This window comes from Nonomuraea sp. NPDC049504, from assembly GCF_040676845.1.
Lineage (GTDB): Bacteria > Actinomycetota > Actinomycetes > Streptosporangiales > Streptosporangiaceae > Nonomuraea > Nonomuraea salmonea.
Genome location: NZ_JBFAPT010000010.1, coordinates 224,687 through 279,353, shown reverse-complemented (window position 1 = coordinate 279,353; position 54,667 = coordinate 224,687). Strand labels below are relative to the sequence as shown.

The window sequence follows — 54,667 nt, the reverse complement described above, 5'->3', positions numbered from 1 at the left end:
GTGCCCGCCAGGGCGTCGGAGCCGTGGCTGCGCGTGCCCGGCCTGGTGGTGGCGGGGGTGCTGTTCGTGCTGGGGGCGGTGATGGCCTCCGCGTTCGATCCGGGGGCGTACGTTCCGTCGATCGCGCAGGTCGTGGGCGTGCTGGTGGCGGTGGCGCTGCTCGCGTTCGTGGCGCTGCGCCGCAGGACGGCGGGGACGGACGCGGGCCAGGCGCCGGGGCCGTGGCCGGTGCTCGGCTGCTCGATGGCGGCGGGCGCGGTGTTCTGGCTGGCGAACCTGGCCTCCGGAGCGGTCGGCGCGTGGCCGACGGTGGTGATCAACCTGGCGGTGTACGCCGTCGTCTGCGTCCTGGTGGTCCGCTGGTCGCGCCGGTCGGGCTGGGGCCTGCGCCAGATGTTCGCGCTGGGGGCGGGGAGCATGCTCACGTACGCCTGGCACGGTTTCCTGCAGCCGCCGGCCGTACCGGTGGCGCCGGCGGCCGACCTGGTGGGCAACATCGTGTTCGCCGTGGCCGCCGTCGCGCTTCTGGCGGTGATCGCCGCCCGCCTGAGGGCGAGCGTCATGGAGCTCAGCTGACGTCGGTCCCCTGGCGCGTCAGGCCCTGGCCGGTGCCGACACCGCACAGCAGGGTGTCGACCACGCGGGTGGCGGCGGCGTCGATCTCGCACTCGCGCAGCTGCGCCGCCACCCCGATCATCGCGTAATAGACCCACTTGGCCCAGGCCAGGTCGGCGTCGGCACGCAGCACGCCGTCGTCCTTGGCCCGCTGGAGCAGGCGGTCGCAGCGCAGCTCCACCTCGGCGTGCGCCCAGGCGGGCTCGCTGCCGCCGGGCCTGTCGAGCTCGAGCGCGAACGGCCACTGCCGCTTGACCCGCAGCACGTTGACCGCGACCTGGTAGAGCGCGACCAGCGGCGGGGTGGTCTCGGGGTGCGCGGCCTCCACAGCCGCGCCGAACTCGCGGGCCGCCACCGCGGCCAGCGCCTCCAGCAGCGCCTCGCGGGAGGCGAAGCGGCGGTGAACGGTCGTGCGCGCCACCCCGGCCGCCTCGGCGACCTGCTCCATGCTCGCCGCCGGGTCCGCGGCGAACACCCGCTCCGCGGCCTCCAGGATCGTGCGCACCGTGCGCTCGGCGTCGGAACGCAACGCCCGGGTCGTCCCACTCACGCCCAGAAGGATACGTGATCGCTCCGCTTACACGCGAACTTGCAACAAATCTGTGCAAGTTCTATGGTCATCGCAACGACATTGATGCGACTAGCACGTGGAGATGACATGGATCTGCACCTCAGCGGCAAGACGGCCGTGGTCACCGGCGCGAGCAAGGGCCTCGGCCTGGCGATCGTGCGGACGCTGACGGCCGAGGGCATGCGGGTCGTCGCGGCGGCGCGTACGATCACCCCTCAGCTCAAGGAGACCGGCGCCGTCACGGTGTCGGCCGACCTGGCCAATCCCGGCGGGGCCGGCGAGCTGATCGCGCAGGCGCTCGCCGAGCTGGGCGAGATCGACCTGCTGGTCAACAACGTCGGCGGCGGCGACGCGACCCCCGAGGTCGCCGGCCCGTTCGCGGACATGAGCGACGACCTCTGGCAGCGCACCTACGAGCTGAACCTCTTCAGCGCCATCCGCGCCACCCGCGCCGCCCTGCCCAGCCTGCTGCGGCGGCGCGGCGGCGTGGTCAACATCTCCTCCATCTCGGCACGGATGCCGAGCGGCGGGCCGATGCCGTACGCGACGGCCAAGGCGGCGCTGACCGCGTTCGGCAAGGCGCTGTCGGAGGAGGTCGGGCCGCAGGGGGTGCGGGTCAACACGATCTCCCCCGGCACCATCCGCACCGCGATGTGGGAGGAGTCGGGCGGGTACGGCGCTCTGCTGGCCGGGATGCACGGGGTGGAGCTGGAGCAGTTCCTCGCCGGCCTGCCGGCGGCCACCGGCATGACGACCGGCCGGCTCATCGAGCCCGAGGAGGTCGCCTCGCTGGTGGCGTGGCTGGCCTCACCCCACGCGGCCAGCGTCACCGGCGCCGATCACATCATCGACGGCGGCGTCATCAAGACCGCCTGACCCCCGCCAGGCTCAGGGGATGGCGGCGTGCGGGCGGTCCGGGGTGTTCAGGCGGGTGCCGCGGCGGGGTGGGGCTCGCCCGCCTGGCGGGCGCGGGAGCGGTAGCGCAGGGGCGACATGCCCACCTCGCGCTTGAACGCGGTGCTGAACGCGCTCTCCGACCCGTAGCCCAGCTCGGCGGCCAGCGACCCGACGCGTACGTCGCCGTCGCGCAGGGCCCGCCGCGCCAGCAGCATCCGCCACCGGCCGAGGTACGTCAGCGGCGGCACCCCCGCCAGCGTCCTGAAGCGTTCGGCGAACGAGGTGCGCGACATCGCGGCGGCCCTGGCCAGCTCCTCCAGGCTCCAGGGCCGGCCGGGCTCGCCGTGCATGAGGGTGAGCGCCGGGCTCAGGCGCTCGTCGGTCATCACCCGCAGCCAGCCAGGAGGCAGGTCGGCCTGATCGACGTAGGCGCGCAGCAGCTCGAGCACCAGGAGCTGGGCGTACTGGCGGATCGCGAACGCCGACCCCACCCGGCCCGCGCCCGCCTCCTCGGCCAGCAGGCGCAGGTTGCGGTGCAGGGCGGAGGCCTCGGCGGCGCGCACGTGCCCCACGGGCGGCAGTGCCTGCGCGAGCAGCGTCCGCCCGACGTGGTTGACCTCGATGTGGCCGCCCACGACGACGTCGGGCGGGCCGTCAGCGTCGTCGTGGCCGTAGGAGTTGTAGCCGGGCCCCGGCAGGAACTCGCACACCGGCCCGTCGCCGGTGCCGCCCTCGATGCGCAGCCACGAGCGCCCGTTCAGGATGGCGACCTCGCCCGGCCCGAGCTCGATCGGCGTGTCGAGGCCGTCGGCGAGCAGCCGCCCGTGCCCGTGGACCATCGCGATGAGCTTCAGCGGGTCGCCGATCTCGTGCTGCGACCGCCAGGGGCCGTACACCTCGAACGCGCCCGTCATCTGGCCGCGCACCTCGACGAGTTCGAACACTTCCGAGAGCTGGTCGCTGCGCATGGCCGTACTATCGAGCAGAAAATCTGAACTGTCAATTATTCAGCGTACGGACGGCGGCGGCCAGAGTGGGAGGCATGAACGACAGACAGCATCCCATCGGGTCCGGATTCACCGCCGCCTCCACCGCCGGCGACGTGCTCAAGGGCATCGACCTGTCCGGCAAGAACGTCATCGTCACCGGCGGCCACAACGGCATCGGCCTGGAGACCACCCGGGCACTGAGCAAGGCGGGGGCGTCGGTCCTCGTGGGCGCGCGCAGCCCCGAGCGTGCGGCGCCGGCGCTGGAGGGCATCGAGCGGGTCGAGGTCGACCGGCTCGACCTGCTCGACCCCGCCTCGATCAGCGCCTTCGCCGCCCGCTACCTCGCGTCGGGACGTCCGCTGCACATCCTGATCAACAACGCCGGCATCATGTCCGGGCCGCTGGTCAGGGACGCACGCGGGTACGAGTCCCAGTTCGCCACCAACCACCTCGGCCACTTCCAGCTCACACTCGGCCTGCTGCCCGCCCTGCGCGCCGCACACGGCGCCCGCGTCGTGAACGTGACCTCCGGCGGGCACCGGCTCTCCGACATCCGGTGGGACGACCCTCACTTCACCACCGGGTACGAGGGCATGCTCGGCTACGGCCAGTCCAAGACGGCCAACGTCCTGTTCGCCGTCGAACTGGACCGCCGATGGAAAGCCGACGGCATCCGCGGGTACGCCGTGCACCCCGGCATCGTCCACGGCACCGACCTCGGGCCGCACCTGGCCGTCGGCGAGGAGCGCCGGCAGTGGCTGAGCGACGCCGAACTGCGGGCCATGGGCATCATCGACGAGTCCGGCCGGCCGGTACACGACCCCGACCGCGAGCTGAAGACCCCGCAGCAGGGAGCCTCGACCAGCGTCTTCGCGGCGACCAGCCCGCTGCTCGACGACATCGGCGGCGTCTACCTGAAGGACAACGACATCTCACCGGTGGACGAACCCACTGAGATCAACTTCGGCGCCGACGACAACATCCGCTCCTACGTCGTCCCCCACGCTCTCGACCCGGACTCGGCCCGCCGCCTCTGGGACCTGAGCGAACGCCTCCTCGGCACCTGAGCCCGCGGCGCTCGGACCTGCCTCAAGGCAGGCGGGTCAGGGCGTCGACGGTGCGGAGGATGTGTCGGCGGAGCAGGGTGGCCGCTTTGCCGGGGTCGCGGGACAAGGCCGCCTCCTCCAGGGCGCGGTGCTCGGCGTCGGCGTCCCGGTCGGGGGTGGCGGCGCCTGACCAGCGGCGGGCCAGCTCGCCTGCGGTCCAGAGCCGGTCGAAGCCGTCCAGCAGGACGTCGTTGCCGCAGCCTTCGAGCAGTGCGCGGTGGAAGCGGCGGGCGCGCGCCCCGTACGTCACCCGCCTGCTCACCCGGGCCCCCGAGCGGGGGTTCAACGGCGTGGTGATCGTGGAGTGGTTCAACGTCTCGGCGTACATGGACGCGGGCGTCGAGTGGGTCTACACGCACACCGAGCTGGTACGCGGCGGCTACGCCTGGGTCGGCGTCTCCGCCCAGTGCGCCGGGGTGACCGGCAGCGCCCTGCCGCCCGAGGGTCCCGCACCCGGCGGTCTCCAGGCATGGGACCCCACCCGGTACGGCACGCTGCAGCACCCGGGCGACGACTTCTCGTACGACATCTTCTCCCAGGCCGGGCAGGCGATCGCCGAGCTGTTCCCGGGAGCGCGGCTGGTCGCGGCGGGGATGTCGCTGGGTGCGCACCGGCTCACCACCTACGTCAACGCGATCGACCCCCTCGCCCAGGTCCACGACGGGTTCCTGATCCACAGCCGCATGGGCGCCGCCGCGCCGCTCGTCCTGTCCGATCCGCCCGCGTTCGACCCGACGCCTGTGCCGTTCCGCGACGACCCGCGCGTGCCGGTGCTGGCGCTGCTCACCGAGACGGACGTGGTCACCCTCGGCTACGGGGCGGCCAGGCGTCCCGACGGGCCCGCCCTGCGCGTGTGGGAGATCGCCGGCGCCGCCCACGCCGACACCTACGCCGAGGCCGGCGCCGCGCACGACATGACCCGCCTCGACCCGGCCAGGCTGGCCGCCGCGCTCGCTCCGCGCCGGCGGGCGGCCGGGTTCGACTTCGGTCACACCGTGAACGCGGCGCCGCAGCACCATTACGTGGCCAACGCCGCCGTCCACCACCTCGCCCGCTGGGTGCGCGACGGCACGCCCCCGCCGCACGCCCCCCGCCTTGAGCTGCGGCCCGGATCGTCGGCCGCGCTGGCCAGGGACGCGTTCAGCAACGCGCTCGGCGGCGTGCGCACCCCCTGGATGGACGCGCCCACCGCCGTCCTGACCGGCATCAGCCCGAACGACGGGCTCATCGAGCGGCTCTTCGGCGAGACCGTGCCGTTCGACGCGGCGACCCTCGAGACGCTCTATCCGGGCGGGGCGGCCGACTACCTCGAGGCGTTCGGGGCGGCCACCGACGCGGCGGTGGCGGCCGGCTTCCTGCTCCCGGCCGACGCCGACGAGATCAAGGCGCTGGCCGCCGCCTCATATCAGACCGCTACGGTGTGATCTTGCTCGGGCCTCGCCCGCCCTGGCTATTGTTGATCTCCACAATGCGGCGGAGGGGGATCACGACAGATGGCTCAGGACGAGTCCGAGGCGTCTCTGGGGAGCCGGTACGTGCTGCTGGAGGAGATCGGCGGCGGTGCCATGGGGACGGTCCGGCGGGCGCGCCTGCGCGACACCGGCGAGATCGTGGCGGTCAAGCTGCTGCGCGACGGCCTGGCCGCCGACCAGGACCTGGTGCTGCGCTTCGTCCAGGAACGCAACGTCATGCGCAGCCTGCGCCACCCCCACATCGTGCCGCTACGCGACTTCGTCATCGAAGGCGAGCGGCTCGCCCTGGTCATGGACCTCGTCGAGGGCGGCGACCTGCGCGGCCTGCTGCGCCAGCGCGACACCCTGCCGCCGCCGGAGACGGCCCGGCTGATGGCGCAGGTCGCCGAGGCGCTGGCCGCCGCGCACGCACTCGGGGTCGTGCACCGGGACGTCAAGCCGGCGAACGTGCTGATCGACACCGCCGGGCGGGCGCGGCTGAGCGACTTCGGCGTTGCCCGCATCGTGCACGGCCCCGGCCTGACCGGCACCAGCTCGATCATCGGCACCCCCGCCTACCTGGCCCCCGAGGTCGCCGAGGGTGACGCCGCCACGGCCGCCGTGGACGTCTACGCGCTCGGCCTCATCCTGTACGAGCTGCTCGCCGGCCGCCCGCCCTTCGCCGGCGACCACCCGATGGCGCTCCTCCGTCAGCACGCCACGGCCATGCCCCGCCGCCTCCCCGGCATGCCCGACGCCCTGTGGACGCTGATCCGGACCTGCTCCGCCAAGGACCCGGCCGCCCGCCCGACCGCCGAAGCCGTCGCCGCCGCCCTCCACCAGGCGGCCCCGGCCCTGACCGGCCTCACCGCCTTGCCTCCCGTCCCCCGCACCGACCCCGCTTCCTCCACCTCAGAGCCCCTCCCCTCCCCACCCAAGCCGGCCCCCACCCCGTCGCAACCGACCTCCTCCACCCCGTCGCAACCGGCCCCCTCCCCCACCCCGGATCCGCTGCCCGCCGTCCCCGGCCCCCTGGGCCCCGCCACCAACCCGCGGTACTCCGGCCCTGGCGCCGCCACCAACCCCGAGCCTTGGCCCCCGGGCTCCGGCCCCGCGACTCCGGGCGCGTTCAGCACCTCCGCCTCCCATCTGTCCGGACACCACGCCCCCTTCACTCCGGAGCCCCACCCGCAGGCGGCGCCCTCGCAGCCGCCTTCCTCGGCTGAGCAGTCCACCTGGCCTCGCGGAGCCGGTGGCCCGCCTCCCGCTGGTGGCGCGGGGAGCTCCGCTCGGCCGTCGCGGAAGCGGGGCATGCTCGTGGCGAGCGGGGCTCTGGCGGTGGTGCTGGCCGGGACGGCGCTGGTCGTCGCGGCCCCGTGGCGGCAGGAGGGCGCTCCCGTGGCCGCGCCCACGACGCCGCCGCCCACCGCGTCCACGCCGCCCGCCACGCCGCCCGCCACGCCGTCGGGGGCCGCGGCCGTGGACATCGCGACGCCGTCGCCCAAGTCACTGGCCAAGCCCAAAGAACGCCAGGAGACCCCGAAGGTGGTCGTCACGGTCACCGCCGCCCCGCCGAGCCCGGCGACCACCGCGCCGACGCACCCCATACGGACGAAGTCGAGCAAGCCGAAGCCCCGGGAGACCGAGCCTGAGACCGAGGCGCCGCCGTCGGAGCCGCCGGCGCCGCAGTGGCGCTGCCGCTCCTGGCTCACGACGGCCGGCGGGGTGGACATGTCGCCGTGCATGGCGGTGACCGGCGACATCATCCACCTGAAGGGCCAGGTCAGGGGGTCGGCGCGGTCCGACGTCCACGTCCAGCTCTACGACACCGACGCCGACACGAACCTGTCGCAGCCGTTCATCTGCGCGGATGTGCTCGCACCGGCGGGCGGGGTCGCCACGTGCGGCCCGTTCACGATCAGCGTCCCGCGCAAGGGGGCGAAGACGGACGTGCGGCAGCGCTGGCGGCGCACCGGCAGCGTGTCGTGGAGCGGCGGCGCGGAGAGCCCGTACGTCGTCTGGTGACCCGCGGTTGACGATCCCGATCGCGCGTACCGGGGCATCGACCAGGGCGACGCGGCGGCGCAGCGGCTGACGGAGGTGCTCGGTCGGCCGAGCCGCCTCGTGCGGGTGCCGCCCGAACACGACAGGACCACCAGCGGAAGCACCCCCGGCACCGCCGGACTCGCCTACGCCAAGCTTGCCATCCGCTGCGCCGTCCACCATGGTCGAGCAGGAGACGGGGGCGAAGGCGGGCCCGGAACCGCTGCGGACCCTGGCCGACTACCGCCGGGCGGCGAAGGGCGGGGTGGCGTTCGGGGTGCGGTACGCGGTGCTCAGGCCCGGAAGGGCGGCGGTCGGCGAGACCGTCCAGATCACCGAGTGGGGTCCGTCCGAGCTGTAGCATGATGGATCGACAAAATGCGATATGTTGATCCGACTTGTCGCATGAGGAAGGAGAACTGCCATGAGCGGGAACAACCGCCTTGACCTCGGGCCTTTCGGCATCTACACCTTCGACTTCGAGCACCTGCCGGCGGCGCGGGTGCGGGATGCGGTTCAGGAGCTGGAGGAGCTGGGCTGGCCGGCCGTGTGGGTCCCCGAGCTGCTCGGGCGCGAGGCGCTCTCGCACGCCGGCTTCCTGCTGGCGAGCACCGAGCGGCTCAAGGTGGTGAACGGCATCGCGCAGATCTGGTCGCGCGGAGCCCGGTGGGCGCACGGCGGCGCGCTCCTGCTGGCCGACGCCTACCCGGGACGGCACGTGCTCGGGCTGGGGTTCGGCGGCGAGCCGAAGCCGGGGGTCAAGCCGCTGGGGGCGATGGCGGCGTACCTGGACGAGATGGACGGGCTCGAGACCGTGAACCCGGCGCCGCGGGGTCCGGTGCGGCGGATCCTGGCCGCGTACGGGCCGAAGATGCTGGAGCTGGCCCGCGACCGGGCCGCGGGCGCCCAGACCTACCACGTGAACGTCGCGCACACCGCGCAGTCGCGCGAGCTGCTCGGACCTGAGGCGTTCCTCGCGGTCGAACACCCCGTGCTGTTCGAGTCCGACCCGGACAAGGCCCGGGCGATCGCGCGCGAGCACCTGAGCCCCTACCTGTCCCGGCCGTACAACGTGGCCAAGTTCCGGCGGCTCGGCTACTCCGACGAGGAGTTCGGCGGGGGCGGCAGCGACCGACTGGTGGACGACTTCGTGTTCTGGGGCGAGCCGGACGTCATCGCGGACAAGCTGCGCGCCCACCGCGAGGCCGGGGCCGACCACGTCACCGTCCAGGTGATCGGCGTGCAGCCCGGCAGGTCGGCGATGCCGCAGTGGCGGCTGCTCGCCGAGGCGCTCCTGCCCGCCAGTACGATGTGAACACATCGATTTGACGAGGAGGCGGGGTGCGGATCGTCCTCGCGCTGCTGTGTGCCGCGCAGTTCATGGTCGTCCTGGACGTGTCCGTGGTGAACGTGGCCCTGCCCTCCATCGCGCAAGCGCTGGCCGTCGGGCCTCTGGGGCTGGCCTGGGTCGGGAACGCGTACGCGCTGACCTTCGGCGGGCTGCTGCTGCTCGGCGGGCGGCTGGCCGACCTGTACGGGCACCGGCGGGTCTTCGTCACGGGCCTGGCCGTGTTCTCCGGGGCCAGTCTGGCCGGTGGGCTGGCGGACACGGCCGGGCTGCTGATCGCCGCGCGGGCCGGGCAGGGGGCGGGGGCGGCGATCCTGGCGCCGGCCACGCTCACCGTCCTGACCTCCGTCTTTCCCGAGGGGCCGCGGCGTACCCGGGCCATCGCCGGCTGGACGGCCGTCAGCCTGGCGGGCGGCACGGCGGGCAACCTCATCGGCGGGGCGCTGACGCAGTATCTGTCGTGGCGGTCGATCCTGCTGGTCAACGTGCCCATCGGGCTGGCCTGCCTGGTCGCCGCCCGCCGGCTGCCCGCCGATCCAGGGCGGCGCCGCGGGCGGCTGGACGTGCCGGGCGCGCTGACGGCCACCGCCGGGCTGGTGGCGCTGGCGTACGGGGTGTCCGGGTCGGTCGTCGCCGTCTTCGGGGGGTGTGTGCTGCTGGGGTTGTTCGTGCTGGTGGAGACGCGGGTCGCGGCCGTTCCGCTGGTTCCGCCCGCCCTGGTGCGGGCTCGGGCGATCTGGCTGGGCAACGTGGCGATGCTGCTGGCCGGTGCGTGCCTCAACCCGATGTGGTACTTCCTGACGCTGTCCCTGCAGAACGTCCTCGGGTACGGGCCGCTGCTGACCGGGCTGGCGTTCCTGCCGCACACGCTGCTGACCATGCTCGTCGGGCTGCGGGTGACGCCTTGGCTGATGCGGCGTACCGGTGACCGGGTGCTCATCGTGGCGGGTGCGCTGATCGGGGCGGCCGGCTTCCTGTGGCAGAGCCGCCTCGGGCCGGGCGGCGACTACGTGACCGCCGTCCTGGGGCCGGCCGTGCTCATCTCCCTCGGCAGCGGCCTGCTGAACACCCCGCTGACCGTCACCGTCACCTCAGGCGTGGCCTCGGAGGACGCCGGGGCGGCCTCCGGCCTGATGAACACCGCCAAGCAGATCGGCGGCGCTCTTGGCCTGGCCACCCTGGTCGCCTTGACGTCCACGCAAGGGGCCGACGCCAACCCGGCCGACCTGGCGGAGGGCTACGGACAGGCGTTCGTGCTCATAGCGGCGGCGCTGGCCGCAGTCGCCGTCCTGGCCCTCGCCCTACCGCACCGCCGGGACCCCGAACCCACTCCCACGGACCGCAACCAGACCTGGGCCGGCTCACGGCTCGGCCGCCGTTGGCGCTGAGGGCCTTCGGGGGGTGAGAGGCGTGAGAGTAAGGCTGGTGGTGGGGGCGGGTCGGCGTTCACATGGGGTCGGTTGCCAGTTGGGTGGCGCGCTTCGCGAGGTCGGTGGCGAACTCCTCGGCGCGGGCCAGTTGGGTGCGCAGGGCGGCGCAGCGGTCGCGGGCCGCCTCCTCGAAGCGGGCGAGTCTGGCCGCCAGGTGAGCGCGTTCGGCCGGTGACAGGACCTGCCGCTCGGCCGGTTGTGAGGCGGTCGGGGTGGTTTCGTCGAGGCGGTCGGTGATGGAGAGCAGTTCGCCCATCTCCTCCAGGGTGAAGCCGAGTGGCTTCATGCGGCGGATCACCATCAGGCGGGCGACGTCGGCCTCCGTGTAGAGGCGGAAGCCGCCCTGGCTCCGGGCGGACGGCCGGACGAGGCCGACCTCGTCGTAGTGACGGATGGTGCGCAACGACAGCTCGGTGCGGGCCGCCACCTCGCCGATGTGCATGTGACCTGATGTCTCCATGACGGGCGGCGCGGGCTCGTCCATCTCTCGTACGACCTCACTGCCCGGCGTGGTGGGTGCGGCGTGCCAGGCCCCGCCGGATCTCTACCCTAACGTTAAGGTAAAGTTGCCGATGGCCGCGCCGGGAGAGGCGCGGACCCGACACCCCCGGCGCTCCGGCCACGACGACGTGGGCCGCCGCCGTCATCTCCGAGGTCAGGACTCTCGACGCGCGCATGCCTTCGATCATCACCGCCTGCTGCCCACCGTGACCTGGCCACCGTGACCTGCCCACCGTGACCTGGCCACCGTGACCTGGCCGCGGCGCGCATCGCCGCCCCGCCTCTCTCCCTCGCCTCTCTCCCACCGCGCCGTTACGCTCCGGCGCCGCCTCACCCTCAGCAGAAGGACGTTCGTTGCCCAGCTCTTCCATGCCCGCCCGCCCGTCCGCGTCCCTGGCCGCCCGGCTGCGGCCCGGCCGGCCCGCCTGGCTGTCGCCGTCGGTCGCGCGTACCGAGTTCCTGTCCGGCCTGGTCGTCGCGCTGGCGCTGATCCCTGAGGCGATCTCGTTCTCGATCATCGCCGGGGTGGACCCCAGCGTCGGCCTGTTCGCCTCGTTCACCATGGCCGTGGTGATCGCGTTCGTCGGCGGCCGGCCCGCGATGATCTCCGCGGCGACCGGCGCGATCGCGCTGGTGGTGGCGCCACTGGCCCGCGAGTACGGCTTCGGCCACCTGATCGGACCGTCATCCTGGGCGGGCTGATCCAGATCGTGCTGGGCGCGCTCGGCGTGGCCAAGCTGATGCGGTTCGTGCCGCGCAGCGTCATGGTCGGGTTCGTGAACGCGCTCGCCATCCTGATCTTCATGGCGCAGGTGCCGGAGCTGATCGACGTGCCGTGGGTCGTCTATCCGCTGGTGGGCGGGGCGCTGGTGCTGATGGTGCTGCTGCCGCGCCTGACCAGGGTGGTGCCGGCGCCGCTGATCTCGATCGTGGCGCTCACCGCGCTCACCGTCGGCGCGCACCTGGCGGTGCCGACGGTCGGCGACCGCGGGGCGCTGCCGGCCTCGCTGCCCGTGCCCGGCCTGCCCGACGTGCCGTTCACGTGGGACACGCTCACCCTCATCGCCCCGTACGCGCTGGGCTTCGCGCTGGTCGGGCTGATGGAGTCGCTGATGACGGCCAAGCTCGTGGACGACATCACCGACACCCGCTCCTCCAAGACGCGCGAGTCGATCGGCCAGGGCGTCGCGAACATCGTCACCGGCTTCTTCGGCGGCATGGGCGGCTGCGCCATGATCGGCCAGACGATGATCAACGTCAGGAACGGCGCCCGCACCCGGCTGTCCACCTTCACGGCCGGAGTCATGCTGATGGTGCTGTGCGTGGTGTTCGGGCCGCTGGTCTCGCAGATCCCGATGGCCGCGCTGGTGGCGGTGATGATCCTGGTGTCGTTCGGCACGTTCGACTGGCACTCGATCGCGCCCGCCACGCTCAGGCGGCTGCCGGTCGGCGAGACCACCGTCATGCTGGTCACGGTCGCCGTGGTGGTCGCCACGAGCAACCTGGCGATCGGCGTCGTCATCGGCTCGCTGACCGCGCTGATCATCTTCGCCCGCCGGGTCGCGCACCTCGCCGACGTCACCGCCTGCCTCGACCCCGACGGCGGGCAGGTCGTCTACGCGGTCACCGGAGAGCTGTTCTTCGCCTCCAGCAACGACCTGGTCTCGCGGTTCTCCTACGCCACCGACCCCGACGACGTGGTCATCGACCTGACCGACGCGCACATCTGGGACGCCTCATCGGTCGCCGCGCTGGACGCCGTCGAGGCCAAGTACGCCGCGCGCGGCAAGAGCGTGCGCATCGTGGGCCTCAACCGGCCGAGCGCCCGCATGCACGAGACCCTGTCAGGCGAGCTGTCCGGCAGCCACTGACCCAGCGGCGAACAGCGGGTTCGTGCCGCCGTCGGCCGTCATGGTCGCCATGATGACGACGCGGACGGCCGGGGGTCGATCGCTTTTCGCGGGCGGCGGCGCGTGGGATGCTCCGCTGGGACCGCCGAGCGGAGAGGGCCGGATCATGGCGCGCAGAGCACGGATCGTGGTCGTGGGAGCGGGGTTCGCCGGGCTGGCGGCCACGAAGGAGCTGGCGAGGACCGGGGCGCTGGTGACGGTCGTCGACCGCAACCCGTACGCGACCTTCCAGCCGCTGCTCTACCAGGTGGCCACGGCCGGGATGAGCACCGCCGACGTGTCGTACCCGATCCGCACGTTCGCCGCCCGATGGCCGAACGTGCGGGCGCGGCGGAGGCGCTGCACCGGCGCGGGGTGCGGCTGCGGCTCGGCTGCACGGTCGCGGCGGTGGAGCAGGACGCGGTGGTGCTGAGCGATGGCCGGCGGGTCCCGAGCGACCTGACCGTGTGGGCGCTGGGGGTGACCGCGCCTTCGCAGGTCGCCGACTGGGGGCTGCCGCAGGGCGCGGGCGGCCGGATCACGCTCACCGAGGCGCTGAACGTCCCGGGTCATCCGGAGATCTTCGTGGCCGGCGACCTGGCGGGCCAGCCGTCGCCGCAGCCGCAGCTCGCGCAGCCGGCGATCCAGATGGGCGCGCACGCGGGCCGCCAGATCGCCGCCGCCCTGCGGGGCGGCTCGGCGCGGCCGTTCGCCTACCGCGACCCCGGCATCATGGCGACGGTGGGCAAGGCCGAGGCCGTGCTGCAGTTGCCGAACGGGGTGAGCGTGCGCGGCCTGCCGGCCTGGCTGGTGTGGATCCTCATCCACGTCATGTACCTGCTCGGCGGCCGCAACCGGGCGAGCGTGCTGCTCAACTTCTTCTGGCGGTACGCCGGCCCGCGCCGCAGCGCGACCAGCGTCACCCAGTGACTCGTCGACCTGGACGCCACGCCGTCCGGGGCGCAGGGTGTGCGGCCTGATCAGTCCTTGCGCTTGTTCCGCTCGCTGCGGTAGGCGATGCCGATCGCGATCAGGATGGCGATGGCGGAGATGATCCAGACCGGTTCCATCGGGTTCCTCCCAACGCTGCGGATGGTGCGGCGCTCGCCCTACCCGGAGAGAGACACCCAAACGGATATGTGGGCATTGACGTGCATTGTCCTGATCTGACGGTTTCAACGCTCCCTTTCAGGAAAGAACCTTGCCCACTGACCGCTACCCCACCTGACCCCCGGGAGACCTCCATGCTCACACCCACCGCCCCCGTTCCCGCCGGCCCCCATGACGCGGCCGCGGGTGGAGGGGCGCGGGTGCTCTGCTCCGGCGACCCGTACGACCTGACGGGCACCGCGCACTCGTGGAGCGAGTTCGGCGAGGACGATCTGGGCACCCTCTACCGCTGCGACGTGTGCGGCGTGACCGACATCGCTCCCTGACCACGCGCCGCAAAAGGATTTGCGGACCGCGACCGGCATCGGGCAGCCTTGCCCCTCGTGAAAATGCACGCCGACCAACTGACGATCGAGGCCGGGACCGTACAGAAGCTGGTGGACGAGCAGTTCCCGCGGTGGCGCGGCCTGCCCGTCACCATGCTCGCCACCCAGGGCACGGTCAACGCCATCGCCCGCATCGGCGACCGCCTCGCCGCCCGCTTCCCGCTGCAGCCCGGCGACCCCGAGGCCGTGCGAAGCCGGCTGGAGGCGGAGGCGGGCGCGGCCCGCGAACTGGCCGCGGCCACCCGCTTCCCGGTGCCCGAGCCGGTCGCGCTGGGCGAGCCGGGCGCGGGCTACCCGCTCCCCTGGTCGGTGCAGACCTGGCTGCCGGGCACGGTGGCCACCGACGCCGACCCCGGCGAGTCGTCGGCGTTCGCCCGCGACCTGGCCGACCTCATCGGCGACATCCGCGCCATCGACACCCGCGGCCGCACGTTCTCCGGCCGGGGCAGGGGCGGCGACCTGCCCGCCCACGACGAGTGGATGGAGACCTGCTTCCGCAGCAGCGAGCACCTGATGGACGTCCCCCGCCTGCGCCGCGTCTGGGCGCACCTGCGCGAGCTGCCCCGCGAGTCCCCCGACGTGATGAACCACGGCGACCTCATCCCCGGCAACGTGCTCGTCGCGGACGGGCGGCTGGCCGGCGTGCTCGACACCGGCGGCCTCGGCGCCGCCGACCCCGCGCTCGACCTCGTCAGCGCCTGGCACCTGCTGGAGGCGGGGCCGCGCGAGGAGTTGCGGGCCGCGCTCGGCTGCGGCGACCTGGAGTGGGAGCGCGGCAAGGCGTGGGCGTTCCAGCAGGCGATGGGCACGGTCTGGTATTACGTCGACAGCAACCCGCCGATGAGCCTCATGGGGCGGCGCACCCTGGACCGCATCCTTGCAGAAACCGGATGATTTTCCGCCCGCCCGCCCTGGAGAATGCGGGCATGTCCCAGGCGAAGTTGCGTACCGACCGGATCGATCTCGTCCCGCTCGCCGACGAGCACCTCGAGCACGAGATCGAGCTCGACTCCGATCCCGAGGTGATGCGCTACCTCACCGGGCGCGCCCGCACCCGCGAGGAGGTCGAGGCGGCGCACCGGCTGCGGCTGGAGACCGCCGGCCGGGTCCCCGGGCTCGGATTCTGGGCGGGGTTCGTGGCCGGGGAGTTCGTCGGGTGGTGGATCTTGGAGCCGCCCGAGCGCGCCGACCAGGGCCCGGTCGAGGGGCAGGCCGAGCTGGGCTACCGGCTGCTGCGCCGCTTCTGGCGGCGGGGCCTCGCCGGCGAGGGGGCGCGCGAGCTGCTGCGGCACGGCTTCGAGGACCTCGGGCTCGACCGCGTCTTCGCCGAGACGATGGCGGTCAACGCCGCCTCCCGCGCCACGATGGCCTCCCTCGGCATGACGTACGTGCGCACGTTCCATCAGGACTGGGACGACCCGCTGCCCGGCAGCGAGCAGGGCGAGGTCGAGTACGCCATCACCCGCGACCGGTGGCTCTCCCACCGAGCCACCCACATCTGACCCACCCGGCCGGCGCCGCGGCCCACGCCTGAGCACCCCATCCACCGCGACCCACACCTGACCCACCGCATTTCAGGCCTGAGCACCCCACCCGCCGCCGACGACGCCTGACCGGCTCGCCCGCAGATGCTCGGCGTCCCCTACCCCGCCCTCATCCTGGCCAGCAGCGCCGGGCTCCAGTGCGTGCCGTAGACCTGCCGCAGCCGCTCCGACCGCCAGTCGGCGCCGGTGACCACCCCGCGGCACGACGGCGCCCCGCATCGGCACGCCATCGACCACTCCTCGACGCCGGTGTGCGTCGCGTAGTCGATGGTCAGCTCCTCCCCCGGCTCGATGTCGCGGCGGGCGGTGAGCGTGGTCGCGTCCTGGTGCCACAGGGCCGGGTCGCAGGAGTGGTTGCCGTACCGGACGGGGTGCGCGGGGTCGAGGAGCAGGTGGACGCCGTCCTCCACGGTGATGCTGCTGTAGGGCGGCGTGAGGGCGGCCAGCGTGTCGTCGTCGATGACCCGGCCGCCGAGCCGCATCACCACCTCGCCCCGGCGGATCCGCCCGACCGCGAACAGCCCGGTGCCCTCGATCGGCGAACGGCGCGGTTCGGCGGCGGGCGTCAGCCAGCTCTCGGCGTCGTATGTCACAGGGTGATCGTAAGGTGCTGGTGAGTACGTCCCGAGCGTACGCACCCGGCCGGGTCCTGCACCTGGCCGTCGCCTTTACATTGTAGATCACCAGGGAAGTATGCCGTCCTCCTCCTGGAAGGTGCCGGTGGGGCCGTCCTTGCCCATCATCGCCACGCGGGCGACGACCTGCGCGCTCACCTCGGCGGACCGGCCACCGGGGTGGTCCTTGGTCAGGTCCGTGTCGGTGTAGCCGGGCTCCACCGCGTTGAACGTGATGTCCGGCATCGTCTTCGCGTACTGCAGGGTGAGCATGGAGACGGCGGCCTTGCTGGAGCCGTACACGAGGGACGGCACGTGGAACGCGGGCCGCTCCGGGTCGGTGACGGCGTGGAACGAGCCGAGCGCGCTGGACAGGTTCACCACCACCGGGTGGTCCGACTTGCGCAGCAGCGGCAGCGCCGCCTGGGTCACGCGGATCACCCCGACGACGTTGGTGTCGAACACCAGCAGCGCCTCCGGCCCGGTGGGGCTCTCGAGCCCGAGGCCCGCGTTGTTGATGAGCACGTCCAGGCGGCCCTGCTCGGCCTCGACAGTCTTCATGGCCGCCGCCACGGAGGCGTCGTCGGTGACGTCCAGCCGGACGAACCGCGCGCCCAGCTCGGCGGCGGCGCGGCGGCCGCGCTCCTCGTCGCGGGCGGCGGCGTAGACGGTGTGGCCGGCCGCGACGAGGAGGCGGACGGTCTCGTAGCCGATGCCCTTGTTCGCACCGGTCACCAGGGTCACAGTCATGATCGATCCTCTCTTCGGTACGGGACGATCGTCCAGCGCCGGAGAGGGGTGGTGGCAGTGTCCCGGCGTTCCTGGGGGTGACAGGACCAGTCAGCGTCGGGCCCGACTGCATAGGCTCGATGCCATGACGGATGACGCGAACGTCCTGGGCTCCTACCTGCGCGCCCGCCGCGAGCAGGTCGCGCCGGAGACGGTCGGGCTGCCGAAGGCCGGCCTGCGGCGGGTGCCCGGGCTGCGGCGGGAGGAGGTGGCGATGCTGGCCGGCATCAGCGCCGACTACTACCTGCGGCTGGAGCAGGGCCGCGACCGCCACCCGTCGGAGCAGGTGCTGCGCTCGCTGGGCCGGGTGCTGCAGCTCGACGCCGCCGCCACCGACTACCTGCTCGGCCTCGGCGCCGCCCCGCCGCCGCGCCGCCGTCGCCGTCCGCGCCGCGAGGTCGTGCCCGAGGGCACCCGTACGCTGCTGGGGACGCTGCCGCTGCCCGCGTTCGTGGAAGGGCGCTGTTTCGACGTGCTCGCCGCCAACCGGCTGGCCGTGGCGCTCTCCCCCAGGCTGGCGCCGGGCGGCAACCGGCTGCGGGACCTCTTCCTGGACCCGGCCGAGCAGGCGCTGTACGGCGACTGGGAGCGGGCCGCCGCCGCGCTGGTGGCCGGGTTCCGGGCTTCGGTGGGCACCGACGTGGACGACCCGCGCGGCATCGAGCTGGTTGGCGAGCTGTCCCTGGCCAGCGAGCTGTTCCGGACGTTGTGGGCGCGCCACGACGTGGTCCGGTGGCGGAGCAGCCCGGTGGTCCTGCACCATCCGCAGGTCGGGGAGCTGCGGCTGCTCAGGGAGAAGCTGGCGCTCACGGGCGTCACGGGGCAGCTGCTGGTCATGTACCACGCCGAGCCCGGGACCGAGCACGCCGACAAGCTCGCCCTGCTGTCCTCGTACGCGCTCCCGGACGGCGAGCCGACCCGGATCGCGTCCCGCGCCGACGTCACCTCCTGAGCGGTCAGTTCTCCTGGCCGACGGGGACGAACTCGGGCTGGTCGAGGACGCGGAGCCAGCTGCCGTCGGGCTGACGGCGGACGACCTGGGCGCGGGCGCCCGCCCCGTCCCTGGGCGGGGTGGCGGTGAGCGCGATGTCGCCGCTGATCAGCGTGGGCAGCGGCGGCTCCTGCTCGAAGTGCGGCCGACCGGCCAGCACCTTCTCCCACAGCTCGAGGATCGCCTCCCGGCCCTTCGTCCGGCTGCCGGGCGGGTAGGCGAGAACGGCGTCCTCCTCATAGAGGGCGGCGACCCCGGCCGCGTCACCGGCGTTGGACCGCTCGACGAACAGGCGGGTGATGTCTTCCGGACGCATGGCCTTCTCGTACATATATGTCCTCGTTCAGTAGGATTTTCCGCTTTTCTTCAGCATGGCAGCGCGCACTTTCAGAAGTCCAACAGCTAGTTGTGATGGCAACTAGAATCAGCAGTCATGGAACTGCGCCAGCTCGAATACTTCGTCGCCGTCGCCGAAGAGCGGAACTTCACGCGTGCGGCCGAGCGGGTGCACATCAGCCAGTCCGGGGTCAGCGCCCAGATCAGGCAGCTCGAACGCGAGCTCGGCGCCGACCTCTTCGACCGCTCAGGGCGCACGGCCACGCTCACCGTCGCCGGCAAGGCCGCGCTCGAACACGCCCGCGCCACCCTCGCCGCGGCCGCCGCCGTCGGTCAGGCGGTGGGCGAGGTCACCCATCTCATCAAGGGCCGTCTCGTCGTCGGCATGGTGAACGGGTGCACGATCACGCCGCTGTTCGACACGCTCGCGGCCTTTCACCGAGCGCATCCCGGGGTGGAGATCTCACTGCTGGAGGGCAACTCGGATGCGCTCGCCGAAGCCATCCGCGCGGGGAGCATCGACCTCGCCCTCGTCGGCACCGCCGCCGCCACCGCTCCCGAGGGCCTGTCCGAGATGACGATCGTCAGCGAACGTCTCGTCGCCGCCGTGCCGCCCGCCCACCCCCTCGCCGAGCCGGGGCAGGTCACGCTGGCGGACGTGGCGGCGTACCCGATCGTGTGCATGCCGCCGGGGACCGGGCTGCGGCAGGCGTTCGACCGGGCATGCGCGGCGGGCGGGTGCCGGCCGGCGATCGCGTTCCAGGCCGGCGCCTCCGACGCCATCGCCGCCCTGGCCGAACGCGGGCTCGGCGTCGGCATCCTCAGCGAGTCCATGGCCGCGGCCTACCGCGACCGGCTCACCGCGCGGGTGATCGATGACGCACAGGAGATCGCCCGGCTCGCCCTGACCTGGAAGACGCCGTACGGACCCGCCGTACGCGCTTTCCTCACCCACGCCCGCCGTGCCTTCGCCCTCCCCGCCACCGCCTGACCCACCCTGCGGCATGGAAAGCTTTGCCCCCTGCTGGGGGATTTCGCAGGGCGCGGTCGCTAGCGTGGGAAGCGTCTCGCGCCGAGATGGCGCCTTCCGGGAAGCCGCATCGTCCATGTGCTCGTACGTCATGGAGGAGATCCCGATGTTCCCACGCCTGCTCGTAGCCGCCGCCGTCACCCTGTCCGCCCTGATCGGTCCGGCCTGGAACAGCACGGCCGGAGCCGCCACGGTGGCGCAGGACCCGGTCCCGCTGCCGCCCGTGCCCGGCGGCTCGGACGACCCGTACCTCGAACAGCCGCCCGACGCCGAGCACAACGACCGCCGGGGACAGCGCTAGGCGGTGGTGACGACGATCTTGCCGAACTGGGTGTTCGACTCCATGTGCTGATGTGCCTGCACGATCTGCTCCAGGGGGAACACCCGGTCCACCACCGGCCGGAACGCTCCGGCCCGCAGCCCTGAAGTGATGAACGCGGCCGCGCGGCGCAGCCGTTCCTGATCCTTGGCGACCTCGAGCATCGTGTACGTGCGCAGGTTGAGCGCCGGCATGCCCAGCTCGAACCCCGGGTACGGAGTCGGCTGCCCGCTCAGCGCACCCCACAGGAACAGGGTGCCGTCCGCCGCCACGGCCCGTGCCAGGTCCACGACGCCGGGACCGGCTACCGCGTCGAAGACGTACTCGGCGCCCTTGCCGCCGGTCAGCTCCAGCACGCGCGCGGTCACGTCCTCCTCGTCGGAGACGATGACCTCGGCGGCGCCCTCCTCGGCCAGTTGCCTGGCCTTGGCGCGGGTGCGGGTGACGGCGAACGGCCGCGCGCCCAGCCGGTCCGCGGTGTGGATGGCGGCCAGGCCGACGCTGCTCGACGCCGCGTTGATCACGGCCACGTCCCCCGCCCGCATGCGGGCGACCTCGGCCATCGCGCCGTACGCGGTCAGGTAGGGCATCCAGACGGCGGCGCCCGAAACCGCGTCCACCTGTTCGGGCCGTGGCACCAGGGAGGTCACGGGCACGACGGCCCGCTCGGCATAAACCCCATAGTCGTTCTGCGAGAAGTTGGGGATCACGCTGGCCCGCTCTCCCGGCTCGAACCCGGCCACCCCCGGACCGACCGCCTCGATCACACCCGCGGCCTCGTTACCGAGCCTGCCCGGCAGCCGCTTGACCGGCTCGATGTACTGCCCGCTGCGAAACAACGCCTCAGCCCGATTGACGCCGATCGCTTCGACCCGCACCCGCACCTCACCGACGCCCGGCTCCCCCGGCTCCTCATCCTCCAGTCGCATCACCTCGGGCCCGCCGAGCTCGTGAAAGCGCACTGTCCGTGCCATGCCATCCCCCATGTGTACGATCACCATCGAACATTCAAGGCCGATCGTATCCCCTGAACCCCACAGCCCTCACCCGCCACCCCGCGCCATAGCGATCGTTGCCTCGCTGCGCCGCCGTGGCTCATCCGCACCCGCACCCACGAACGGTCAGGCGCGGCGGGGGTTGCGGGGCTGGCTCATTTCGCGTCGAAGGACGCCCTGGCCTCCACGATGCCGGCCGCGTTCTCCTCGGCCCAGCCGGCCAGGTCGCGGACGATCTGCAGGAGGCTGGCCCCGCGCGGGGTCAGCGCGTAGTCGACTCGCGGCGGCTTGGTGGCGTGGACGGTCCGGGAGACCAGGCCGTCGCGTTCGAGCCCCTGCAGGGTGGCGCTGAGCATGCGCTTGGTGATGGGCTCGCTCAGCCGGCTCAGCTCGTTGAAGCGCCGCGTGCCGTCGCCCAGCTGGCAGATGACCACCACGGACCACTTGTCTCCGATGCGTTCGAGCACGTCCCGGATCAGGGCGCGGCGGGCCTGCTCGTCCAGCTCGATCTCGGCGATGGGTGGTGACATGGAAGCAGTATACGACGGATACCTGGTTCTGATGGCCTGGTGGTTCTCTCAGTGATACCAGGGCAGGTCAAAGTGCCTACTTGTGGCCGTACAAGGAGGAATGCGAGGGTGTCGGTGACGGACTAGGTATACGACAAGAACCACTAAGGAGCTGGGACTTTGCAAGCCATCGGCCTATATGAGTACGGCGGACCTGAAGTCCTGCGCGTCCTCGACCTGCCCGAGCCGCACGCCGGCCCCGGCGAGGTACGGGTACGCGTACACGCCGCCGCCGTGAACCCCTCCGACACGCTGCTGCGCGCCGGCGTCACCGCCCCGTTCCTCGAGGGGTCGCCGCCCCCGTGGGTGCCCGGCATGGACGTCGCCGGCGTGATCGACGAGATCGGCCCCGGCACGGACACCGACCTGACCGTGGGCGACGCGGTGATGGCGATGGTCATCCCGCTCGGTACGGCCGCCGGCGGCTACGCCGAGCAGGTCGTCCTGCCGGCCGCCCGGGTCGTCCGCGCTCCGGCCGGCCTCGATCACGTGGCGGCCGCGACGTTGCCCATGAACAGCCTCACCGCGCTCCTGGCGCGCGACCTGCTGGCGCTCGCCCCCGGCTCGGTGCTGGCGGTGACGGGAGCCGCCGGAATGCTCGGCGGCTACCTCGTGCAGCTCGCCAGGCACGCGGGGCTGACCGTGGTGGCCGACGCCGCGCCCAGCGACGAGGATCTCGTACGCTCGCTCGGCGCGCACGTGGTCGTGCCCAGAGGCGCCGAAGTCACCGGCCACGTCCTGGCCGCATTCCCTGACGGGGTGTCGGCGGTCGCGGACACGGCACTCATGGGTCCCGTGCTGCTGGACGCCGTACGCGACGGCGGCACCTACGCGCGTTTCCGCAGCCCGGGCGAGCCCGGATTCAAGAACGTCGAGAGCGTCCGCGACATCAGGATCGCCGCCGTGTTCGTCCCCGAGTACACGAACCGCCCGGACAAACTGCACGAAATCCTCCACCTGGCCGAGGCAGGCGTCCTGACCCCGCGCGTCGCCGCAACCCTGCCCGCCGCCGAGGCCCCCGAGGCCCACCGCCTGCTCGCGAAGGGCGGAACACGCGGCCGCCCGGTCCTGACCTTCTGACCACGCCGCAACCGGCCACGACAGCGACCGGCGGGGACCCCGGTCCCCCGGCCGGTCGCCCCGATCTCGCCACCGGCTCCCCCCAGCGTCCCGAACCCAATGGATTCTTCACTTGTTCACAAGGAGTCATCGTGTCCACACGTTTCACCGGCAAAGTCATCCTGATCACCGGCGCCACCTCCGGCATGGGCCGTGCCACTGCTGAGCGGCTGGCCGCCGAGGGCGCCAAGGTGGTGCTGGCCGCGCGGGGCAAGGAGGCCGGCGACGAGGTGGTCGCCGGCATCCGTGACGCGGGCGGCGAGGCGACGTTCGTCCGTGCCGACGTCACCGTCGAGAGCGAGGCGGCCGAGGTGGTCAGGCAGGCGGTCAGCCGGTACGGCCGGCTCGACGGCGCGTTCAACAACGTCGGCGCCGCCACCGCGATGGGCGAGCTCACCGGAATCGACGCCGGCGCCTGGCAGGCCGAGCTGGCCCTGAATCTCACCAGCGTCTTCTACGGCCTCAAGCACCAGATCCCGGCGCTGCGCGCGTCCGGGAGCGGCGGAGCCATCGTGAACAACGCCTCCGTCGCGGGCGCGAGCGGCCAGCCCGGCATGGCCGCCTACAGCGCCGCCAAGCACGGCGTGATCGGCCTCACCCGGTCGGCCGCGCTCGAGACGGCGACGGCGGGCATCCGCGTCAACGCCCTGGTCACCGGCGGCGTCGACACGCCTCTGACCCGCTCGAACCTGGGCCCGAGCCCTGAGGAGTCGCTGCGAGCGGCCGCCGCCATGCACCCGGTCGGCCGGATCGCCCAGCCGGAGGAGGTGGCAGCGCTGGCGGCGTTCCTCCTGAGCGACGAAGCCTCGTTCATCACCGGCGCCGCACTCGCGATCGACGGCGGCATGACCGCCCGCTGAACGGCCCCGGGTCACCGAACCGACACGCCAGGAACAACAGCCGGCCGGCCACCGGCGCACCACACAACACCCCCGGCTGACTCACCGGGCCAAGACACGGAACTCCCCCGCCGAATTCACCAGGGCAGGACGCAGAATTCGTTGCCGTCCGGGTCGGCGAGGACGGCCCACTCCGCGTCGCCCTGGCCGATGTCGATGCGGGTCGCGCCCAAGGCGAGCAGGCGCTCGATCTCCGCCTCCTGGTCTCCGCCGGCGGGTGGGGCGAGGTCGAAGTGGAGGCGGTTCTTGCCCTTCTTGGGGGCGAGGGGCGGGCCGCCCCAGGTGATCTTGGGGCCGCCGTGCGGGGAGCGGATCGCGGTCTCCTCGTCCTGGTCCCACACCAGCGGCCACTCCAGAGCCGCGCTCCAGAAGTAGCCGACCTTCTGGGAGCCGTCGCACGACAGCGCCCCGATGAAGCCGCACTCGGCCAGGAACTTGTTGCCGTACTCGATGACGCAGAACTCGTTGCCCTCGGGGTCGGCGAGCACCACGTGGCCCTCGTCGGGGCCCTGGCCGATGTCGATGTGCCGGCCGCCGAGCGCCAGCGCCCTGTCGACGGTGGCCTGCTGGGCGTCGGGGGAGGCGCTGGTGAGGTCGAAGTGGATCTGGTTCTGGCCGATCTTCTCCGCCTCGGTCGGCTGGAACCGGATGCGGAAGCCGGTGTCGTCGGGCGGCAGCAGCGCCACTCCGCCGCGCGGGTCGTCGGCGCTCTCCCAGCGCAGCACCCCGGCCCAGAAGCGGGCGAGGGCGGCGGGGTCGTGTGCGTCCCAGCTGAGTGCGACGAGCTGTGCCGTCATCCGGCGGCTCCCCTCTTGCAGGTTCGGGAACGGGCGGGCCGACGGCCTCCCGGCGCGGAACGCAGCCACCCTAGCCCGCGCGGCGACCGCCGCACCAACGATTAAAATCAGCCGCTCAGCAGGGGCAGCCACACCACGTCGACGATCTCGACGATCTTCTCGTACGGCACCGGCCGCATGGTCATGAACAGGTCGTGGCGCAGCAGATCGAGCGGCAGGTTGACGACGCGGGACGGGCGCGGCACGTCGGGCAGGTCGCCCCGGGCGACGGCGCGGCCCACGATCGTCTCGAACGGGGCGGGCCGGCCGGGTTCCAGGAGCGAGTCGCGCAGGCGCGACAGGCTGCTGCCGGTCTCGTGGAAGTAGCCGCCGAGCTGCACGCTCATCAGCGTGATCATGCCGCTCCTGTCGGCGTCGGCGTTGCGCAGGAACCCGATGGCGTCGTCGCGCAGGCTGCCGGTGTCGGGGATCTCGATCGGCCGCCAGTAGGTGGTGAGGGTGGCGAGCAGCAGGTCCTCGCGCTGGGGCCAGCGCCGGTAGAGGACGGGGCGGCTGGTGCCGGCGCGGGCGGCGACGGCCTCGTAGGTGAAGCCGTGGTAGCCGTGCTCGACCAGCACGTGCCAGGCGGCGTCGAGGATCGCCTCCTCCAGCCGGGCCCCCCGCCGCCGCGAACCGCTCTCAAGACTCACTTGTGTATCTTATCGCGCTGCCCTACGGTCTCCCTCGTTAGATACACACGCGTATCCTAAGGAGACGTCCTTGACGTTCGACGTCATCATCGTCGGCGGCGGTCCCGCCGGCCTCTTTCTCGCCGCCGAGCTGCGCCTGGCCGGGGCCAGGCCCCTCGTCCTGGAGCGGCGGCCGGAGCCCGACCAGGCCGACAAGGCGCACGGCCTGGCCGGGCAGGTCGTGCGGCTGCTGGACCATCGCGGCCTGCTCGACCGCTGCGGCAGCCCGGGGGCGCCGCGCCCGGCGCCGGGGTTCTTCTTCGGCGGCCTGCCGCTGCCGCTGCACCTGCTCGGCGCGGACAACCCGATGCACCTGCTGCCGATCAACCAGCGCGACCTGGAGCGGGTGCTCGCCGAGCGGGCGGGCGAGCTGGGCGCGGAGGTGTGGCGGGGCTGGGAGGTGCGCTCGTTCGCGCAGTACGGCGACCGGGTGGAGGTCGTGGCCCGCGGCCTGGACGGCACCGAGACCACGCTGGCGGCCCGCTACCTCGTGGGCTGCGACGGCAGCCGCAGCGCGATCCGCAAGCAGGCGGGCATCGCGTTCGCCGGCGGCGAGGACGAGCACACCGTCGACCGGTCCGCGCTGATCGGGCCGAGCGACCGCATCCGGTTCCTGCCGGGCGGGCGGGTGGCGATCGAGGGGCTGGGCGAGATCCCGGCGGCGTTCCACCGTACCGGCAGGGGCGTCTTCACGCTGCTCGGGCACGACCCGCAGCGGCCGCTGATCAACACGGCGGAGTGGGAGGAGCACCCGGACGGCGACCATCCCGGGCCCGGCACGCCGATGACGCTGGCCGAGATGGAGGCCAGCGTCGATCGGGTGCTCGGCGTGCGGCTGCCGCTGAGCCCGCCGCCGCCGGGCGCGCCCACGATGCTGCGCCGCATGTCCGGCCGCAGCTACCGGATCGCCGAGCGCTACCGCGACGGACGGGTCTTCCTCGCCGGCGACGCGGCGCACGTCAGCCACGGCCCGACCCTGAACCTCGCGCTCCAGGACGCGGCCAACCTGGCGTGGAAGCTCGCCGCCGTCGTACGCGGCAGCGCCGGGGACGGCCTGCTCGCGACGTACGAGAGCGAGCGGCGGGCCAGCGCCGAGCGCGTCATCATGCACACCAGGGCGGCGAGCGCGCTGCTGGCGCCCGGCGACGACATCACCGCGCTGCGCGCCCTGTTCGCCGAGCTGCTGACCGGCGCCGGCAACCTGCGGCTGGTGGCCGGCCTGGTGGCGGGCTCGGACGTCCGCTACGGCATGGGCGGCGACCAGCAGGCCGAGCCCACCGGCCGGTTCACGCCGCCGCTCGACGTGACCACCGCCGACGGCCGGACCGGGCGGCTGGCCGAGCTGCTGCGCGACGCCCGCCCGCTGCTGCTCGACCTGACCGGCGGCACCGCCCTGGCCGCCGTCGCCGAGCCCTGGACCGAGGTTCGCAGGGTCGCCGCGACGACCACGGGTTCCCCCGCGCCCGCCCTGTTGATCCGCCCCGACGGCTATGTGGCGTGGGCCGGTGACGACCCCGACGGGCTGAAGGCGGCGCTCATCCGCTGGTTCAGCCCGAGCTGACCGGCGCGGCCTGCTGCTCGGTGAAGTCCAGCTCGGGCGGCGGGACACGGAACAGCCGGGTCAGGTAGGCGAGATAGACGGCGCCGGCGGCCAGCCAGACCAGCCCGAGCGTGATGGCGTGGCCGTCGAGCTGCGTGAGCAGGTAGAGGTCGATGACCGCGCCGATCGCCGGCGCCACCGCGTACGCGAGCACGCCGAGCCGCCGCCCGGCCCGGCGCTCGCGGACGTAGTGGGCGATCACCGCCACGTTGACGAACACGAACGCGGTGAAGGCGCCGAAGTTGATGAACGACGTCGAGGTGGCCACGTCCATCCTGACCGCGATCAGGCCGACCAGGCCGGTGAGCAGGATGGAGAAGACGGGGGTGCGCAGGCGCGGGTGCAGGTAGCCGAAGATCCGGCGGGGCAGCACGGCGTCGCGGCCCATCGCGTACAGCAGGCGGGTGGTGCTGGCCTGGGCGGCCAGGCCCGAGGTGAACTGGGCCACCACCAGCCCGGCCAGGAAGACCGCGCCGAACAGGCTGCCGCCGATGGTCCGGGCGATCTCCGAGGCCGCCGCGGAGGAGTCGGCGAACGCGCCGCCCGGGTGGACGAGCTGGGTGACGTACGAGACGACGACGAAGATGCCGCCGCCGATGAGCGCGACCAGCAGGATCGCCCGCGGGATCGTGCGCCGCGGCTCCACGGTCTCCTCGGTGAGCGTGGTGACGGCGTCGAAGCCGAGGAAGGAGTACGCGGCGATGGCCGCGCCCGCGGCGACCGTGGACAGGCTCGCGCCCTGGCCGGTGAACGGCGTCAGCTCGAACAGCGCCCCGGGCCCGCTGCCGCTGATGAGGTGCCCGGCGGCGAGCAGCACGAAGAAGCCGAGCACGAGGATCTGGAAGATCATGAGCAGCGAGTTGGCCCGGTCGGCGACCTTGATGCCGGCCAGGTTGAGCCCGGTGGTGAGCACGACGAACGCGACGATCCACACCGGCACCGGCACGCCGGGAAACTGCGCCGCCAGGTAGGAGCCGCCGATCAGCCAGATGACCATGGGCAGGAAGAAGTAGTCGAGCAGCACGGCCCAGCCGACCAGGAACCCGGCGCGGGCGTCCACGGTGCGGCGGACGTAGGTGTAGGCCGAGCCGGCGACCGGGTAGGCGGCGGCCATCCGGCCGTAGCTGAGCGCGGTGAACAGCATCGCGACCAGCGCCAGCGCGTACGCCGACGGCGCCGCGCCCGCCGTGGTCTCGGCGACGACGCCGAAGATGCCGAGCACGATGAGCGGCGTCAGGTACGCCAGCCCGAACAGGACGACGGACCGCAGGCCGAGCGTACGCCGGAGCGTGGGGTGCGGGGTGGGTGGCATGGTCACTCCGGGGGTGCGCCGGCCGGCCTCCACCGGCCGGGGTCGATACGCCCCTGGTAGAGGGGCAGGTCGATGGGCCGGTCGGCGTCGGTGAACTGCGACCAGACGCGGTTGAGCCCGGCGGTTCCGTGGCGGCGGACGCGAGTGACGTCGTCGAGGTCGAGCACGTCGGTCAGCACGGTGGCCGCCTCCCCCGCCTCGGCCCTGACCCGGCCTTCCGGGTCCACCACGAGGCTGCGTCCCGTGCCGGTGGGGGCGGCGGTGTTGACGGAGACGACGTACACCTGATTGACGATCGCGTTGGCGCGGGCCAGCACGAGCTCCTGCGCGCGGTCCGCGGTGGTGGTCATCACCGGGTTGACGATCACCTCGGCGCCCATCCAGGCCAGGTGCCTGGCCACCTCGGGGAACCAGGCGTCGTAGCAGATGGACAGGCCGATGCGGCCGGCGCCCGGCAGGTCGCAGACGACGAAGCGGTCGCCCGGCAGGTACGGCTCGTACGGCCGCCAGGGGAAGACCTTGCGGTAGGAGGCCGTCAGCTCGCCCTCAGGGGAGAGCACCAGCGCGGTGTTGTGCAGCGCGCCGCCGTCGCCGCGTTCGCAGATCGTGCCGGGCAGCAGCCAGACGCCGAGGTCACCGGCCAGCTCGGCCAGCTGTCTGACCAGGGGGCCGTCGAGCGGCTGCGCCGTGGCGGCCAGCTCGGCGTCGCGTTCGGCCGGGCGTACCCGGCTGCCGAACAGGTGCAGCTCCGGAAATATCACCATCCGGGTGCCGGGAAAGCTCGCCAGGACGTCCTCCACGTGCTCGGCGAACCGCGACACGGGCGCGCCCGCGGGCAGCGGCTCGCTCTGTGCGAGCGCGACGGGGAGGGGCCTGGGCATCGTCCACCTGCCTTCTGACCAGCACGTCTGTGCGGCGATGCCCTAAAATAGCTCATATTGAGCTTTTAAAGCAACGTACGGTGGTGAACCATGGACGCCCTGACCGCGCTCAACTCGGAGGCCCTGGAGGGGCTGCGGCGGCTCACCGCGCTCGACACCGTGCGCGCCCGCATCGCCCTGGCCGTCGACCTCGGGCTGCTCAAGCCCGGCGAGCGCCTGCCCCCCACCACCGACGTCGCCCGCGCGCTGGACGTCGGGGAGATCACCGTGCGGCGCGCGCTCACCGCACTGTGCGAGGAAGGCGTCCTGGTACGCCGCCGCGGCCGTTCAGGCGGCACCATGGTCGCCGACGAGCCGGCCATCGGAACGGTGGCCGAGACCGCGGCCTACCGCACGGCCGCGGCCGAGGTGCACCGGCTCATCGACCAGCGCCTGCTGCTGGAGTGCGGCCTGACCCACCTGGCCGCGACCGCCGTCACCGCCGAGCGGCTGGCCGAACTGAAGTCCCTGGTCGCCGAGATGGACCACGCTGCGGGCTGGGCCGACTTCCACACCTGCGACGAACGCTTCCACCTCGCGCTCGCGGCGGCGTCCGGCGTGGAGTCGGCGACGGCGCACTACGGGCCTGTGCTGCGCCGCCTCTACCGCTACTACCTCCCTTATCCCCTGGACTACCTGCGCGAGTCGAACAAGGAGCACGCCGCGCTGGTGACGGCGCTGGAACGGGGCGACGCGGTGGAGGCGGTCCGCGTGGCCAGGGCCCACGTGGAGGTCCTGCACCACACGATGTTCGTCGGCCTGCTCCGCTGAGTCAGCGGCCTTCCTGAACCTCGACCCTGAGTACGCGGTCGTCGCCTGGGCGGGGGTCGGTGCCGCCCCAGGTCGCGCGGTCGGTGTTGGAGGTGACGAGCCACAGGGCGCCGTCGGGGGCGACCTCGACCGTGCGGATGCGGCCGTAGTCGCCGTGGAAGTGGGCGATGGGGTCGGAGGTGGCGGTGCCGGCGGTGACCGGGACCTGCCACAGGCGCCGGCCGCCGAGCGCGCCGATCCAGAGCGAGCCTTTCGCGTAGGCGACTCCCGAGGGGCTGGCGTCGTCGGGGTGGAGGGTGGCGATCGGGGGGACGCCGGTCGAGCCTTCCGTGCCCTCGGTCTCCGGCCAGCCGTAGTCGGCCCCCGCGCGCAGCACGTTCACCTCGTCCCAGGTGCGATGGCCCAGCTCGGAGGCGTACGCGGTGCCGTCGGGGCCGAACGCGATGCCCTGCACGTTGCGGTGGCCGCTGGAGTAGATGGGTGATCGGGCCGGGTTGTCCTCCGGGACGGAGCCGTCGAGTGCGATGCGGAGGATCTTGCCGTTGAGCGAGCCGGGGGTGGCGGCGTTCTCGGGCTCGAACGCGTCACCCGTCCCGATCCACAGGTGGCCGTCGGGGCCGATCACGAGGCGGCCGCCGTGGTGCCTGTCGGCGGTCTGGATGCCGTCGAGCAGCACCCGGTCCACGCTGAGCGCGTCGTAGCCGGCGGCGATGGTGAGGGCGACGACGCGGTTGGCGTCCTGACCCGAGACGGAGGCGTAGACGGTGCGGTCGGTGGCGAAGCTCGGTGAGGCGACGATGCCGAGCAGGCCGCCCTCCGAGCTGGCGTGCACGTCCGGCACGACGCCCACCTCGCGGGCCGCGCCGCCGGCGGCGGGGATGCGCAGGATGCGGCCGCTGATGCGCTCCGACACCAGCGCCGAGCCGTCGGGCAGGAACGTCAGGCCCCACGGCGCCTCCAGGCCGGTGACCAGCTCGGCCGGCTCGCCTAAGGTCGCCACCGGGCCCGCCGGTAAGGTCACCACCAGCCGGGACGGGTCCGCCACCGGCGCGGGTGCGGGCGCCGCCGAACAGGCCCCCGCCACCAGCACCGCGACCACGGCCGCTGTAACGGTGCGCGCGGTCATCGCTTCAGCTCCAGGGTTTCGGCGAAGCCGAGGCGGCGGACGAAGGCTTCGCGGGTGAGGTCGCTGAGGGCCATGACGTGGTCCACCCCGGCCCGTGCGGCGTCCACGACCGAGCGGAACGGGCGGCGGCCGGCGGGCAGGGCGAGGATGCGGCGGATCTCGTCGGCCACGTCCTGCGGGTCGGCGGTCGTGCCCGCCTCGAACAGCAGCTCGTGCGCCTCGTGGGTGCGCTCGACGAGCGGGTCCAGCTCGGCGTACTGGGCGGTCACCTGCCGGTCGCTGGCCTTGGAGGCGTTGGCGAAGTGGCCGGTGCCCCGGGTGATCGCGCCGGGCATGACGATCGAGGTCTCGATGCCGAACTGCGACACCTCGTACGACGTCACGACGGCCAGCGCGTCGAAGGCCGCCTTCGAGGCCACGTACGGGCCGAGGAACGGCGGGGTGGTGACGAGGCTGGTGCTGCTGACGTAGACGAGCGTCCCCGAGCGGCGCTCGCGCAGGTGCGGCAGCGCCGCGCGGTTGACCCGCTGCGCCCCGATCGTGTTGACGTCGAACAGGTGGGCGACGTCGTCGTCGGTGAACGCCTCGGCGTACCCGATGAACAGGTGACCGGCGTTGTGCACGACGACGTCCAGCTCGCCCGCCTCGTCCAGCACGGTGCGCACGGCGGCGTCGGCGGAGGTCTGCGAGGTGACGTCGAGGGCGACGACCCGCAGGTCGTGACCCCGGTCCCGGGCGCGCTTCGTCAGCTCCGCCACGGCGGTGGCGTCGCGGCCCTCGGGGTCGCGCATGGTGGCGTAGACGGTGTGGCCGGCCGCGGCCAGGGTCTCGGCGGTCAGGCGGCCGATGCCCGTGGACGATCCGGTGATGAGCACGACGGACATGGTGGGGGCTCCTTTCCGGCGGGCGGGGCTCAGGCGGCGCCGCCGTTGACGTAGAGGACCTGGCCGTTCATCCAGCGGCCCGGCCCGGCGAGGAAGGCGATCACCTCGGCGGCGTCGGCGGGCTCGCCGAGGCGGCCCATCGGGTTGAGCGAGGCGAGGCGGTCGATGGTCTCCTGGCTCTTGCCGGCGAAGAACAGCGGCGTGGCGGTCGGGCCGGGCGCGACGGCGTTGACGGTGATGTCGCGGCCGCGCAGCTCGCGGGCGAGGATGAGCGTCATCGCCTCGACGGCGCCCTTCGACGCGGCATACGCGCCGTAGGTCGGGGTCTGCAGGCGGGTGAGCGAGGAGGACAGGTTGATGATCGCGCCGCCGGCGCGCAGGCGGCGGGCGGCGAGCTGGTCCACCACGAACGTGCCGCGCACGTTGACGCGCTGGATGTGGTCGAAGGTGTCGAGCGGAGTCTCCGCGATGGGCGCGGTCGGCATGACGCCGGCGGCGTGGACGAGCACGTCGATGCCGCCGAACTCGCGCTCGGCGAGGTCGAACACCTCCGCCATCGCGTCCTCGTCGGCGACGTCGCCGGCTGCGACGACGGCCCGGCCGCCGGCGTCCCGCACGGCCTGGGCGGCCTGCTCGGCGCGGTCCTTGCCGCCCGCGTAGTGCACGACGACGGAGAAGCCGTCGGCGGCCAGGCGTTCTGCGCTCGCCCTGCCGATGCCGCCGGACGCGCCGGTGATGAGGGCGACTCGCTGGATCTTGTCGGACATGCTGGATGCCTTCCGCTACTATATGGACCGTTCGTTCATTTCAACCATAACAGCGAAATGAACATTCCGTCCATAAGTGAGGTGCCGATGTCCGAGAGCGCAGCCGTACGACGGGGACGGGGCCGCCGGCCCGCCGCCGAGGTGCGCGCCGCCGTACTGGAGGCGGCGGGGCGCATCCTGCTGCGCGACGGCATGCAGGCGGTCACGTTCGAGCGGGTCGCGGCCGAGGCCGGGTCCAGCAAGACGACCCTCTACAAGTGGTGGCCGTCGCCGGGGGCGCTGGCCGCCGAGGCGTACTTCACGCACAGCAGGGCGCTGCTCGACTTCCCCGACACCGGCGACATCCGCGCCGACCTGGTCACGCAGCTCGGCGCGTTCGTGCGGTGGCTGAAGGAGTCGGGCGCCGAGGGCCCGGTGTCGCAGCTCGTCGGGGCCGCCCAGCTCGACGCCGACCTCGCCCGCGCCTGGTCGCAGAGCTACGCCGTCCCCCGGCGCGATCTCGCCGCCGAGCGCCTGCGCATCGCCCAGCGCCAGGGCCAGCTGCGCGCGGACGCCGACCTGCACGTCATCGTCGACCAGCTCTGGGGCGCCTGTTACCACCGGCTGCTGGTGCTCAAGGTCGACTTCGACACCTCGATCGTCGAGCGCCTGGTGGACCACGCCCTCTACGGCGCGGCCCCGCGCGCGACGTGAAGGACCGCCCGCGGGGTGCGGGCGGTCCTTCCGAGGAACGGTGTCAGCGGCTGTAGCGCGCGACGGTGATCTTGTCGATGATCGGCGCGAACTGCGAGCGCAGCAGCACGCCGGGGAAGGTGTCCGAGGCGTACGTCTCGCCGTCGAAGTTCGGCAGCTCCTCGCTGGCGAAACCGATCGTGTTGACCCCCTTCTTCAGCTTCACCGGGACGGTCAGCTCCCAGAAGTTGTTCTCGTGGAAGGTGTGCGGGAACGACACCCGCTGCGGCGTGCCGCCGTTGACGCTGATGTCGGCGTGGCGGGCCAGCGGGTCGGGGTTGTAGTGGGTGGCGGGCGACTGCTCGGGGTTGGAGTAGCGGACCCGCATCGCGTACGTCCCCGCCGCGTCGGCCCGCACGGCGAAGGTGAGCGTGTTGCCGTTGCCGGGCGGCCCTCCGACGCCGGTGACGGCGGACCCGCCGTCGGCCAGGGTGAGCGGGGCGGCCTTGGCGGCGCCGGCCAGCCGGGCCGACTCGGCCTGGTACGCGGTCTCCGGCAGCGTCCCCGGCCGCACGTCGAGCCGGTCGATGACCGTCTTGCCCGAGCGGCCGGTCACCGTGACCTTGTTGACGCCGCCCGACAGCGACACCGTGGCGGTGGCATGACCGCGCGTGGCGTTGCCCAGCACCTCGACGCCGTTCACGGCCACCTTCGCCGCGCCGGACAGCACCTTGAGGTCCAGGACGGAGGCGGCGTCGCGCGCCGAATATACCCAGAACGTCGCCGGCTTGCCCTTGCCGAGCGACGCGCCGCCCGAGCCGGACACCTTGGCGCCCTTGATGTCATAGACCGTCCGCGCATCGGTCAGCTCGGCCTCGTAGACGGCCGTCGCCGCCGCCGGGTTCGGCAGCCGCAGCACGATCCGGTCCACGATCGCGTCGCCCTTGGTGGCCCGCTTCCCGTCGAGGCTGCGCGCGGCCAGGGAGATGACGTGCCGGCCCGCCGTGAGCCGTACGGTGGTGTCAGCGTGGTCCCAGACCACCCACTTGTACCCGAGCGGCAGGAACACCTCCTGCTCCGCTCCCCCGTCCACGCGCACGAAGACGTTCGTGGGGCCCTGCTCGCGCACGAGGTCGTAGGTGTTGAGCGAGTTGGCGAACACGCTCAGGTCGTAGTCGCCGGTCTCGGGCACCTCGACGGTGAAGTCGAGCACGCCGTCGGAGCCGGTGCGCAGCCCGCCGACGTCGTAGCCGCCCGAGGTGTAGAACTTCGACACGTCCGACGGCGAGCCCTCGGGCCCGTTGCGGGTGTAGCCGGAGCCGGTGTAGCGGGCGTCCTCGGCCTCGTACGAGCCCTCCCACCGTTGCGGCGCGGGCGCGGTCAGCGTGCCGGTCCCCGCCGGGGTCAGCACGATCTCGTACGCCGACGACTCCGCCAGCCTGGGCAGGTCACCGGAGCCGAAGTCGAGCGCCACGGCCCCGCCGGAGACGGTCAGGTCGCGCTCGGCGACGACGCGCGGCTGCGGCGAGTCGCCGACCTGCCCGGTCCAGGGGATCTCCTTGATCCACGCGTGCACCTCGCGCCCGAACACCTTCTCCGGCACGTGCTCGAAGCGGATGTGCCCGGCGCTGCTCGCGCCGCCGATGATCGCGCGGGCCTGGCGCTTACCGGTGTCCAGCGTCGCGACGCCCTGCAGCGTGTAGTTCTGACCGGGGTACGGCGGCGTGACCGCGACGGTGTGCCCGCTCATCTGCCCGTAGGCGTGCAGCAGCCACCACTGGCCGTTGCCGCGGTTCGCCTGCACCGCCGAGTCACTGAGGTTGCCGTCGATGTTCCAGTACGCGATGTCGGCGTCCACCTTCGACTCCTCGATGGCGGAGATCCACTGGATCATCTGGCCGGGCACCGAGGTGTGGTAGTTGAAGGCGTACTCGTTGATGTTGATCGGCAGCTTCCTGCCCTCGTGCGCGGTGCCCGCGAAGACCTCGGCCTCCATCTCGCGGTAGCGCTTGACGCTGGAGCGCACCTGCTCGGGGTGACTGAGCTCGTGCCAGGTCATCACGTCGGGCACGGTCCCGGCCTCGACGGTGTGCTCCAGGAAGCCCTTGACCTGGGAGTAGAGCACGCTGGTGTTCGGGCCCGCGATGCGGGCCGAGGGCAGCTTGCCCTTGATGAGCCGGTAGAAGTCATCCCATGTACGGAAATAGTCGGTTGGGTCGCTCAGCCAGCTGACGCCGTTGTAGCTCCACTCACCGGTGCCGAACATGTTGCCCTCGGGCTCGTTGAACGGCACGAACACCACGTGCTCGCGGTACTCCGGGTCGAGCGTGAGCACCTGGTCGACCTGCCCCGCGATCTTCTCCCGGTACGTCGCGAGCTTCTCCTGCGGCGTGTCGCCCGGCCACTGGTAGGGGAAGCCGCGGTGGATGTCGGTCATGTAGATGTACACGTCGCCGCCGGTGCTGTCGGCCAGCGGCTTGACCACCTCCAGGGCGTCGGCGCCGGGATGCTGCGGGCCGTCCTGCGCCTTGGTGGAGACCGTGCGCAGCTTCATGCCCTCGATGAGGTTGTTCGTCGGCACGCCCGGGCCGTACAGGCCGTAGAGCGTGCCGGACGCGCCACCGTGGAAGGCGCCGGTGTCCTTGGCCAGGTCGATGACCAGCTGGCCCTCGCGGATCACGGTGACCGTCGCGGTGACGGGCCGGCCCGCGGCGGCGCCGGTGACGGTGAACGTGCCGGCCTCGGCGTAGTCGTCGGGGTCCACGGGCTGCCAGGTGATGGGGACGTCGCGATCGTAGCCGTCGGAGTAGGCGGCGCGGACGGCGGGCGGCAGGGCGGGCGCCTTGCCGATGACCGTGCGCACGTCGAAGGTGTCCGTGCTCGGCTCGCCCGGCTCGGGCGGCGGTCCGGCCAGCCCGGCGACCTGCTCGGCGGTGAGCGCGGCGCCGTAGATCCGGAAGTCGTCGATGGCGCCGTCGAACAGCGGGTCGGGGTAGAACGAGCGGCCGATGAAGCCGGCCGAGGTGGTGGCGGCGTCCACCAACTGGCTCGCCGTGATCGTGGTGGGGGCGGAGGCGACGGCGGCGCCGTCGAGGTAGGTGGTGAGGCGCCCGGCCGCCGTGTCGAGGGTGACGGTCAGCGTCTTCCAGGCGTTCGCCGGGAGCGGCGCGTAGCCGGTGACCTGCGCCTCCGCGCCGCCGCCCCCGGTGGTGACCGCGGTGCGCAGCCGGCCGTCCCCGTTGTACGGGGTGCTGAACAGGTAGCGGGAGTTGTCCTTGCCGAGGGCGTAGATCCACTGCCAGGGGGCGGTGGTGCCGTCCCACTTGACGCGGGCGGACACGGTCAGGTCGGTCCTGCCCTTGATCGCGTCCAGGGGCAGCTTGACGTAGGCGCCGTCCGAGGTGGGGGCGCCGCCGGGCAGGCTGAGCGCGTGCCCGCCTGAGGCGCCGTCCACCAGCGCGGCGGTGCCGGCGTTGACCAGCTCGCCGTCCAGGCCGTTGCCCGAGGAGTCGGTGACGGTGCCGAGGGTGACGTCGTCGGCGTCGAACTCGTAGGCGAGCACGGGCTCCGGGACGGCGGCCGCGGTCGAGGGGGTGGCGGTTAACGGGAGGGCGAGGGCGGCCGGGAGCAGCGCGGCGAGCACCGCCCTCCGGCGAGTGGCGGTCAGGCGCGGGAATGGCATGCGTACGTCCCTGGGGATGTGAGCGCTAACAGAGCCGAGGGAGCTTCAACGCAACGCGACCGCAGGGTTGCCGGTACGTTACGCAGCCCCGCCCGCCGCCGTCAATGGGCCCGGCCCCGCGTTTCCGACATGTCACAATTCGGTATCGTCGCCCTCGCCCCTCCTTGACGTCCGCCGTGCGGCGGAGCAACAGTCGAGCCACATCGTTCGAACCGGTTCGCCGCCTCCGGTGCTCACCGGCGGCCACCGTCACGGTGCCTTTCGCCCTGGAGCTCCAAGGAAGGCGACATCGGCGCGACGATACGAGGGAGCTCTGTAACGCGACCGTCGAACCGGTTCGATGAATTCGGGAGGTGAGAGTGGCGACGATCGGAGACGTGGCCCGGGAGGCCGGGGTGAGCCGCAGCACGGCGTCGTACGCGCTGTCGGGCAAGCGGCCCATCTCGGAGGAGGTGCGCCGGCGCGTGCTGGCCGCCGCCGAGGCGCTGGCGTACACGCCGAACGCGGGCGCCCGCGCCCTCGCCACCGCCCAGACCAAGGTCCTCGGTCTGCTCGCCCAGTTCCACGAGGACGAGTTCGCGCCCGCGATGATGCAGTACATCCTGGGCGTCACCAACACCGCCCGCGACCTGGGCTACGACACGCTGCTGGTCACCGAGGCCGACGGCGTGCGGGCACTGCGGCGGGTCACCGACTCGCGCATGGTCGACGGCGTCGTGCTGATGAACATCGCCGAGGACGACGCCCGCCTGCCCATCCTGCGCGCCGCCCCGCAGCCGGGCGCGCTGGTCGGGCTGCCGGGCGACTGCTCGGGGCTCGACGTGTTCGACCTCGACTTCGAGGAGGCCGGCCGGGTCATGGTGGACCACCTGCACCGGCTCGGCCACCGCGAGCTGATCCTCATCTCGCAGCCCGAGCACGTGGTGGAGCGGGGCGGCGCGTACGTCTGGCGCCTGCGCGACGCGGCACTGGAACGCGCCCGCACACTCGGCCTCACCCTGCACGCCGTCTACGGCGAGTCCCGGCAACCGGCCGTGGGCCGCCTGCTGCACGGCCTGCTCGACGCCTACCCGGCGGCGACGGGCCTGCTGATCAACAACGAGGCGGCCGCGGCGGCGCTGCCCTCGGTCACCTACGAGCGGGGGCTGCGGGTGCCCGGCGACCTGTCGGTCATCGGGCGCTACTCCGCCGACTTCGCCGCGACGTTCTCCCTGCCCTACTCCTTCATCGAGAGCGCGCCCGACCGGCTCGGCTCCATGGCGGTGCGCCAGCTCGTGCGCCGCGTGGAGTCGGCTTCGGCCAGGAAGGAGCCGTTCGTGGTGCGCTTCATCTCGCCCGAGCTGGCCGACCGGGGCAGCACCGCTCCCCCGCGCCCGCACGCTTCCTAGCCATCCGTCCCTTCACCCCCCATCAGTCCGGCACGCTCCCCATGTGAGACATGTGAGCGTTAACATTGGAGGAATCGATGAACCGTCCGTCGGTGTCCGCGAGGGCGGCGGTCTTCGGAACCGCGGTCCTGGCGCTGTCCGCACTCGCCGCCTGCGCGTCCGCCCCTCAGGGCAGGTCCGGCACGGATTCGGCGAGCAGTTCCGGCGGTGGCACGTACACGTGGTGGGATCCGTACCCGCAGCACGACAAGTCCTCCGCCTGGGCCGGACGGGTGAACGCCTGCGGCAAGGAGGCCGGCGTCACCATCGAGCGCACCGCCTACGACACGACCGCGCTGACCAACCAGGCCCTGCTGGCCGGGCAGGAGGGCAACGCGCCGGACGTGATCCTGCTCGACAACCCGGCCGTCTCGACGCTCGCGGACGCCGGGATGCTGGCCACGATGGCCGACTTCGGCCTCGACACCTCCCGCTTCGACAAGAACCTCATCGCGGCGGGCGAGCTGGACGGGCAGACGTACGGCATCCCCATCGGCGCCAACACCCTCGCGCTCTACTACAACAAGAAGATCCTCGACGCGGCGGGCGTGGATCCGGACTCCATCAAGGACTGGGCCTCGCTCGACGCCGCGCTGAAGAAGGTCAAGGAGGCGGGCAAGAAGCCGATCACGTTCGCCGGCATCGGCACCGAGGAGGGCTCCTTCCAGTTCCTGCCCTGGTTCTGGGGCGCCGGCGCGCAGCTCACCGCGCTCGACTCGCCGCAGGCCGTGGAGGCCCTGGAGCTGTGGACGTCGTGGGTCAAGAGCGGCATCGCCCCCAACTCGGTCATCAGCAACTCCCAGAACACCACCTGGGAGGAGTTCCTGACCGGCGAGTTCGCCTTCGCCGAGAACGGCACCTGGCAGATCGACAGCGCCAAGAAGGCGGAGTTCCCGACCGGGATCGTGCAGATCCCCGGCAAGGACGGCGGGGTCGCGCCCACGCCGACGGGCGGCGAGTTCATCACCGTCCCGGTGCAGAAGGACACCAAGCGCTACGACGTCACCAAGAAGATCCTCGAGTGCATGACCACGCCCGAGGGCCTGGTGGAGACCGGCACGACGTTCGCGTACTACATCCCCTCCACCGCCGACGGGCAGCAGCGCATCCTGGAGTCGGAGCCGAGCCTGAAGCCGTGGGTGGACGCGGTGCGCTCGGCGAAGGGACGTACCAGCGACAACCTCGGCACCGACTACCCGAAGATCTCCGAGGCGTTGTGGACCGGCGTGCAGAAGGCGCTGAGCGGCTCGGCCGATCCGGCCGACGCGCTCAAGCAGGCGCAGGCGCAGGCCAAACAGGCGACCGGCGGCTGAGTGGCTCATGACCTCGCTGCACACCCGGGCGGGCGCGGTGCGGGAAGCGGCGCACGCCGCTCCCCGCCGGCGGCGAACCGGGCGGTGGACCGCCGCCGCCTTCCTCGCCCCGCTCATCATCTACATGATCGTCTTCTACGCCTATCCGCTCTACCGCAACATCGACCTGAGCCTGCACGACTACACGCCGCGGGCGTTCATCCAGGGGAACCCGGAGTTCACCGGCCTGGCGAACTACCGCGCCATCCTCTCCGACGACACCTTCCTGCGGGCGCTGCGCAACACCGCCGTGTTCACGCTGGCGTCCATCGCCGCGCAGTACCTCATCGGGCTGGCGCTCGCGGTCTTCTTCCACCGCAACTTCCGCCTGTCCGGCGTGCTGCGCGCGCTGTTCCTGGTGCCGTGGCTGCTGCCGCTGATCGTCTCGGCGTCCACCTGGTCGTGGCTGCTCAACAGCGACAACGGCATCGTGAACGCGGCGCTGCAGGCGTTCGGCATCGGCCAGATCAACTGGCTGACCTCGCCGGACACCGCGCTGCTCGCGGTCACCGTCGCCAACATCTGGCTGGGCGTGCCGTTCAACCTGGTCATCCTGTACGCCGGGCTGCAGAACATCCCGGGCGACCTGTACGAGGCCGCCGGCCTTGACGGTGCGGGGCCCTGGCAGCGCTTCACCCGCATCACGTTCCCGCTGCTGCGGCCGGTGACGCTGATCACGCTGCTGCTCGGGCTGATCTACACGCTCAAGGTCGTCGACATCATCTGGATCATGACCCGCGGCGGCCCGGCCGACGCCTCGACGACGCTGGCCATCTGGTCGTACCGGGAGGCGTTCGGCACCGGACAGCCCGACTTCTCGCCCGCGGCGGCGGTCGGCAACCTGCTCATCCTCATCGCCTTCGTCGCGGGCCTCGTGCACGTGCGCCTGCAGAGGGAGGAAACGGCATGAAGACCCGCAGAAGCGGCTGGAAGACGGCGCTCGGCGTGGTGCTGGCGGGCGTGATGCTCTTCCCCGTCTACTGGATGGTCAACGTCTCGCTCACCAGGACGCGGGACCTGCGGGCCGACCCGCCGCACTGGTTCCCGTGGAACCCCACCTTCGAGGGGTACGCCGCCGCGCTCGGCCAGCAGCTGCCCGCGCTGGCGACCAGCCTGTTCATCGGCCTCGGCACGGTCGTGCTGACGCTGGTGGTGTCGCTGCCGGCCGGGTTCGCCCTGGCCAGGCTGCGCCCGCGCGGCACCCGGCTGCTCGACTTCCTGCTGCTGGCCGCGCAGATGATCCCCGCGGTCGTGATGGCCATGGGCTTCTACGCGATCTACCTGCGGCTCGGGCTGCTCAACACCGTCTGGGGGCTGATCGTGGCGGACTCGACGCTGGCCGTGCCGTTCGGGGTGCTGCTGTTCCGGGCGTTCATGGCGGGCATCCCGCAGGAGGTGCTGTCGGCGGCGCAGATCGACGGGGCGAGCACGTGGCGGTCGTTCCGCTCGATCGTGCTGCCGCTCAGCCGCAACTCGGTGATCACCGTGTCGCTGTTCGCGTTCCTGTGGGCGTGGTCGGACTTCATCTTCGCCTCCACGCTCAACCGCAGCAGCGACGTCATCCCGATCACGCTCGGCATCTTCCGCTACATCGGCAACAACACCACGCAATGGAACTCGATCATGGCCACCGCCGTGATCGCGTCGCTGCCCGCGGCGTTCCTCCTCGTCCTCGCGCAGCGTTACATCGCCGCCGGGGTCACCGCGGGCGCCGTCAAGGACTGAAAGAAAGGTAACGCCGTATGACCAGCCCCGTGCTGCCCTCGCACGGCCGGGTACGCCCGCTCGGGCTCACGCAGGTCTCGCTCACCGGCGGGTTCTGGGGCGGCCGCCAGACCGTGAACGCCACGGCGACGCTCGCCCACTGCGAGTCGTGGATGGAGCGCCTCGGCTGGCTCGCCAACTTCGACCGGGTCGCCGACGGCACCACCGGCCCCGACCGGCCCGGCTGGTCGTTCTCCGACTCGGAGGTCTACAAGCTGCTGGAGGCGCTGTCCTGGGAGAGCGCCAGGTCCGGCGACCCCGAGGCGGAGTCGGCGATCAAGCGGCTGACCGCCCGCGTCGCCCGCGCCCAGGACCCGGACGGCTACCTCAACACCTGCTTCGGCCATCCCGGCAGGCCGCCCCGCTACAGCGACCTGGAGATGGGCCACGAGCTCTACAACACCGGCCACCTGCTGCAGGCCGCGGTGGCCAGGCTGCGCACCGCGGGCGACGACGACCTGGTCAGCGTCGCCCGGCGAGCCGCCGACCACGTGTGCCGCACGTTCGGCCCCGGCGGGATCGACGGCGTCTGCGGGCACCCGGAGATCGAGGCCGGGCTGGCCGAGTTCGGCCGCGCGCTCGGCGAGCCGCGCTACGTCGAGCAGGCCCGCCTGTTCATCGAGCGGCGCGGCCACGGCAGGCTGAAGGACATCCCGCTCGGGCGCGTCTACTTCCAGGACGACATTCCCGTACGCGAGGCGGACGTGTGGCGCGGCCACGCGGTGCGGGCCCTCTATCTGGCCGCCGCGTCGGTGGACGTCGCCGTCGAGACCGGCGACTCCGAGCTGCTCGACGCCGTGCGGCGGCAGTGGGAGCGCTCGGTGGCGCGGCGCACGTACGTCACCGGCGGCATGGGCTCGCGCCACCAGGACGAGGGCTTCGGCGAGGACTGGGAGCTGCCGCCGGACCGCGCCTACTGCGAGACCTGCGCCGGCGTCGCCTCGATCATGGTGTCGTGGCGGCTCTACCTCGCCACCGGCGACGTCCGCTACACCGACCTCATCGAGCGCACGCTCTACAACGTCGTCGCCACCTCGCCCAGCGCCGACGGGCGGGCCTTCTTCTACGCCAACCCGCTGCACCAGCGCGCCGCCGGACGGCCCGCCGACCCTGACGAGGTCAGCCCCAGGGCCGAGGCGGGCGTGCGGGCCGCCTGGTTCGACGTGTCCTGCTGCCCGACGAACGTCGCCCGCACCCTGGCCGGCCTGCACGCCTACCTCGCCACCGTCGACGACGACGGGCTGCAGCTGCTCCAGTACGCCTCCAGCGAGATCCGCGCCGAGCTGCCCGGCGGCCGTCCGGTGGCCCTCGACGTCGAGACCGCCTACCCCGACGACGGCACCGTCCGCGTCCGCGTCGTCGCCGGCCCCGACGAGCCGTGGACCCTCTCCCTGCGCGTGCCCGGCTGGGCGGACGGGGCCACGCTCACCGAGGGCGGGCGGACCACGACGGTCGCGCCAGGGCTGACCCGGGTGCGGCGGGCCTTCGCGGCCGGGGACGAGATCGTCCTCCAGCTGCCGGTGACGCCCCGCTTCACCTGGCCCGACCCGCGCATCGACGCCGTACGCGGCTGCGTCGCCGTGGAGCGTGGGCCCGAGGTGCTCTGCGTGGAGTCGGCCGACCTGCCCTCGCCCGGCGTCCTCGACGCCCTGACCATCGACGCCGGCTCCGCGCCGCGCGCCGTCCCCGGCGGCGCCGTGGTCCGCGGCCGGGCCCGTGGCGTGCCCGACCAAGCCTGGTCCTACCGGGACCGGCCGGTCAGCGGCGACGGCGGCGACTGGTTCGACGTGCCGCTGCGGCCGTACCACGCCTGGGCGCGGCGCGGACCGTCCAGCATGCGGATCTTCCTCCCCATCGCCTGACCAAGCACCCCCCGATTCAGGAAGGAGCCTGACCCCCCATGGCCCGTACGCTCACCGCACTCGCGTTAGCCCTGGTCACCACGGCCGCCACCGTGGTGACCGGCGCCGCCCCGGCCGCGGCGGCCGGCGCGACGCTCACCGTCGACGTCGCGCGCCCGTTCCGCCCGGTCACCCACGCCGCCTCAGGCGGCCTCTACGGCCTGGCGGAGAACAACCGCCCCGCCGACTCGACCCTGCTCCCCATCAAGGTCAACTCACTCACCCAGCCCGCGCCCGGCGTCGGCCAGCGGCCCAACGGCCAGCCGCCCGGCGGCGACTCCCTGCTCATCGCGCCGCAGGCCGACCGCGTCGGCGCCGGCCAGTACATCCGCATGCCCGACATCTACCCCGACTTCCCCTACCGGTGGGTGAGCTGGGACGACTGGCTGGCCAAGGTGAACACCATGGTCAGGGCGCGGCTCGCGGCCACCACCGTCACGAACGTGCTCGGCTGGGAGCTGTGGAACGAGCCCGACTACACCTGGAACACCAGCGCCGCCGGGTCGTTCAACGACGGGTGGGTGCGGACGCACCGGGCGGTTCGGGCGCTCGACACGCTCACCCCGATCGTCGGCCCCAGCACCGCCACCTACAACCGCTCGTGGATGCAGGCGTTCCTGACCCGCGCTCGCGACACCGGCACGCTACCCGACATCATCTGCTGGCACGAGCTGCAGAACCCGGACCGCATCGCCGCCGACATCGCCGACTACCGCAACCTGGAGGCGTCGCTGGGCATCAGCCCGCGCCGCCTGTCGATCAACGAGTACGCCGCCCCCGCCGAGGTGGACGTGCCCGGCCGCATCGCCAGTTACGTCGCCAAGCTGGAGCGCGGCGGCGCCGAGTCGGCGCACCGGGCCTTCTGGTACGAGTACGGCACCATGAACGGCCTGGTCACCGGCAACTCCCAGCCGACCGGCACGTGGTGGCTGTACAAGTGGTACGGCGACATGGCCGGAAACATGGTGACGACCACCACCTCCTCGTCCGGGCTCGACGGGTTCGCCGCCTACGACCCCACGCGCAGGATCGTCAACGTGGTGTTCGGCAACGAGTCCGGCACCAACACCGTCAACCTGACCGGGCTCGGCGCGCTGGGCTCCAGCGTGCGGGTCACGCTGCTGTCCACGCCGTCCAGCGGCCGGTTCACCGCCGTCGGCACGCCGACCACGGTCTCCACCACGACCAGGACGGTCAGCAACGGGCAGCTCAGCGTGTCCGTGCCGAACATGGTCGCGACCAGCGCGTACCAGCTGCTCGTCGAGCCCGCCTCCGGCGTGCCCGCATTCCAGCAGCGGTACGAGGCCGAGAACGCCTCCGTCTTCCGCGCCCAGCGGCTGACCTCCTCCAGCGCGTCGGCCGGCGGGTACGTGGGACGCATCGACAACTCCGGTACGCCGCGTACCGACAGCTACGTGGACTTCGTGGTGAACGTGCCGAGCGCTCGGGCGTACACGCTGACCATCGGCTACGCCAACGGCACCGGGGCCACCGCCACGCAGGGGCTCGCATACAACGGCGGGGCGTGGAGCACGGTCAGCTACCCGCCGACGGCGGCGTGGGGCCAGTTCGGCGCGACCGTCAGCACGACGGTGGCGTTGCGGGCCGGCTACAACGTCATCCGCCTCGCCAAGGGCTCCCCGCACTTCGCCGGCGGCACGGGTTACGCCGAGCTCGACTACATCCAGCTGACCTGACCCCGGCCGGACGCGCCGCCGCACGGGGTCACGTGATCCCGTGCGGCGGCGCATCCGCGCAGGTCATCCCGCATAGCCGGGCTTGTGGTGGAAATGGGTCCCTCATGGGCACACCCGTGAACCGGCCCGGCGGGGAGCCGGCGGAAAGGCCGCCCGCGCAATCGCACACCGATGGGGGCGACGCGCTCTCCGCTGTGCGGCCCTTTCTCGAGCCGATGTTGCTGCGGACTCCCATGGCGATCGCCGTCTGGGACCGGGACCTGCGGTGCGTCTGGCGTAACGACGCGGCCAGGGCGTTGCAGCACGTGTTCCCCTACTACCAGGTCGGCCGCGCCCTGTCGGACCTGGAGCCGGGCCTGGACACGCGCGGCGCCAGGCAGGCGATGCTGCAGGTGCTCGCCGACGGCGTCCCGCGGATCGACCGTGAGGCGCACTGGACGTCGCCGGGCCGGAGCGAGGAGCACAAGCTGTCCACCTCGTTCTTCCGCCTGGAGGACGCGGACGGCCGCCCGGTCGGCCTGTGCTCGATGGTGCTGGACATCGGCCACAGCCACACCCGCGACCGCCTGACCCTCCTGCACGAGGCCAGCATCCGCATCGGCAGCACGCTGGACGTCCGCCGCACCGCCCAGGAGCTGGCCGACCTGGCGGTGCCCGCCCTGGCCGACTACGTCACCGTGGACCTGGCGGAGGCGGTGCTGCCGGGAGCGGAGCCGCTGCAGCGGCTGGAGGCGACGGAGGACAGCGTGCCCGCCTTCTACCGGGCGGGTGTGGCCTCCATCCACGACGGCGTGCCGGAGTCGCTGTGGGAGCGGGGCGAGGCGGTGTTCGTGCCGCCGTCGTCGCCGTTCACCATGGTGCTGAACTCGGGGCGCTCGCACTTCGAGCCGTTCCTGGACACCGCACCGGGCACCTGGCTCGACCGGGACCCCGACCGTGCCGAGATCATCCACGCCGTCGGCATGCACTCGCTGATCATCGTGCCGCTCAAGGCGCGCGGTGACATCCTGGGCGTCGCGGTGTTCGTCCGTACCGACAACAAGGTGCCGTTCGCCAAGAGCGACCTCGCGCTCGCCGAGGGCCTGGGCGCGCGGACGGCGCTCAGCCTGGACAACGCCCGCCAGTACACCTTGGAGCGCACGGCCGCCCTGGCCCTGCAGCGCAACATGCTGCCGCCGCGCCTGACCGGCACCGGCGAGGTGGAGCTGGCCTCCCGCTACATGCCGTCCGACCTGCACGACGTGGGAGGCGACTGGTACGACGCGATCCCGCTGCCCGACGGCCGGATAGCGCTGGTCGTGGGCGACGTGACCGGCCACGGCATCCACGCCGCGGCCACCATGGGACGGCTGCGGATGGCGGTGCGCACCCTCGCGTACGTCGACCAGCCGCCCTGCGCGCTCCTCAACCACCTCGACGACATGCTGGTCAGGCTGGCCGACGAGAGCGCCGACGCGTGCGGCGCCCGCCTGGGCACGGCCGGCGCGACCTGCCTGTACGCCGTCTACGACCCCGCCACAGGGCGTTGCAGGCTCGCCTCGGCAGGTCATCCGCCGCCCGCCGTCGTGCACCCGGACGGCACCGTCTCCTTCCCCCGTCCGCCCACCGGCACCCCGATCGGCCTCGGGTTCGGCATGTTCGACTCGCTGGAGGTGGACCTGCCGCCGGGCAGCAGGATCGTCCTCTACACCGACGGCCTGATCGAGACCAGGGAGGCCGACATCGAGGCGGGCATCGACCGGCTCGGCGTCGCGCTCGCCGCCGCCGCGCGGCTGCCGCTGGAGGACTTCTGCGACGCGGTGGTGCGGACGATGGTGGGCGGCGGCGCCGAGGACGACGTCGCCCTGCTCGCCGCCCAGATCCGCCGCTGACGGTCCGTCATGGAACGCGGCGGGCCAGGTGGAGGATGAGGTCGCCGGTCATCTCCACGGTCGCGGGCAGCACCTCCAGGATGCGGGTCAGCACCTGCTCGCGCTGCTCGTCCGGCAGCATCAGATAGGCCGAGACGGTCGACAGGTGGCCGGCGTAGTCGCGGGCGCTGAGCTCGACGCGCCGCTCGATCACGTGCTGCTCCACGTCGCCGAACCACTCCGACCGCTCCAGCTCGCTGCCCGGCCATTGCATGGCGGCCTCGGGAGGCGTCCCGTCGGGCGCCGGGATGGTGTCGTCGGCCAGGTACGGCTCCCGCGCCGCCGCCACGGCCGCCGCCACCGCGGGGTCGGCGAGCAGCAGCGGCCCGCCGCACGAGGCGAACACGCCGCCCGGCTCCAGCAGCGCGGCCATGCGCGCCCACCGCTCGCCCGGGTCGGTCCAGTGCAGCGCCGCCGCCGCGAACACCAGCGGGTACGTCACGCCGGGGCGCAGCTCCTCGAACGCGGCCCGCACCGGCGTGACGTTCGCCGGGACGTGTTTGCGCAGCTCGGCGAGCATGGCGGGGTCGGGCTCCGTCGCGGTGACGGCGACGCCGTGCCGGGCGAGGACGCGGGTGGCCTTGCCGGTGCCCGCGCCGATCTCCAGCGCGGTCGTGACCGGCCGGCCGGCGTACTCCAGGACCAGGCGGGCCAGCTCGTCGGGATAGCCGGGACGGTACCGTTCGTAGGCTTCCGCGATCGTGCCGAAGCTCAGGGCGCGTTGCGACATGCCGAGCATCCTGGCATGCCTGCGGGGCAGGCCGCGGACCCGAGTCCGGCGCGCCATAGCATGGCGGCGTGCGATCAGCGCAGCCGATTCGCGGACCGCGGTGGGACATCGCGGTCCCCGCGCGGCCGGGCCGCCTGCCCGGGGTCACGATGGCGGGGTTCAGCGACCAGGCCAACGAGTACCACGAGCTCGCGCTGGTGCCCCACCCCGCGGTGACGGTGCTCATCGAGCTGGGCGAGCCGTCGTTCGTCATCGAGGACGACCACGGCGCCCGGCAGAGCGAGCGCGTCGTGGCCGGGCTCGCGCCCAAGGGCATCAGGGGGCGGGGGCTGACCAGGAAGACGGCCTGCCTCCAGGTGCGGCTGTCGCCGCTGCTCGCCCACGAGCTGCTGGGCGCGTCGTCGGAGCTGGGCGGCACGGTGCTCTCGCTCGACGACCTGTGGGGGCGCGCGGCCGTGCATCTCCAGGAGCGCCTCACCGCCGCCGCCACCTGGGAGAAGCGCTTCACGATCGCTGAGGACGCGCTGATCAGGCGGCGGGACGACGTCCGCAGGACGGTGGATGCCGAGGTGGCCCACTGCTGGCGGCAGATGGTGGCGCGGCGGGGCCGGGTCCGCGTGGAAGGGCTCGTCACCGAGGTCGGCTGGAGCCGTAAGCGCCTGTGGTCGCGCTTCCGCGCGCAGGCGGGCCTCACGCCCAAGCGGGTCGCCCAGCTGATCCGCTTCGACCACGCCGCCCACCGGCTGGCCGCCGGTCACGCCCCCGCCGTGGTGGCCGCCGACAGCGGCTACGCCGACCAGTCGCACCTGCACCGGGACGTGGTGGCCTTCGCCGGCATGACCCCGGCGGCGGTGGCGGCGGCGCCGTTCCTGGCGGTGGACGACGTCGCCTGGCCTGACCTGCACGGTTGAGACTTTTTCGCTCTTTTCTAGGCGATTATCCGCCAAGTTCACACCGAAAGTTCAACGATACCGTTGAAGGCATGAACTTCAAGGACATAGCGCGTCCTCTCGACGGCGCCGCCCTGTCGGCCTTCCTCGGCTCGCTGCCCGCCCGCCCCCGGCTGCTGGGTCTCGGCGAGGCCACCCACCGCGTCAAGGAGCTGCGCGACCTGCGCAACGAGCTCTTCCCCCACCTGGTCGAGCACGACGGCTACCGCGCGGTCGTGCTCGAGATCGACTGCCTCAAGGCCCGGATCGTGGACGACTACGTCACCACCGGCAAGGGCAGCCTCGACGAGGTCATGGAGCACGGCTTCAGCCACGACTTCGGCAGCCTGCCGGGCAACAGGGAGCTGGTGCGGTGGATGCGGGCGTACAACGAGGAGCATGACGCCAAGCTGCGCTTCCTCGGCTTCGACGGGCCGCTCGAATACTGGGCGCACAGCCCGCGCGAGGCGCTCACCGGCCTCTACGACCTCCTGCGCGAGCCGTACCCCTGCACCCGCGAGACCCTCGACGCGCTGCTCGGCGCCGACGAGCGCTGGTCGGACGAGGAGTCGGCGATGAACCCCGCCCGCTCGATCGGCCGCTCCCCCGAGGCCGTCCGGCTGCGGGTGATCGCCGACGACCTGGTCGCCCTGCTGGCGACGCAGCAGCCGCAGCTGAGCGACGAGGACAGGGAGCAGGCCGAGCTGTACGCGCGCACCGCCACCGGCCTGCTGCGCTACCACTATTGGCTGGCCGACGACTCCCCCGTCCGCTGGACCCGGCTGTCGGCCCTGCGCGCGGTGATGATGGCGGACAACCTGTGCGCCATCGCTGAGCGCCACGGCCCCGCCCTGGTCTTCTCCCACAACCTGCACCTGCAGCGCAACGAGTCCACCATGCCGTTCGGCGACGACGTGCTGCGCTGGTCGAGCGCGGGCGCGATCACCCGGACCAGGCTCGGCCCCGGCTACGCCTTCCTCGCTTCGGCCCTCGGCACCGTCGCCGGCGAACCGCCTTCCCCTGACACCGTGGAGGGCCGCATGGCGGACCTTCCCTGGGACCGCTCCCTCCTCGACGCCGGCCGCCTGGCCACCGTCCCCGGCATGAGCACCCGCGTCTCGCCCGACTTCGCGTACTTCCCCCTCGACCCCGCCCACCTCGCCGCAGCCGACGCCGTCGTCTTCATCAAGGAGACCACCGAAGAGATGTGACCTTCGACCACGGCGCCTGGGCGGGTGGGCCAGGTGCGGTCGAGGGCTTCCACCCAGGACGGCTGGACGGGGTCGTGACGTTCCTGGGCAGTCCGCCGTACACCGTGTTCGACGCCTGGTTTCACTGGACGGACTGAGCCTTACGGAGCGCGGCCAGTGTGAGCAGGGGGATGACCAGGAGCAGCGCTCCCGCCAGGTACTGGTCGGTGATGAGGTCGGGGGCGTCGTGGGGCCTGGCCAGGGCGAACCAGCGGGCCGCTACGGGGGACGCCAGCAGCAGGTACGCCCCCACCCCCGCGTACGTCAGGCCGGCCACCGCCGCCAGGCGGCCCCGCCACCCGGGCGGGAGGGCCGGCCGGTCCGGGCCCACCAGCGCCCAGGCCGTCACCAGGCCCACGGTGAGGAACAGCAGCTCGGTGCCCAGGTGCTCGGCGTAACCGGTCATCGACCAGGCCAGCCAGCCCGTTCCGTACAGGAGCAGCGCCATGGCGGGCCAGGCGACGGCCAGGCCCACGGCGGCGCGCGGGCTGAGCCGCTTCCTGACGGCGTCGGTGCGCGCCGCCAGCGTGACCGGCGCGCCGGCGGCCAGCAGCAGCGGCACGACCAGCGCGAGCACCACGTGCTGCAGCACCTGCGCCGACAGCATCGCCCGCGCGTACCCGCTCACCCCGCCGAGCAGCACCAGCCCGGCCAGCGCGAGCCCGGCGTACCACGCGATCGTGCGGGCCCGCGGCCAGCCCCGGACCCGGCGCAGGCCGGCCAGGTACGCGACGGCGGGCACCGCCAGCAGCAGCACGACCAGCGGGTCCAGCCGTACCTCGGTGATCAGTGCGGCCGGGGAGAAGGGGGCGAGTGCGTACTCCAGCGCCGGATGGGCGTGCGCGCCGGCCTCGCCGCCCGCCGGAGGCGGGGTGCGGGCCAGGCCGACCGCCAGCCCCATCGCCACCGCCATCACGACCAGCTCGCCCGCCGCCAGCCGGACGAACGTCCTGCGCACGCTCCGGTCGGCGACGCCCGCGACCGTGCGCCGCCGATGCGTCCACCCGAACCACCCCAGCACCGCCAGCGTGGCGACCTTCGCGAGGAGCAGCATCCCGTACGGGCTCTGCCACAGGTCGGACGGCGTGCCCAGCCGTACCCAGCCGCTGACCGTGCCGGAGAAGGCGACGGCGGCGAAGCAGCACAGCGCGATCGCGCTGAAGCGCCGCAGCACCACCGGCAGGTCGCCGGAGCGGCGGAAGTGCAGCAGCACCGCGCCCAGCCCGCCGGCCCACACCGCCATCGCCGCCAGGTGCACCATCAGCCCGGACACCGCGAGGTCGTGGTCGCCGGCGGAGGCGGCGTGGCCGACGTACGCGGGAGGCAGCAGCCCCGCCGACGCGATCACCAGCGGCAGCCGGCGCGGCAGGCGCGGCGCCATCGTCGCGGTCGCCACCACGAACGTGACGGCCACGACCAGCAGCAGCGCCCGCGTCTGCGGCAGCCCCGCGCCGAACCCGAGCATGTCCGGCTGGGCCATCAGCTCGCCGACCGGCATCGGAATGAAGCTGGACAAGGTGAGCAGATAGGTGACCAAAGAGGAGAACGCCCACGCGAGCGCCCACCACCCGGCCGCCCGCAGACACGACTCCCGCTCGGGCGCCGCGGCCGGCGCCAGCACGGACGCCGCCAGCAACGTCCCCACACAAGCCGCCGCACAGACTTCGTACACCAGCCGGACCAGCGGCAACCCCCACTCGGTGACCGGCCCGGCGGAGGGCAGCCCGGCGATCTGCGGCACCCCGGCACCGCCCCCGAACCGCAACGCCCCTACCAGGACCAGCGCCCCCACACCGGCCAGGGCAACGACGTAAGCCTTCGCGTACCACCGGGTGCTCAGCCGCGCCCCCGCCCGAGCATCGAACCGCGCATCAACCGTCATCAGGCACCACTCCCAGCCGCGTACACACGGGTACGCACGAGCGGCGCCCTCGGTTCAAGGACTCTCGAAGCGGAGGCGGCAGTGGCCCGAGTGGCAGTCCTGGAGGGCTCGGGCGGCCGCCTGCCTGGCGCGCTCCAGCTCGGCGAGGCGGGCGTCGAAGCGGGCCACCACCGCCTCCAGCCGCCAGCGCTCGCTTTCGCAGGTGGCACCGCCCCCGTCGTGGGCGGTCAGGGCGGCGGTGACCTCGTCGAGGGTGAAGCCCAGCTCCTGCAGGGCCTTGGCGGTGCGGATGCGTTCGACGGCGGCGGGGTCGAACTCGCGGTAGCCGGAGGGGCGGCGCGCGGCGGCGGGAAGGATGCCGCGGCGTTCGTAGAAGCGGACCGTGTCCACGCTGACCCCGGCCTCACGGGCGACCTGACCGATCTTCACGGCATCTCATCCCTTGACTCTGGACCCGGGTCCAGACTCTACGGTTGCCTCCACCGGCGTCACAAGAGGAAGGAAGATCATGGACATCCCCGCCCCCGGCACCCCGGTCGTCTGCGACATGAGCACCGCATCCGACACGCCCCGGCAGCGCCTGGACGAATACCACGAACTGTTCGGCCGGCACCTGATCGCCCGGGAGCGCACCGCCCAGGGCATCCGGTTCCGGCTGCGCGCCGAGCCGGGAGTGGCCGCGTGGGTGCGGGATCTGGCCGCGCGGGAGAAGGCGTGCTGCGCGTTCTTCGCCTTCGACGTCACCGGGACGGGCGAGGAGGTCGTGTGGGACTGCGCGGTCATCGACGACGAGACCGCCCGCGCCGTCCTGGACGAGTTCTACCACCTCACCGACGACCTCGAAGGAGCCATGGAACGTCTCACCGCGAAGGGCCTGTGGATCACCCCGCGGACGAGCACCCCCTGACACCATGCGATGTACTACCTGCCATGACCATCCTGCGCTCGCTGCTGCTGTTCGCCCTGGCCGCCCTCGCCGAGATCGGCGGCGCCTGGCTGGTCTGGCAGGGCGTCCGGGAGCAGCGCGGGCTGCTGTGGATCGGCGCCGGCGTCATCGCCCTCGGCCTGTACGGCTTCGTCGCCACGTTGCAGCCCGACGCGAACTTCGGCCGCATCCTGGCCGCCTACGGCGGGGTGTTCGTGGCGGGCTCGCTGGCGTGGGGCATGGTGGTGGACGGCTTCCGCCCCGACCGCTGGGACGTCATCGGCGCCCTGGTCTGCCTGGCCGGCGTCCTCGTCATCATGTACGCCCCACGCACCTGACCCGGTGAGCGATGATTTCGGGCCGCCGCGCGAGTCCGTACCTGCTGACCGTTGGAAAATATACGAAGAAGGACGATATGACGGACGCACGACGGCAGGCCGCTCCCCCGGACGGCGGCTGGGCGCTGGTGCACGCCGAGCGGGCGGCGCTGGCCGACGACCTGGCGGGGCTGACCGGGGAGCAGTGGGCGACGCCGTCCCTGTGCGCGGGGCTGAGCGTGCGCGAGGTGCTCGCCCACCTCACCTCCGGCGCGAGCCTGAACGGCGTGCGGTGGCTGGCGGGCGTGATCCGGTGCCGGTTCGACTTCGACCGGCAGGTCGCGATGCGGCTGGCCGAGCAGCTGGGCGCGGACGCGAGCGAGACGCTCGGCCGGTTCCGCCGGGTCGTGACCAGCACCACGAAGCCGCCGCTGCCGGTGATCGCGATGCTGGGCGAGACGATCGTGCACGGTGAGGACATCCGCCGGCCGCTGGGCATCCGGCGCGCCTACCCGATCGGCACCCTCACCCGCGTGGCCGAGTACTACCAGGGCACCGACATGGTGCTGCCCGGCAAGAAGCGGATCGCCGGGCTGCGGCTCGCGGCCGGGGACGGCCCGTTCGCGACGGGGTCGGGACCGCTGGTGTCGGGGTCCACGCTGGCGCTGGTGATGGCGATGACCGGGCGGGCGGCGTACTGCGACGAGCTGACCGGCGACGGGGTGGAGGTCCTGCGCGAACGGCAGGGCATGCGGTGATCAGAACGGGACCGCGCCGGATGCGGCGCGGTCCCGTTGCGAGCGGTCCTGTTCAGGTGGTCATTGGGTGGCGCTGGGGATCTTCAGGGGGTCCCGGGGCGCGTCGCTCTTGGCCTGGGCCATCTGCTCGCCCAGCTCCTGCAGCCGCTTGCGGCCCAGGGCCTCGCGGACCTGGGGGAACCACTCCTGTTCCTCCTCCTCGACGTGGTGACGGACGTTCTCCATGAGAACGGTCATCTTCGCGTCGTAGTGCTCGTCGGCGGGGTCGAGCTTCTTGAGCTCCGACAGCATCCAGACGACGACGTGGTGTTCCTCGACGCTCTCCAGGACGTGGTCGTCGGTGTCGGGCACGTCGGCGCGGACGGCCGGGTAGAAGATCGTCTCTTCGATGTACGTGTGCGCGGTCAGCTCTTCGATGACCTGGGCGACGATCTTCTCTTTTTCCTTGTGGGCCTTCGGCCCGGCCTTCTCGAACTGCTTGAACAGCTTCTCCACGGTTTTGTGGTCGTCTTTGAGCAGCACGATGGCGTCCATGGAGCGCTTTCTCCTCAGGGGGTGTGCGGGGGACGTGTTCGTACGGGGGCGGGCCGGCCGCGCGGTCGCGGCCGGACGTGGCCCGCGTGGGGGCCCGGTCGCGCCGGGCGTCAGACGTTGAAGATGCTCACCCCGCCGGGGCCGACCAGCAGTCCGACGACGATGAGGACGATGCCCCAGAGGATGTCGCGGCGGGCCAGCAGCACGTAGACACCGGCGACGACGAGGATGACGGCGAGAATCCAAAGAAGAGTAGCCATGGGACCGCGACTGCCCTGAGGCGGGGCCGGGAAACGGGATCCCGCGCCGGGTGCGGTAACGCTTCGATCACGGCCGAATGCCAAGGTGACCGCTCGGCCAGGTCGGCATACCGCCATGACCTGTGCGATGTCACTGTGTGTAACTGTTCTCATTCGCATGGTTACGAGATGGTGAGGTCGTCAGATCCGCAGCACTCTCATTGGAGGTAACACCCCGATGCGCCGCATCAC

At 72.5% G+C, this 54,667-nt stretch carries 57 protein-coding genes and 1 pseudogene (2 of these 58 cut by a window edge); 36 read left to right on the top strand and 22 right to left on the bottom strand.

The window, feature by feature from the left end:
• Positions 1-576: the 3' portion of a hypothetical protein gene (locus tag AB0K28_RS21260; protein ID WP_364372480.1), read on the top strand. The gene continues 390 nt to the left of window position 1, outside the view; 576 of the gene's 966 nt are visible here — the last part of the coding sequence; its start codon lies beyond the left edge, outside the window; the stop codon is at positions 574-576.
• Here AB0K28_RS21260 and AB0K28_RS21255 read toward each other — a convergent pair.
• Entirely contained in the window at positions 569-1,165 is a 597-nt protein-coding gene (locus AB0K28_RS21255; protein ID WP_364372477.1) for a helix-turn-helix domain-containing protein, read from the bottom strand. The two genes, AB0K28_RS21260 and AB0K28_RS21255, sit on opposite strands and share 8 nt — an antisense overlap.
• A gap of 108 nt (positions 1,166-1,273) precedes the next feature.
• On the opposite strand from AB0K28_RS21255, the gene AB0K28_RS21250 reads away from it, so the two are divergent.
• A complete protein-coding gene (locus AB0K28_RS21250; protein ID WP_364372474.1) occupies positions 1,274-2,062 on the top strand; it encodes an oxidoreductase in 789 nt (262 codons plus the stop codon).
• Between the two features lie 47 nt (positions 2,063-2,109).
• On the opposite strand, the gene AB0K28_RS21245 is transcribed toward AB0K28_RS21250, so the two are convergent.
• A complete protein-coding gene (locus AB0K28_RS21245) occupies positions 2,110-3,051 on the bottom strand; it encodes an AraC family transcriptional regulator (protein ID WP_364372471.1) in 942 nt (313 codons plus the stop codon).
• Positions 3,052-3,125: 74 nt separating this feature from the next.
• Here AB0K28_RS21245 and AB0K28_RS21240 point away from each other — a divergent pair, with 74 nt between their 5' ends.
• Positions 3,126-4,139: an SDR family NAD(P)-dependent oxidoreductase gene (locus tag AB0K28_RS21240; protein WP_364372468.1), complete on the top strand. Its 1,014-nt coding sequence runs from the start codon at positions 3,126-3,128 to the stop codon at positions 4,137-4,139.
• A 22-nt stretch (positions 4,140-4,161) separates the two neighbouring features.
• Here the strand turns inward: AB0K28_RS21240 and AB0K28_RS21235 are convergent, their stop codons facing one another.
• On the bottom strand, positions 4,162-4,491 hold the full coding sequence (locus AB0K28_RS21235) for an FCD domain-containing protein (protein ID WP_364372465.1): 330 nt from the start codon (positions 4,489-4,491) through the stop codon (positions 4,162-4,164).
• Between AB0K28_RS21235 and AB0K28_RS21230 the strand changes: the two genes are divergently transcribed.
• From AB0K28_RS21230 to AB0K28_RS21210, 5 genes are all read left to right on the top strand, one after another.
• On the top strand, positions 4,433-5,602 hold the full coding sequence (locus tag AB0K28_RS21230; RefSeq protein WP_364372556.1) for an alpha/beta hydrolase domain-containing protein: 1,170 nt from the start codon (positions 4,433-4,435) through the stop codon (positions 5,600-5,602). The genes AB0K28_RS21235 and AB0K28_RS21230 overlap by 59 nt on opposite strands.
• 69 nt (positions 5,603-5,671) lie before the next feature.
• Positions 5,672-7,654 carry a protein kinase gene (locus AB0K28_RS21225; RefSeq protein WP_364372463.1) on the top strand — a complete coding sequence of 661 codons (1,983 nt, stop codon included), beginning with the start codon at positions 5,672-5,674 and terminating at the stop codon, positions 7,652-7,654.
• Positions 7,655-7,829: 175 nt separating this feature from the next.
• Positions 7,830-8,033, top strand: coding sequence for a hypothetical protein (locus AB0K28_RS21220; RefSeq protein WP_364372460.1), 204 nt, complete (start codon positions 7,830-7,832; stop codon positions 8,031-8,033).
• A gap of 63 nt (positions 8,034-8,096) precedes the next feature.
• Positions 8,097-8,987, top strand: coding sequence for a TIGR03620 family F420-dependent LLM class oxidoreductase (locus AB0K28_RS21215; protein WP_364372457.1), 891 nt, complete (start codon positions 8,097-8,099; stop codon positions 8,985-8,987).
• A gap of 26 nt (positions 8,988-9,013) precedes the next feature.
• On the top strand, positions 9,014-10,408 hold the full coding sequence (locus tag AB0K28_RS21210) for an MFS transporter (protein WP_364372454.1): 1,395 nt from the start codon (positions 9,014-9,016) through the stop codon (positions 10,406-10,408).
• A 58-nt stretch (positions 10,409-10,466) separates the two neighbouring features.
• Here AB0K28_RS21210 and AB0K28_RS21205 read toward each other — a convergent pair whose 3' ends face one another.
• On the bottom strand, positions 10,467-10,910 hold the full coding sequence (locus tag AB0K28_RS21205) for a MerR family transcriptional regulator (protein WP_345409841.1): 444 nt from the start codon (positions 10,908-10,910) through the stop codon (positions 10,467-10,469).
• Between the two features lie 410 nt (positions 10,911-11,320).
• On the opposite strand from AB0K28_RS21205, the pseudogene AB0K28_RS21200 reads away from it, so the two are divergent.
• From AB0K28_RS21200 to AB0K28_RS21175, 6 genes and pseudogenes are all read left to right on the top strand, one after another.
• Positions 11,321-12,822: pseudogene (locus AB0K28_RS21200) on the top strand (SulP family inorganic anion transporter).
• Positions 12,823-12,967: 145 nt separating this feature from the next.
• Positions 12,968-13,273, top strand: a complete 306-nt coding sequence (locus tag AB0K28_RS21195; protein ID WP_345405750.1) for an FAD-dependent oxidoreductase — start codon at positions 12,968-12,970, stop codon at positions 13,271-13,273.
• Entirely contained in the window at positions 13,171-13,770 is a 600-nt protein-coding gene (locus tag AB0K28_RS21190; RefSeq protein ID WP_364372450.1) for an FAD-dependent oxidoreductase, read from the top strand. The genes AB0K28_RS21195 and AB0K28_RS21190 overlap by 103 nt, the downstream gene beginning before the upstream one ends.
• Positions 13,771-14,084: 314 nt before the next feature.
• Positions 14,085-14,276, top strand: coding sequence for a hypothetical protein (locus tag AB0K28_RS21185; RefSeq protein ID WP_364372447.1), 192 nt, complete (start codon positions 14,085-14,087; stop codon positions 14,274-14,276).
• Positions 14,277-14,339: 63 nt separating this feature from the next.
• On the top strand, positions 14,340-15,230 hold the full coding sequence (locus tag AB0K28_RS21180; protein WP_364372445.1) for an aminoglycoside phosphotransferase family protein: 891 nt from the start codon (positions 14,340-14,342) through the stop codon (positions 15,228-15,230).
• Positions 15,231-15,262: 32 nt separating this feature from the next.
• Positions 15,263-15,838 carry a GNAT family N-acetyltransferase gene (locus AB0K28_RS21175; protein WP_364372441.1) on the top strand — a complete coding sequence of 192 codons (576 nt, stop codon included), beginning with the start codon at positions 15,263-15,265 and terminating at the stop codon, positions 15,836-15,838.
• A gap of 140 nt (positions 15,839-15,978) precedes the next feature.
• Here the strand turns inward: AB0K28_RS21175 and AB0K28_RS21170 are convergent, their stop codons facing one another.
• Positions 15,979-16,473, bottom strand: a complete 495-nt coding sequence (locus tag AB0K28_RS21170; RefSeq protein ID WP_364372438.1) for an SET domain-containing protein-lysine N-methyltransferase — start codon at positions 16,471-16,473, stop codon at positions 15,979-15,981.
• 87 nt (positions 16,474-16,560) lie between these two features.
• A complete protein-coding gene (locus AB0K28_RS21165) occupies positions 16,561-17,244 on the bottom strand; it encodes an SDR family NAD(P)-dependent oxidoreductase (protein WP_364372435.1) in 684 nt (227 codons plus the stop codon).
• A gap of 124 nt (positions 17,245-17,368) precedes the next feature.
• Here AB0K28_RS21165 and AB0K28_RS21160 point away from each other — a divergent pair, with 124 nt between their 5' ends.
• On the top strand, positions 17,369-18,235 hold the full coding sequence (locus tag AB0K28_RS21160) for a helix-turn-helix transcriptional regulator (RefSeq protein WP_364372432.1): 867 nt from the start codon (positions 17,369-17,371) through the stop codon (positions 18,233-18,235).
• A 4-nt stretch (positions 18,236-18,239) separates the two neighbouring features.
• Here the strand turns inward: AB0K28_RS21160 and AB0K28_RS21155 are convergent, their stop codons facing one another.
• Positions 18,240-18,590, bottom strand: coding sequence for a nuclear transport factor 2 family protein (locus AB0K28_RS21155; RefSeq protein ID WP_364372429.1), 351 nt, complete (start codon positions 18,588-18,590; stop codon positions 18,240-18,242).
• Positions 18,591-18,707: 117 nt separating this feature from the next.
• On the opposite strand from AB0K28_RS21155, the gene AB0K28_RS21150 reads away from it, so the two are divergent.
• Positions 18,708-19,601: a LysR family transcriptional regulator gene (locus tag AB0K28_RS21150; RefSeq protein ID WP_364372426.1), complete on the top strand. Its 894-nt coding sequence runs from the start codon at positions 18,708-18,710 to the stop codon at positions 19,599-19,601.
• A 145-nt stretch (positions 19,602-19,746) separates the two neighbouring features.
• Positions 19,747-19,941 carry a hypothetical protein gene (locus tag AB0K28_RS21145; RefSeq protein ID WP_364372423.1) on the top strand — a complete coding sequence of 65 codons (195 nt, stop codon included), beginning with the start codon at positions 19,747-19,749 and terminating at the stop codon, positions 19,939-19,941.
• Here AB0K28_RS21145 and AB0K28_RS21140 read toward each other — a convergent pair.
• Positions 19,938-20,933 carry a zinc-dependent alcohol dehydrogenase family protein gene (locus AB0K28_RS21140; protein WP_364372420.1) on the bottom strand — a complete coding sequence of 332 codons (996 nt, stop codon included), beginning with the start codon at positions 20,931-20,933 and terminating at the stop codon, positions 19,938-19,940. The genes AB0K28_RS21145 and AB0K28_RS21140 overlap by 4 nt on opposite strands.
• Positions 20,934-21,109: 176 nt before the next feature.
• Positions 21,110-21,484, bottom strand: coding sequence for a helix-turn-helix domain-containing protein (locus tag AB0K28_RS21135; RefSeq protein WP_345405714.1), 375 nt, complete (start codon positions 21,482-21,484; stop codon positions 21,110-21,112).
• A 159-nt stretch (positions 21,485-21,643) separates the two neighbouring features.
• Here AB0K28_RS21135 and AB0K28_RS21130 point away from each other — a divergent pair, with 159 nt between their 5' ends.
• Entirely contained in the window at positions 21,644-22,603 is a 960-nt protein-coding gene (locus AB0K28_RS21130; protein WP_364372417.1) for an NADP-dependent oxidoreductase, read from the top strand.
• A gap of 131 nt (positions 22,604-22,734) precedes the next feature.
• Positions 22,735-23,502, top strand: coding sequence for a glucose 1-dehydrogenase (locus tag AB0K28_RS21125; protein ID WP_345405708.1), 768 nt, complete (start codon positions 22,735-22,737; stop codon positions 23,500-23,502).
• 116 nt (positions 23,503-23,618) lie between these two features.
• Here the strand turns inward: AB0K28_RS21125 and AB0K28_RS21120 are convergent, their stop codons facing one another.
• Together AB0K28_RS21120 and AB0K28_RS21115 are read right to left on the bottom strand one after the other, a co-directional pair.
• Positions 23,619-24,338, bottom strand: coding sequence for a VOC family protein (locus AB0K28_RS21120; protein ID WP_364372414.1), 720 nt, complete (start codon positions 24,336-24,338; stop codon positions 23,619-23,621).
• Between the two features lie 107 nt (positions 24,339-24,445).
• Positions 24,446-25,027: a TetR/AcrR family transcriptional regulator gene (locus tag AB0K28_RS21115; RefSeq protein WP_345405705.1), complete on the bottom strand. Its 582-nt coding sequence runs from the start codon at positions 25,025-25,027 to the stop codon at positions 24,446-24,448.
• Between the two features lie 70 nt (positions 25,028-25,097).
• On the opposite strand from AB0K28_RS21115, the gene AB0K28_RS21110 reads away from it, so the two are divergent.
• Positions 25,098-26,627 carry an FAD-dependent monooxygenase gene (locus tag AB0K28_RS21110; RefSeq protein ID WP_364372411.1) on the top strand — a complete coding sequence of 510 codons (1,530 nt, stop codon included), beginning with the start codon at positions 25,098-25,100 and terminating at the stop codon, positions 26,625-26,627.
• On the opposite strand, the gene AB0K28_RS21105 is transcribed toward AB0K28_RS21110, so the two are convergent.
• Complete coding sequence (locus AB0K28_RS21105; protein ID WP_364372408.1) at positions 26,614-27,978, bottom strand: APC family permease; 1,365 nt, start codon at positions 27,976-27,978, stop codon at positions 26,614-26,616. The two genes, AB0K28_RS21110 and AB0K28_RS21105, sit on opposite strands and share 14 nt — an antisense overlap.
• Before the next feature lie 2 nt (positions 27,979-27,980).
• Positions 27,981-28,859: a carbon-nitrogen hydrolase family protein gene (locus AB0K28_RS21100; protein ID WP_364372405.1), complete on the bottom strand. Its 879-nt coding sequence runs from the start codon at positions 28,857-28,859 to the stop codon at positions 27,981-27,983.
• 90 nt (positions 28,860-28,949) lie between these two features.
• Between AB0K28_RS21100 and AB0K28_RS21095 the strand changes: the two genes are divergently transcribed.
• Positions 28,950-29,669: a GntR family transcriptional regulator gene (locus AB0K28_RS21095; protein WP_345405699.1), complete on the top strand. Its 720-nt coding sequence runs from the start codon at positions 28,950-28,952 to the stop codon at positions 29,667-29,669.
• 1 nt (position 29,670) lies between these two features.
• On the opposite strand, the gene AB0K28_RS21090 is transcribed toward AB0K28_RS21095, so the two are convergent.
• Genes AB0K28_RS21090 through AB0K28_RS21080 form a run of 3 tightly spaced genes read right to left on the bottom strand, consistent with a single transcriptional unit; the run spans position 29,671 to position 32,446 of the window.
• Complete coding sequence (locus tag AB0K28_RS21090; RefSeq protein WP_364372401.1) at positions 29,671-30,795, bottom strand: PQQ-dependent sugar dehydrogenase; 1,125 nt, start codon at positions 30,793-30,795, stop codon at positions 29,671-29,673.
• Positions 30,792-31,679, bottom strand: coding sequence for an SDR family oxidoreductase (locus tag AB0K28_RS21085; RefSeq protein WP_345405696.1), 888 nt, complete (start codon positions 31,677-31,679; stop codon positions 30,792-30,794). The genes AB0K28_RS21090 and AB0K28_RS21085 overlap by 4 nt, the downstream gene beginning before the upstream one ends.
• 29 nt (positions 31,680-31,708) lie before the next feature.
• On the bottom strand, positions 31,709-32,446 hold the full coding sequence (locus tag AB0K28_RS21080; protein ID WP_364372398.1) for an SDR family oxidoreductase: 738 nt from the start codon (positions 32,444-32,446) through the stop codon (positions 31,709-31,711).
• 87 nt (positions 32,447-32,533) lie between these two features.
• Between AB0K28_RS21080 and AB0K28_RS21075 the strand changes: the two genes are divergently transcribed.
• The gene (locus AB0K28_RS21075) at positions 32,534-33,139 is read left to right on the top strand and encodes a TetR/AcrR family transcriptional regulator C-terminal ligand-binding domain-containing protein (RefSeq protein WP_345405691.1); all 606 of its coding nucleotides are present in this window, start codon (positions 32,534-32,536) and stop codon (positions 33,137-33,139) included.
• Positions 33,140-33,182: 43 nt separating this feature from the next.
• On the opposite strand, the gene AB0K28_RS21070 is transcribed toward AB0K28_RS21075, so the two are convergent.
• On the bottom strand, positions 33,183-36,800 hold the full coding sequence (locus tag AB0K28_RS21070) for a LamG-like jellyroll fold domain-containing protein (RefSeq protein WP_364372395.1): 3,618 nt from the start codon (positions 36,798-36,800) through the stop codon (positions 33,183-33,185).
• A gap of 359 nt (positions 36,801-37,159) precedes the next feature.
• Here AB0K28_RS21070 and AB0K28_RS21065 point away from each other — a divergent pair, with 359 nt between their 5' ends.
• From AB0K28_RS21065 to AB0K28_RS21035, 7 genes are all read left to right on the top strand, one after another.
• On the top strand, positions 37,160-38,188 hold the full coding sequence (locus AB0K28_RS21065; protein WP_364372392.1) for a LacI family DNA-binding transcriptional regulator: 1,029 nt from the start codon (positions 37,160-37,162) through the stop codon (positions 38,186-38,188).
• A 77-nt stretch (positions 38,189-38,265) separates the two neighbouring features.
• On the top strand, positions 38,266-39,540 hold the full coding sequence (locus AB0K28_RS21060) for an extracellular solute-binding protein (RefSeq protein WP_364372389.1): 1,275 nt from the start codon (positions 38,266-38,268) through the stop codon (positions 39,538-39,540).
• Between the two features lie 7 nt (positions 39,541-39,547).
• Positions 39,548-40,489, top strand: coding sequence for a sugar ABC transporter permease (locus tag AB0K28_RS21055; RefSeq protein ID WP_345405677.1), 942 nt, complete (start codon positions 39,548-39,550; stop codon positions 40,487-40,489).
• A complete protein-coding gene (locus tag AB0K28_RS21050) occupies positions 40,486-41,304 on the top strand; it encodes a carbohydrate ABC transporter permease (protein WP_355431580.1) in 819 nt (272 codons plus the stop codon). The genes AB0K28_RS21055 and AB0K28_RS21050 overlap by 4 nt, the downstream gene beginning before the upstream one ends.
• A 17-nt stretch (positions 41,305-41,321) precedes the next feature.
• Positions 41,322-43,205: a beta-L-arabinofuranosidase domain-containing protein gene (locus AB0K28_RS21045; RefSeq protein WP_345405668.1), complete on the top strand. Its 1,884-nt coding sequence runs from the start codon at positions 41,322-41,324 to the stop codon at positions 43,203-43,205.
• A 38-nt stretch (positions 43,206-43,243) separates the two neighbouring features.
• Positions 43,244-44,941 (top strand): CBM35 domain-containing protein, encoded by a 1,698-nt coding sequence (locus AB0K28_RS21040; protein WP_364372384.1) that lies wholly within the window; start codon positions 43,244-43,246, stop codon positions 44,939-44,941.
• A 215-nt stretch (positions 44,942-45,156) separates the two neighbouring features.
• Positions 45,157-46,812 carry a SpoIIE family protein phosphatase gene (locus AB0K28_RS21035; RefSeq protein ID WP_364372381.1) on the top strand — a complete coding sequence of 552 codons (1,656 nt, stop codon included), beginning with the start codon at positions 45,157-45,159 and terminating at the stop codon, positions 46,810-46,812.
• Positions 46,813-46,819: 7 nt separating this feature from the next.
• Here AB0K28_RS21035 and AB0K28_RS21030 read toward each other — a convergent pair whose 3' ends face one another.
• Positions 46,820-47,581, bottom strand: a complete 762-nt coding sequence (locus AB0K28_RS21030; protein WP_364372378.1) for a class I SAM-dependent methyltransferase — start codon at positions 47,579-47,581, stop codon at positions 46,820-46,822.
• A gap of 68 nt (positions 47,582-47,649) precedes the next feature.
• Here AB0K28_RS21030 and AB0K28_RS21025 point away from each other — a divergent pair, with 68 nt between their 5' ends.
• The 3 genes from AB0K28_RS21025 (at position 47,650) to AB0K28_RS21015 (ending at position 49,858) form a co-directional block, all read left to right on the top strand.
• A complete protein-coding gene (locus tag AB0K28_RS21025; RefSeq protein ID WP_364372375.1) occupies positions 47,650-48,492 on the top strand; it encodes a helix-turn-helix domain-containing protein in 843 nt (280 codons plus the stop codon).
• 71 nt (positions 48,493-48,563) lie between these two features.
• Complete coding sequence (locus AB0K28_RS21020) at positions 48,564-49,721, top strand: erythromycin esterase family protein (protein ID WP_364372372.1); 1,158 nt, start codon at positions 48,564-48,566, stop codon at positions 49,719-49,721.
• Positions 49,718-49,858 carry a hypothetical protein gene (locus tag AB0K28_RS21015; protein ID WP_364372369.1) on the top strand — a complete coding sequence of 47 codons (141 nt, stop codon included), beginning with the start codon at positions 49,718-49,720 and terminating at the stop codon, positions 49,856-49,858. The genes AB0K28_RS21020 and AB0K28_RS21015 overlap by 4 nt, the downstream gene beginning before the upstream one ends.
• Here the strand turns inward: AB0K28_RS21015 and AB0K28_RS21010 are convergent.
• Both AB0K28_RS21010 and AB0K28_RS21005 read right to left on the bottom strand, forming a co-directional pair.
• Positions 49,843-51,642 carry a cytochrome c oxidase assembly protein gene (locus tag AB0K28_RS21010; protein WP_364372366.1) on the bottom strand — a complete coding sequence of 600 codons (1,800 nt, stop codon included), beginning with the start codon at positions 51,640-51,642 and terminating at the stop codon, positions 49,843-49,845. The genes AB0K28_RS21015 and AB0K28_RS21010 overlap by 16 nt on opposite strands.
• 54 nt (positions 51,643-51,696) lie before the next feature.
• A complete protein-coding gene (locus tag AB0K28_RS21005; RefSeq protein ID WP_345405642.1) occupies positions 51,697-52,071 on the bottom strand; it encodes a MerR family transcriptional regulator in 375 nt (124 codons plus the stop codon).
• A gap of 79 nt (positions 52,072-52,150) precedes the next feature.
• On the opposite strand from AB0K28_RS21005, the gene AB0K28_RS21000 reads away from it, so the two are divergent.
• The 3 genes from AB0K28_RS21000 (at position 52,151) to AB0K28_RS20990 (ending at position 53,642) form a co-directional block, all read left to right on the top strand.
• Positions 52,151-52,549, top strand: a complete 399-nt coding sequence (locus AB0K28_RS21000; RefSeq protein ID WP_345405639.1) for a hypothetical protein — start codon at positions 52,151-52,153, stop codon at positions 52,547-52,549.
• Between the two features lie 23 nt (positions 52,550-52,572).
• A complete protein-coding gene (locus tag AB0K28_RS20995) occupies positions 52,573-52,905 on the top strand; it encodes a YnfA family protein (RefSeq protein WP_345405636.1) in 333 nt (110 codons plus the stop codon).
• A 77-nt stretch (positions 52,906-52,982) separates the two neighbouring features.
• Positions 52,983-53,642: a maleylpyruvate isomerase family mycothiol-dependent enzyme gene (locus AB0K28_RS20990; RefSeq protein ID WP_345405633.1), complete on the top strand. Its 660-nt coding sequence runs from the start codon at positions 52,983-52,985 to the stop codon at positions 53,640-53,642.
• A 60-nt stretch (positions 53,643-53,702) separates the two neighbouring features.
• Here the strand turns inward: AB0K28_RS20990 and AB0K28_RS20985 are convergent, their stop codons facing one another.
• Positions 53,703-54,176, bottom strand: a complete 474-nt coding sequence (locus AB0K28_RS20985) for a hemerythrin domain-containing protein (protein WP_364372361.1) — start codon at positions 54,174-54,176, stop codon at positions 53,703-53,705.
• 110 nt (positions 54,177-54,286) lie between these two features.
• Positions 54,287-54,436: a GPGG-motif small membrane protein gene (locus tag AB0K28_RS20980; RefSeq protein ID WP_345405630.1), complete on the bottom strand. Its 150-nt coding sequence runs from the start codon at positions 54,434-54,436 to the stop codon at positions 54,287-54,289.
• A gap of 217 nt (positions 54,437-54,653) precedes the next feature.
• Between AB0K28_RS20980 and AB0K28_RS20975 the strand changes: the two genes are divergently transcribed.
• A protein-coding gene (locus AB0K28_RS20975; RefSeq protein WP_345405625.1) for a peptidase inhibitor family I36 protein crosses the window boundary here: on the top strand, positions 54,654-54,667 show its start. Its footprint extends 412 nt past the window's final position; the window shows 14 of its 426 coding nt (coding positions 1-14); it begins with the start codon at positions 54,654-54,656; its stop codon lies beyond the right edge, outside the window.

Coding starts and splice junctions, on each gene's coding strand:
- AB0K28_RS21250 (WP_364372474.1), top strand. CDS start 1,274: ATGGATCTGCACCTCAGCGGCAAGACGGCCGTGGTCACCGGCGCGAGC.
- AB0K28_RS21245 (WP_364372471.1), bottom strand. CDS start 3,051: ATGCGCAGCGACCAGCTCTCGGAAGTGTTCGAACTCGTCGAGGTGCGC.
- AB0K28_RS21240 (WP_364372468.1), top strand. CDS start 3,126: ATGAACGACAGACAGCATCCCATCGGGTCCGGATTCACCGCCGCCTCC.
- AB0K28_RS21225 (WP_364372463.1), top strand. CDS start 5,672: ATGGCTCAGGACGAGTCCGAGGCGTCTCTGGGGAGCCGGTACGTGCTG.
- AB0K28_RS21215 (WP_364372457.1), top strand. CDS start 8,097: ATGAGCGGGAACAACCGCCTTGACCTCGGGCCTTTCGGCATCTACACC.
- AB0K28_RS21205 (WP_345409841.1), bottom strand. CDS start 10,910: ATGGAGACATCAGGTCACATGCACATCGGCGAGGTGGCGGCCCGCACC.
- AB0K28_RS21195 (WP_345405750.1), top strand. CDS start 12,968: ATGGCGCGCAGAGCACGGATCGTGGTCGTGGGAGCGGGGTTCGCCGGG.
- AB0K28_RS21190 (WP_364372450.1), top strand. CDS start 13,171: ATGGCCGAACGTGCGGGCGCGGCGGAGGCGCTGCACCGGCGCGGGGTG.
- AB0K28_RS21185 (WP_364372447.1), top strand. CDS start 14,085: ATGCTCACACCCACCGCCCCCGTTCCCGCCGGCCCCCATGACGCGGCC.
- AB0K28_RS21180 (WP_364372445.1), top strand. CDS start 14,340: ATGCACGCCGACCAACTGACGATCGAGGCCGGGACCGTACAGAAGCTG.
- AB0K28_RS21175 (WP_364372441.1), top strand. CDS start 15,263: ATGTCCCAGGCGAAGTTGCGTACCGACCGGATCGATCTCGTCCCGCTC.
- AB0K28_RS21165 (WP_364372435.1), bottom strand. CDS start 17,244: ATGACTGTGACCCTGGTGACCGGTGCGAACAAGGGCATCGGCTACGAG.
- AB0K28_RS21160 (WP_364372432.1), top strand. CDS start 17,369: ATGACGGATGACGCGAACGTCCTGGGCTCCTACCTGCGCGCCCGCCGC.
- AB0K28_RS21155 (WP_364372429.1), bottom strand. CDS start 18,590: ATGCGTCCGGAAGACATCACCCGCCTGTTCGTCGAGCGGTCCAACGCC.
- AB0K28_RS21150 (WP_364372426.1), top strand. CDS start 18,708: ATGGAACTGCGCCAGCTCGAATACTTCGTCGCCGTCGCCGAAGAGCGG.
- AB0K28_RS21145 (WP_364372423.1), top strand. CDS start 19,747: ATGTTCCCACGCCTGCTCGTAGCCGCCGCCGTCACCCTGTCCGCCCTG.
- AB0K28_RS21140 (WP_364372420.1), bottom strand. CDS start 20,933: ATGGCACGGACAGTGCGCTTTCACGAGCTCGGCGGGCCCGAGGTGATG.
- AB0K28_RS21135 (WP_345405714.1), bottom strand. CDS start 21,484: ATGTCACCACCCATCGCCGAGATCGAGCTGGACGAGCAGGCCCGCCGC.
- AB0K28_RS21120 (WP_364372414.1), bottom strand. CDS start 24,338: ATGACGGCACAGCTCGTCGCACTCAGCTGGGACGCACACGACCCCGCC.
- AB0K28_RS21105 (WP_364372408.1), bottom strand. CDS start 27,978: ATGCCACCCACCCCGCACCCCACGCTCCGGCGTACGCTCGGCCTGCGG.
- AB0K28_RS21100 (WP_364372405.1), bottom strand. CDS start 28,859: ATGCCCAGGCCCCTCCCCGTCGCGCTCGCACAGAGCGAGCCGCTGCCC.
- AB0K28_RS21095 (WP_345405699.1), top strand. CDS start 28,950: ATGGACGCCCTGACCGCGCTCAACTCGGAGGCCCTGGAGGGGCTGCGG.
- AB0K28_RS21090 (WP_364372401.1), bottom strand. CDS start 30,795: ATGACCGCGCGCACCGTTACAGCGGCCGTGGTCGCGGTGCTGGTGGCG.
- AB0K28_RS21085 (WP_345405696.1), bottom strand. CDS start 31,679: ATGTCCGTCGTGCTCATCACCGGATCGTCCACGGGCATCGGCCGCCTG.
- AB0K28_RS21080 (WP_364372398.1), bottom strand. CDS start 32,446: ATGTCCGACAAGATCCAGCGAGTCGCCCTCATCACCGGCGCGTCCGGC.
- AB0K28_RS21075 (WP_345405691.1), top strand. CDS start 32,534: ATGTCCGAGAGCGCAGCCGTACGACGGGGACGGGGCCGCCGGCCCGCC.
- AB0K28_RS21070 (WP_364372395.1), bottom strand. CDS start 36,800: ATGCCATTCCCGCGCCTGACCGCCACTCGCCGGAGGGCGGTGCTCGCC.
- AB0K28_RS21060 (WP_364372389.1), top strand. CDS start 38,266: ATGAACCGTCCGTCGGTGTCCGCGAGGGCGGCGGTCTTCGGAACCGCG.
- AB0K28_RS21055 (WP_345405677.1), top strand. CDS start 39,548: ATGACCTCGCTGCACACCCGGGCGGGCGCGGTGCGGGAAGCGGCGCAC.
- AB0K28_RS21050 (WP_355431580.1), top strand. CDS start 40,486: ATGAAGACCCGCAGAAGCGGCTGGAAGACGGCGCTCGGCGTGGTGCTG.
- AB0K28_RS21045 (WP_345405668.1), top strand. CDS start 41,322: ATGACCAGCCCCGTGCTGCCCTCGCACGGCCGGGTACGCCCGCTCGGG.
- AB0K28_RS21040 (WP_364372384.1), top strand. CDS start 43,244: ATGGCCCGTACGCTCACCGCACTCGCGTTAGCCCTGGTCACCACGGCC.
- AB0K28_RS21035 (WP_364372381.1), top strand. CDS start 45,157: ATGTTGCTGCGGACTCCCATGGCGATCGCCGTCTGGGACCGGGACCTG.
- AB0K28_RS21030 (WP_364372378.1), bottom strand. CDS start 47,581: ATGTCGCAACGCGCCCTGAGCTTCGGCACGATCGCGGAAGCCTACGAA.
- AB0K28_RS21020 (WP_364372372.1), top strand. CDS start 48,564: ATGAACTTCAAGGACATAGCGCGTCCTCTCGACGGCGCCGCCCTGTCG.
- AB0K28_RS21010 (WP_364372366.1), bottom strand. CDS start 51,642: ATGACGGTTGATGCGCGGTTCGATGCTCGGGCGGGGGCGCGGCTGAGC.
- AB0K28_RS21000 (WP_345405639.1), top strand. CDS start 52,151: ATGGACATCCCCGCCCCCGGCACCCCGGTCGTCTGCGACATGAGCACC.
- AB0K28_RS20995 (WP_345405636.1), top strand. CDS start 52,573: ATGACCATCCTGCGCTCGCTGCTGCTGTTCGCCCTGGCCGCCCTCGCC.
- AB0K28_RS20990 (WP_345405633.1), top strand. CDS start 52,983: ATGACGGACGCACGACGGCAGGCCGCTCCCCCGGACGGCGGCTGGGCG.
- AB0K28_RS20985 (WP_364372361.1), bottom strand. CDS start 54,176: ATGGACGCCATCGTGCTGCTCAAAGACGACCACAAAACCGTGGAGAAG.
- AB0K28_RS20980 (WP_345405630.1), bottom strand. CDS start 54,436: ATGGCTACTCTTCTTTGGATTCTCGCCGTCATCCTCGTCGTCGCCGGT.